Annotated in this window: 48 protein-coding genes and 1 pseudogene; 31 read left to right on the top strand and 18 right to left on the bottom strand. The window is 64.9% G+C overall.

The features are described from left to right. Positions 1-648: 648 nt before the first annotated feature. The 11 genes from AC1DEY_RS06240 to AC1DEY_RS06190 all read right to left on the bottom strand — a co-directional run bounded on the left by AC1DEY_RS06240 (position 649) and on the right by AC1DEY_RS06190 (position 14,289). Positions 649-1,245, bottom strand: coding sequence for a recombinase family protein (locus tag AC1DEY_RS06240; protein WP_476867186.1), 597 nt, complete (start codon positions 1,243-1,245; stop codon positions 649-651). Between the two features lie 484 nt (positions 1,246-1,729). Then, entirely contained in the window at positions 1,730-2,743 is a 1,014-nt protein-coding gene (gene galE / locus AC1DEY_RS06235) for a UDP-glucose 4-epimerase GalE (protein ID WP_476867185.1), read from the bottom strand. 69 nt (positions 2,744-2,812) lie between these two features. Next, complete coding sequence (gene galK / locus AC1DEY_RS06230; RefSeq protein WP_476867184.1) at positions 2,813-3,985, bottom strand: galactokinase; 1,173 nt, start codon at positions 3,983-3,985, stop codon at positions 2,813-2,815. Next, positions 3,982-5,139, bottom strand: a complete 1,158-nt coding sequence (gene galT, locus AC1DEY_RS06225; protein ID WP_476867183.1) for a galactose-1-phosphate uridylyltransferase — start codon at positions 5,137-5,139, stop codon at positions 3,982-3,984. The genes galK and galT overlap by 4 nt, the downstream gene beginning before the upstream one ends. 19 nt (positions 5,140-5,158) lie before the next feature. Further along, complete coding sequence (locus tag AC1DEY_RS06220) at positions 5,159-7,369, bottom strand: alpha-galactosidase (protein ID WP_476867182.1); 2,211 nt, start codon at positions 7,367-7,369, stop codon at positions 5,159-5,161. A 90-nt stretch (positions 7,370-7,459) separates the two neighbouring features. Further along, positions 7,460-8,515 carry an L-glyceraldehyde 3-phosphate reductase gene (gene mgrA / locus AC1DEY_RS06215; RefSeq protein WP_476867181.1) on the bottom strand — a complete coding sequence of 352 codons (1,056 nt, stop codon included), beginning with the start codon at positions 8,513-8,515 and terminating at the stop codon, positions 7,460-7,462. Positions 8,516-8,772: 257 nt separating this feature from the next. Beyond that, a complete protein-coding gene (locus AC1DEY_RS06210; protein WP_476867180.1) occupies positions 8,773-10,563 on the bottom strand; it encodes an alpha-amylase family protein in 1,791 nt (596 codons plus the stop codon). Between the two features lie 102 nt (positions 10,564-10,665). Further along, entirely contained in the window at positions 10,666-10,887 is a 222-nt protein-coding gene (locus AC1DEY_RS06205; RefSeq protein ID WP_476867179.1) for a hypothetical protein, read from the bottom strand. 87 nt (positions 10,888-10,974) lie between these two features. After that, on the bottom strand, positions 10,975-12,321 hold the full coding sequence (locus tag AC1DEY_RS06200; RefSeq protein WP_476867178.1) for an ABC transporter substrate-binding protein: 1,347 nt from the start codon (positions 12,319-12,321) through the stop codon (positions 10,975-10,977). Between the two features lie 79 nt (positions 12,322-12,400). Beyond that, positions 12,401-13,324 (bottom strand): carbohydrate ABC transporter permease, encoded by a 924-nt coding sequence (locus AC1DEY_RS06195; protein ID WP_476867177.1) that lies wholly within the window; start codon positions 13,322-13,324, stop codon positions 12,401-12,403. Between the two features lie 11 nt (positions 13,325-13,335). Then, on the bottom strand, positions 13,336-14,289 hold the full coding sequence (locus AC1DEY_RS06190; RefSeq protein ID WP_476867176.1) for a carbohydrate ABC transporter permease: 954 nt from the start codon (positions 14,287-14,289) through the stop codon (positions 13,336-13,338). 154 nt (positions 14,290-14,443) lie between these two features. Here AC1DEY_RS06190 and AC1DEY_RS06185 point away from each other — a divergent pair, with 154 nt between their 5' ends. The 5 genes from AC1DEY_RS06185 to AC1DEY_RS06165 all read left to right on the top strand — a co-directional run bounded on the left by AC1DEY_RS06185 (position 14,444) and on the right by AC1DEY_RS06165 (position 19,579). Then, positions 14,444-15,676 carry a Gfo/Idh/MocA family protein gene (locus AC1DEY_RS06185; RefSeq protein WP_476867175.1) on the top strand — a complete coding sequence of 411 codons (1,233 nt, stop codon included), beginning with the start codon at positions 14,444-14,446 and terminating at the stop codon, positions 15,674-15,676. A gap of 20 nt (positions 15,677-15,696) precedes the next feature. Beyond that, complete coding sequence (locus tag AC1DEY_RS06180; protein WP_476867174.1) at positions 15,697-16,755, top strand: LacI family DNA-binding transcriptional regulator; 1,059 nt, start codon at positions 15,697-15,699, stop codon at positions 16,753-16,755. Between the two features lie 222 nt (positions 16,756-16,977). Beyond that, entirely contained in the window at positions 16,978-18,525 is a 1,548-nt protein-coding gene (locus AC1DEY_RS06175; protein WP_476867173.1) for a glycoside hydrolase family 32 protein, read from the top strand. Positions 18,526-18,896: 371 nt separating this feature from the next. Further along, on the top strand, positions 18,897-19,301 hold the full coding sequence (locus AC1DEY_RS06170; RefSeq protein WP_476867172.1) for a VOC family protein: 405 nt from the start codon (positions 18,897-18,899) through the stop codon (positions 19,299-19,301). Then, positions 19,298-19,579, top strand: a complete 282-nt coding sequence (locus tag AC1DEY_RS06165) for a winged helix-turn-helix transcriptional regulator (RefSeq protein ID WP_476867171.1) — start codon at positions 19,298-19,300, stop codon at positions 19,577-19,579. Before AC1DEY_RS06170 ends, AC1DEY_RS06165 begins: the two co-directional genes overlap by 4 nt. 90 nt (positions 19,580-19,669) lie before the next feature. On the opposite strand, the pseudogene AC1DEY_RS06160 reads toward AC1DEY_RS06165, so the two are convergent. Further along, positions 19,670-20,713 (bottom strand): annotated as a pseudogene (locus tag AC1DEY_RS06160) (IS110 family RNA-guided transposase); the annotation flags it as partial. A gap of 746 nt (positions 20,714-21,459) precedes the next feature. Here AC1DEY_RS06160 and AC1DEY_RS06155 point away from each other — a divergent pair. The 11 genes from AC1DEY_RS06155 (at position 21,460) to AC1DEY_RS06105 (ending at position 27,900) form a co-directional block, all read left to right on the top strand. Continuing rightward, positions 21,460-22,740, top strand: a complete 1,281-nt coding sequence (locus AC1DEY_RS06155; RefSeq protein WP_441410707.1) for an IS110 family RNA-guided transposase — start codon at positions 21,460-21,462, stop codon at positions 22,738-22,740. Between the two features lie 10 nt (positions 22,741-22,750). Then, complete coding sequence (locus AC1DEY_RS06150) at positions 22,751-23,173, top strand: ArsR/SmtB family transcription factor (RefSeq protein WP_441410706.1); 423 nt, start codon at positions 22,751-22,753, stop codon at positions 23,171-23,173. Next, a complete protein-coding gene (locus AC1DEY_RS06145) occupies positions 23,166-23,639 on the top strand; it encodes an SRPBCC family protein (RefSeq protein WP_441410705.1) in 474 nt (157 codons plus the stop codon). Before AC1DEY_RS06150 ends, AC1DEY_RS06145 begins: the two co-directional genes overlap by 8 nt. After that, entirely contained in the window at positions 23,636-24,451 is an 816-nt protein-coding gene (locus AC1DEY_RS06140; RefSeq protein WP_285242557.1) for an alpha/beta fold hydrolase, read from the top strand. The genes AC1DEY_RS06145 and AC1DEY_RS06140 overlap by 4 nt, the downstream gene beginning before the upstream one ends. Before the next feature lie 51 nt (positions 24,452-24,502). After that, on the top strand, positions 24,503-25,216 hold the full coding sequence (locus AC1DEY_RS06135; protein WP_285242556.1) for a DUF998 domain-containing protein: 714 nt from the start codon (positions 24,503-24,505) through the stop codon (positions 25,214-25,216). Between the two features lie 210 nt (positions 25,217-25,426). Next, positions 25,427-26,083 carry a helicase associated domain-containing protein gene (locus tag AC1DEY_RS06130; protein ID WP_476851042.1) on the top strand — a complete coding sequence of 219 codons (657 nt, stop codon included), beginning with the start codon at positions 25,427-25,429 and terminating at the stop codon, positions 26,081-26,083. Between the two features lie 324 nt (positions 26,084-26,407). Continuing rightward, positions 26,408-26,740: a hypothetical protein gene (locus AC1DEY_RS06125; RefSeq protein WP_476851043.1), complete on the top strand. Its 333-nt coding sequence runs from the start codon at positions 26,408-26,410 to the stop codon at positions 26,738-26,740. Beyond that, the gene (locus AC1DEY_RS06120) at positions 26,721-27,029 is read left to right on the top strand and encodes a hypothetical protein (protein WP_476851044.1); all 309 of its coding nucleotides are present in this window, start codon (positions 26,721-26,723) and stop codon (positions 27,027-27,029) included. Before AC1DEY_RS06125 ends, AC1DEY_RS06120 begins: the two co-directional genes overlap by 20 nt. A 242-nt stretch (positions 27,030-27,271) precedes the next feature. Beyond that, positions 27,272-27,412, top strand: a complete 141-nt coding sequence (locus AC1DEY_RS06115; RefSeq protein ID WP_476856346.1) for a hypothetical protein — start codon at positions 27,272-27,274, stop codon at positions 27,410-27,412. Between the two features lie 43 nt (positions 27,413-27,455). Further along, positions 27,456-27,728, top strand: coding sequence for a hypothetical protein (locus AC1DEY_RS06110; RefSeq protein ID WP_476851045.1), 273 nt, complete (start codon positions 27,456-27,458; stop codon positions 27,726-27,728). Between the two features lie 25 nt (positions 27,729-27,753). Continuing rightward, positions 27,754-27,900, top strand: a complete 147-nt coding sequence (locus AC1DEY_RS06105; RefSeq protein WP_476851046.1) for a hypothetical protein — start codon at positions 27,754-27,756, stop codon at positions 27,898-27,900. A 129-nt stretch (positions 27,901-28,029) separates the two neighbouring features. Here AC1DEY_RS06105 and AC1DEY_RS06100 read toward each other — a convergent pair whose 3' ends face one another. Then, complete coding sequence (locus tag AC1DEY_RS06100; protein WP_476851047.1) at positions 28,030-28,635, bottom strand: DNA-binding protein; 606 nt, start codon at positions 28,633-28,635, stop codon at positions 28,030-28,032. A 381-nt stretch (positions 28,636-29,016) separates the two neighbouring features. Between AC1DEY_RS06100 and AC1DEY_RS06095 the strand changes: the two genes are divergently transcribed. Both AC1DEY_RS06095 and AC1DEY_RS06090 read left to right on the top strand, forming a co-directional pair. After that, positions 29,017-29,511 (top strand): GNAT family N-acetyltransferase, encoded by a 495-nt coding sequence (locus AC1DEY_RS06095; RefSeq protein WP_476851048.1) that lies wholly within the window; start codon positions 29,017-29,019, stop codon positions 29,509-29,511. 367 nt (positions 29,512-29,878) lie between these two features. Beyond that, positions 29,879-30,226, top strand: a complete 348-nt coding sequence (locus AC1DEY_RS06090; RefSeq protein ID WP_476856345.1) for a hypothetical protein — start codon at positions 29,879-29,881, stop codon at positions 30,224-30,226. A gap of 378 nt (positions 30,227-30,604) precedes the next feature. Here the strand turns inward: AC1DEY_RS06090 and AC1DEY_RS06085 are convergent, their stop codons facing one another. Next, positions 30,605-30,781 carry a CsbD family protein gene (locus AC1DEY_RS06085; RefSeq protein WP_476851050.1) on the bottom strand — a complete coding sequence of 59 codons (177 nt, stop codon included), beginning with the start codon at positions 30,779-30,781 and terminating at the stop codon, positions 30,605-30,607. A 457-nt stretch (positions 30,782-31,238) separates the two neighbouring features. Here AC1DEY_RS06085 and AC1DEY_RS06080 point away from each other — a divergent pair, with 457 nt between their 5' ends. From AC1DEY_RS06080 to AC1DEY_RS06030, 11 genes are all read left to right on the top strand, one after another. Next, a complete protein-coding gene (locus tag AC1DEY_RS06080; protein ID WP_476851051.1) occupies positions 31,239-31,691 on the top strand; it encodes a hypothetical protein in 453 nt (150 codons plus the stop codon). Further along, the gene (locus AC1DEY_RS06075) at positions 31,688-32,917 is read left to right on the top strand and encodes an Nramp family divalent metal transporter (protein ID WP_476851052.1); all 1,230 of its coding nucleotides are present in this window, start codon (positions 31,688-31,690) and stop codon (positions 32,915-32,917) included. Before AC1DEY_RS06080 ends, AC1DEY_RS06075 begins: the two co-directional genes overlap by 4 nt. Then, on the top strand, positions 32,914-33,318 hold the full coding sequence (locus tag AC1DEY_RS06070; RefSeq protein WP_476856343.1) for a hypothetical protein: 405 nt from the start codon (positions 32,914-32,916) through the stop codon (positions 33,316-33,318). The genes AC1DEY_RS06075 and AC1DEY_RS06070 overlap by 4 nt, the downstream gene beginning before the upstream one ends. After that, a complete protein-coding gene (locus AC1DEY_RS06065; RefSeq protein ID WP_476867170.1) occupies positions 33,305-33,652 on the top strand; it encodes a PRC-barrel domain-containing protein in 348 nt (115 codons plus the stop codon). Before AC1DEY_RS06070 ends, AC1DEY_RS06065 begins: the two co-directional genes overlap by 14 nt. Positions 33,653-33,793: 141 nt before the next feature. Beyond that, the gene (locus AC1DEY_RS06060) at positions 33,794-34,180 is read left to right on the top strand and encodes a hypothetical protein (RefSeq protein ID WP_476867169.1); all 387 of its coding nucleotides are present in this window, start codon (positions 33,794-33,796) and stop codon (positions 34,178-34,180) included. A gap of 194 nt (positions 34,181-34,374) precedes the next feature. Continuing rightward, on the top strand, positions 34,375-34,875 hold the full coding sequence (locus AC1DEY_RS06055; RefSeq protein ID WP_476867168.1) for a DUF6328 family protein: 501 nt from the start codon (positions 34,375-34,377) through the stop codon (positions 34,873-34,875). 1,341 nt (positions 34,876-36,216) lie between these two features. After that, on the top strand, positions 36,217-36,471 hold the full coding sequence (locus AC1DEY_RS06050) for a hypothetical protein (protein ID WP_476867167.1): 255 nt from the start codon (positions 36,217-36,219) through the stop codon (positions 36,469-36,471). Between the two features lie 294 nt (positions 36,472-36,765). After that, the gene (locus AC1DEY_RS06045) at positions 36,766-36,903 is read left to right on the top strand and encodes a hypothetical protein (RefSeq protein ID WP_476851059.1); all 138 of its coding nucleotides are present in this window, start codon (positions 36,766-36,768) and stop codon (positions 36,901-36,903) included. A 195-nt stretch (positions 36,904-37,098) separates the two neighbouring features. Next, positions 37,099-37,992 (top strand): SDR family oxidoreductase, encoded by an 894-nt coding sequence (locus AC1DEY_RS06040; RefSeq protein ID WP_476851060.1) that lies wholly within the window; start codon positions 37,099-37,101, stop codon positions 37,990-37,992. 425 nt (positions 37,993-38,417) lie between these two features. Then, on the top strand, positions 38,418-40,922 hold the full coding sequence (locus tag AC1DEY_RS06035) for a molybdopterin oxidoreductase family protein (RefSeq protein ID WP_476867166.1): 2,505 nt from the start codon (positions 38,418-38,420) through the stop codon (positions 40,920-40,922). 20 nt (positions 40,923-40,942) lie between these two features. Further along, complete coding sequence (locus tag AC1DEY_RS06030) at positions 40,943-41,380, top strand: hypothetical protein (RefSeq protein WP_476867165.1); 438 nt, start codon at positions 40,943-40,945, stop codon at positions 41,378-41,380. Positions 41,381-41,530: 150 nt separating this feature from the next. On the opposite strand, the gene AC1DEY_RS06025 is transcribed toward AC1DEY_RS06030, so the two are convergent. The 3 genes from AC1DEY_RS06025 to AC1DEY_RS06015 all read right to left on the bottom strand — a co-directional run bounded on the left by AC1DEY_RS06025 (position 41,531) and on the right by AC1DEY_RS06015 (position 44,079). Continuing rightward, a complete protein-coding gene (locus tag AC1DEY_RS06025; protein ID WP_476867164.1) occupies positions 41,531-42,007 on the bottom strand; it encodes a hypothetical protein in 477 nt (158 codons plus the stop codon). 99 nt (positions 42,008-42,106) lie between these two features. After that, positions 42,107-43,801: a monocarboxylate uptake permease MctP gene (gene mctP / locus AC1DEY_RS06020; protein WP_476867163.1), complete on the bottom strand. Its 1,695-nt coding sequence runs from the start codon at positions 43,799-43,801 to the stop codon at positions 42,107-42,109. Further along, the gene (locus tag AC1DEY_RS06015; protein WP_476867162.1) at positions 43,798-44,079 is read right to left on the bottom strand and encodes a DUF3311 domain-containing protein; all 282 of its coding nucleotides are present in this window, start codon (positions 44,077-44,079) and stop codon (positions 43,798-43,800) included. Before AC1DEY_RS06015 ends, mctP begins: the two co-directional genes overlap by 4 nt. Positions 44,080-44,573: 494 nt before the next feature. On the opposite strand from AC1DEY_RS06015, the gene AC1DEY_RS06010 reads away from it, so the two are divergent. Together AC1DEY_RS06010 and AC1DEY_RS06005 are read left to right on the top strand one after the other, a co-directional pair. Continuing rightward, on the top strand, positions 44,574-44,840 hold the full coding sequence (locus tag AC1DEY_RS06010) for a GlsB/YeaQ/YmgE family stress response membrane protein (protein ID WP_476851066.1): 267 nt from the start codon (positions 44,574-44,576) through the stop codon (positions 44,838-44,840). 598 nt (positions 44,841-45,438) lie between these two features. Continuing rightward, complete coding sequence (locus AC1DEY_RS06005; RefSeq protein ID WP_476851109.1) at positions 45,439-45,732, top strand: YsnF/AvaK domain-containing protein; 294 nt, start codon at positions 45,439-45,441, stop codon at positions 45,730-45,732. 419 nt (positions 45,733-46,151) lie between these two features. On the opposite strand, the gene AC1DEY_RS06000 is transcribed toward AC1DEY_RS06005, so the two are convergent. Continuing rightward, complete coding sequence (locus AC1DEY_RS06000; protein ID WP_476851067.1) at positions 46,152-46,322, bottom strand: helix-turn-helix domain-containing protein; 171 nt, start codon at positions 46,320-46,322, stop codon at positions 46,152-46,154. Positions 46,323-46,369 lie beyond the last annotated feature (47 nt).

Below are 46,369 nucleotides of genomic sequence, written 5' to 3'. Positions count from 1 at the left end.
GCCAACGCACGAACCGATAAGCCCTCAACCCGGGCGTCCCTCCGAATCCGCGCGAACAACTCCACTCTCGACTCCATCCAGACCAGCCTTCCGCCGCATCCATCCACTGATGGATCCAACGTTGAAGGTGGGGCCACAAATAACCGTCACAGGTGCCCGGCGAGTCACGAAGTGGGGCCAGAAATAACCGTCCTACCGGGGCCATCCAAACCTGTCACAGCCAGACCGGCCAGCTTCCCCTCTCCCCCAGTTGTTTTTGGCTGCTGGCGGAGCTTGCGGAGCTGTGCCCGACGGAGGCCTGTCTACCCTTGGGCAAGGGCCGGGAAATTCCCGGAGGAAATCAGCGACGCAGGAGCGCCGGAGGGAAATTCCCGGCACGCAGGCCCCGGAGTTCACGGAGGGGCTAGAGGGGACGGAGCGGGCACGTACAATCCCTTGGGACAGCGGCCAAAACAAGAAAAATGCTTCTACAGCCCGAGCGAAGCGAGGACCATTACACAGCGCCCAGCGCTGTGCGCCACCGAAGTTCGCCGGGCGCGCTCTCAATCGGGCTGAGGAAAGGGCACTGCTTTTTCAAGACATCACCGCTCCCACTCCCGCAACGGAGCCGAGTGTCAATGTGGCACGATATGGCCGACTTTTGTGGTGCTAAATGGCAGCCTGCTGGCCGGCAAGGGCTCGTGACCGCCTGTAGAAGGTTGCTCGGGACATTCCCAAGTCGCGGGCAACCTGCGCCGCGGGCTCTCCACCTTGTACCAATCGGACAGCAGTTCGAATCTGGCTATCGGTAACCCGACGGGGCCGCCCGCCAAGACCCAGGCCCGCCTCTCTTCGCTTTTCGATGGAATCCGTGACGCGTTCGCGCTTGATTTCGTATTCCATCTGCGCGAGAGCGGCCATGATCGTGAACAACATTGAACCCATCGGCGTAGCGGTGTCGACGTCGCCTCCGCCCAGGTTCAGCACGCGCAGGCCGGCGCCCCTGCTGCGGAGTTCATCCGCGAAGGCAAGCATGTTTTGGGTGGACCGGCCGAGCCGGTCCAAAGTCGCGATGACGAGCGTGTCACCCTGGATGAGCGCGTCGAGTGCCCGATCGAACTGTGGTCGCGACGCACGTGCTCCGGAGACTCCATGGTCGATGTACAGGTCATCGGGTCGAACGCCGGCGGCCAGGAGATCCGCCCGCTGCCGGTCCGTGGACTGCTGCCGTGTCGAAACACGTGCATAGCCAATAAGTTTCGACATGCCTGCCTCCAAGTGTGTCTCGTAACTAATGATTAGTATGCCGATTCCACCCATGGGTTTCGAGACATAGTTATGAGAATGGCCTGGTGCTGGGAAAGCCATGGGATGGCACCGGAATTAGAACCCTGCGGACGCGTTGCTTTCCTCTGGACGAGACACCTCGTATCTCAAGGGTTGCAAGGCACGTAGATGAGTCAGTTTAGGAATCCACGAATCATTGGCGTCTGATGTTCGACTTTTGTAAGGCCGCCACACCTCGGCGCCCCCGTCAAAGGTGTAGCCGCCGTCGCGGATCCGATTGGCCCAGGGCGCGATATTCCCGGGCACCGGGCTCACGCCTCTGAAATCGAACCGTCAGAGGGCGGCTATCGTGTCGGCGCTCGGCCCCAATGCGGCCGCCTGCATCGAGAGGGCGGCGGCGTATCTACCTGACCGGACGACGATGTCACTCTGTGACGGTTGTTTGAAAGGGAGGAGGCCGATCTTAGGACTTGTAACCGTGCGGGTTGTTTTTCTGCCAGCGCCAGTGATCCTCGCACATCTGGTCCACAGTCTTGGTGGTTGACCAGCTCAGGTCGGCCAGAGCCGAGCTCGCGTCGGCCCAGAACGCGGGGAGGTCTCCGGCACGGCGTCCGGTGAGTCCGTAGGGGATCGGACGGCCCGCGGCTTTCTCGAAAGAGTGCAGTACCTCGAGCACGGAGGATCCCTTGCCCGAGCCGAGGTTCCAGCGGAAGACGCCTGTCCGGGCCGCGACGTGGTTGAGTGCGGCGACGTGGCCTTGGGCGAGGTCAACGACGTGGATGTAGTCGCGCAGGCAGGTGCCGTCCGGGGTGTCGTAGTCGGCGCCGAACACCATCAGCTTCTCGCGCCGGCCGACGGCGACTTGTGCGATGAAGGGCACAAGGTTGTTGGGTATGCCCTGCGGGTCCTCGCCGATCCGGCCTGAGGGGTGTGCGCCGACAGGGTTGAAGTACCGCAGGAGGGCGATGTGCCAGCGGTCGTCGGCAGCTCCGAGGTCGGCGAGGATGTCCTCGATCTGTTCTTTGGTCCGGCCGTATGGGTTGTTGGCGCCGATCTCCATCTTCTCCATGTAGGGGATCGGGTTGTGTTCCCCGTAGACCGTGGCGGAGGAGCTGAAGACGATTGAGCGCACGTCGTGCCGGTCCATCGCCCGGAGCAGGCTCAGTGTGCCCACGAGGTTGTTGTAGTAGTACATCAGGGGCTCCCGGACGGATTCCCCGACGGCTTTGAGGCCGGCGAAGTGGATGACCGCGTCGATCGGCTGCTCGGTGAAGACGGCGTCCACGGCCGGCTCGTCCACCAGATCCACCCGGTGGAAGGCCACAGGCGTGCCGCTGAGCTCGGCGACCCGGAGCAGCGACTCCTCACTGGAGTTGACCAGGTTGTCGATCACCACCACTTGATGGCCGGCTTCCTGCAGGGACAAGACGGTGTGGGAGCCGATGTAGCCGGCGCCTCCGGTGACCAGAATTCTCATTGGGCCTTTCCTGGGGGGATTGGGACTGGTTTTGCCGTGTGTTCGTGGGGCCGCCGCGGCGGACGCGGGTCAGGAGATGCGTGCGGCCCCGGCCGAGGGGGAGACGGTGAAGATGTCCGGCCGGGTGAATCCCGCCTCGGCGAAGGCGCGGGTGACGGCGTCGCGGACCTGCTGCTCGTCCTGCACCGGGGTAAGGGCGATTGCCGAGCCGCCGAAGCCGCCGCCGGTCATGCGGGCTCCGATGGCGCCGTGGGTCCGTGCCGTGTCGACGGCGAGGTCCAGTTCCGGGCAGGAGATCTCGAAGTCGTCCCGCATGGAGGCGTGGCTGGCATCGAGGAGGGGGCCGATGTGGGCCGGGCCCTGGGTCCGGAGTGTGTTGACAGTCTGCAGCACGCGGTCGTTTTCGGTGACGATGTGGCGGGTGCGCCGGAATGTCGTGGCATCGAGGAGTCTGCTGGCCTCCTCGAGGTCCCGGACGGCGACGTCCCGCAGGGCCTTGACGCCCAAGGCTTCGGCGGCGAGCTCGCAGGATGCGCGGCGGGAGGCGTAGCCGCCGTCGGCGTGCGAGTGTTCCACTTTCGTGTCGATGACCAGCAGGACGAGTCCGGCTTCCCGTGCCTGGAACGGCACGAGTTCCGCGGCCTGGTCGCGGCAGTCAAGGAAGACGGCGTGGCCTGTGGCGCCTCGCAGCGACGCGGACTGGTCCATGATGCCGGTCGGCGCTCCTACGAAGGCGTTTTCCGCGTGCTGGGTCAGCAGGACCATGTCCTCGGCCGAGAGCCCGGCTACGGTGAGTTCGTTGAGGGCGGTGACGACGGCGCATTCAATCGCGTGCGAGGAGGACAGCCCGGCCCCGAGTGGGACGTCGGAATCGAGGAGGAGGTCGAAGCCGGGGACTTCGATGCCGTGCTGCTGCAGCGCCCAGACCACTCCGAGGGGATACTTGGCCCAGCCGGTGACGGCGCCCGGCACCAGGGCGGCGGCGTCGGCCTCCACGATGCCGTCGTCGCCAGAGGTGGACAGCAGCCGGACGGTGGAGTCGTCGCGGAGCCGGACGGCGGTCCTGGCCCGCTTGTCGATCGCGAAGGGCAGGACGAAGCCCTGGTTGTAGTCGGTGTGCTCGCCGATCAGGTTTACCCGGCCGGGGGCGGCCCAGACGCCGTGCGGTGCCGCGCCGAAGGTGGCCTCGAAGCGGTGCGCCAGGGCGCCGGTCCCGGCGTCGGTGCGTGCTGTTGTTTTCATGCGGGGGCGCCTTCCGGGCTCAAGGTGGTGCGGGTTGCGAGTCCGGCCGGCTGGGCGGCCACTTCGCGCAGCCGGGCCGCGACGGATTCGGGGGTGGTGTCGTTGATGAAGGCGCCCATGGCGGCTTCGGAGCCGGCGAGGTACTTCAGCTTGTCGGCGGCGCGGCGGGGGGAGGTCAGCTGCAGGTGCAGGTGGCCGGCCCGGCGCATGGCGGGCTCCAGCGGAGCTTGGTGCCAGGCTGCGATGTAGGGGGTCGGCGTCGGATACAGGGCGTCAAAGCGTTTGAGGAGTTCTGGGTAAAGCTCGGCCAGCTCGTCGCGCTCGGCGCCGTCAAGGGCGGCGAGGTCCGGGATCTGGCGGTGCGGGACGAGGTGGACTTCCAGCGGCCAGCGAGCCGCGAAGGGGACGTAGGCGCTGAAGTGTTCGCCCTCGAGGACCATGCGGCTGCCGTCGCTGCGCTCGGCCTCCAGCAGGGAGGCCGTTAGTGTTGCCGTGCCGTCCATCGTGTCGGCAAACTTGCCGGCCGCGGCGGCCAGGGCAGCGGCGCGCGGCGTCACGTAGGGGTAGGCGTAGATCTGCCCGTGCGGGTGGTGCAGGGTGACGCCAATGTCTGCGCCCCGGTTTTCGAACGGGAAGACCTGCTGGATGCCGGGCAGCGCGCTGAGTGCTTCCGTGCGGTGGGCCCAGGCGTCGATCACAGTGCGGGTGCGGCGCCAGCCCAGTTCGGCAAAGGATCCGGTGTGCTGCGGGGTGAAGGCCACCACTTCGCAGCGGCCGACGGCGGGCGCTGTGGTTCCCCAGCCCGGCGCGGCGGGAATCCCGTGGGCATCGGGGCCGAGCGAGGGGAAGCGGTTTTCAAAGACGGCCACGTCATAGTCCGGCGCCGGGATCTCGGTCTGGTTGGCCGGCGTCGTCGGGCATATCGGGCACTGGTCCGCGGGCGGTAGGTGGGTCCGCGACTGCCGGTGCGCGGCGACGGCCACCCACTCGCGGGTGAGCGCGTCAAAGCGCAGCTGGCCGGGCTCGGGGCGGGCAGGAAGTTCCCGGTGGTCCATGAGGGAGGCGGTGGGCCGCTCGGCGGACCCTGCGTCGTCAAAGTAGAGGATCTCCCGGCCGTCGGCCAGAGAGTTCGTGGTGATGCATGTCGTTTTCACATTTGTACCTTTCCCGTTGCTAGAGTGCGGTGAATTTGAGCAGAAGTGCGTGTTCGGGGTTGAGGGCGGGCATGGGCAGTCCCACCTCCGCCAGGAAACGGCCGTCCGCAAACGCGCCGTCCGCCATCCAAGCCGGGGGCTTGACCTGCGTGAACGTATGCGAATAGTCGGCGTCACCGGGAGCCGGGAAGACAGGCTCCACACGGTACTCCCGGTCCGGCTCCAAGCCGGGGATGGAGATCCGCCCCGGTTGTTCGGCGAGGGCGGTGCCTGTGCGGACCAGGGCGAACAGCGCCGCCGTCGAGCCCGGGGAAACGGTGGCCTGGGAGGCGCCGCTGGGGGCCACGACGCCGTGCAGCATCAGCGATTCGTCGGGGACATCCGCGCGGACCATCCGGCCGCTGTGGATGAGCTCCCGGTGTTCCTTGTAGAGGGCGATGAAGCGTTTGAGTTCCTCACGCTCGGCGCCCTGGACCCCGCGGACATCCCATTCCATGCCGAAGTGGCCAAACAAAGCCGTGATGGCACGAAACGATAGGTCGTGCGTGCGGGCCGTGGTGTGCGATGTGGTGGGGCCGACGTGCCCGCCCACGAGTTCGGGCGGGACCACCAGCCCGGTCCAGCGCTGGATGGTCTGCCGTTCCAGGGCATCGTTGCAGTCCGATGCCCAGATGCGGTCCGTGCGTTCCAGGATGCCCAGGTCCACACGGGCCCCGCCGGAGGAGCAGCTTTCAATCTCGACGCAGGGATGGGCCTTCTTGAGTTCGTCAAAGAGCCGGTAGGCGGCCAGGGTTTGTTCGTGGACCGAGGAGCGGCCGGCATGGCCGTGCTCCAGCTGGTCCCTGTTCTGGTCCCACTTCAGGTAGCTGATGTTGTTCTCGCGCAGCAGGGCGTCGACGCGGTCGAAAATGTACTGCCACGCGTCCGGGTTCACGAGGTCGATCACCTGCTGGTTCCGCCATTCGATCGGGAGGCGGCCTCCGTCCTTGTAGCTCTGGACGGAGGGACCAACGATCCAGTCGGGGTGCGCGCGGACAATGTCGGAGTCCAGGTTGACCATTTCGGGTTCCACCCAGAGCCCGAATTCCATCCCGCGGGAGGTGACGGCGTCGATGAGCGGTGTGAGCCCGTTGGGCCAGAGGGTTTCGTCGACGTACCAGTCGCCGAGGCCGGCGTGGTCGTCGCGGCGACCGCGGAACCAGCCGTCGTCGAGCACAAAACGCTCGACGCCAAGATCCGAGGCGGACTCGGCCAGTTCGATCAGCGTGTCGATGTTGTGGTCGAAGTAGACAGCTTCCCATGTGTTCAGCACCACCGGGCGCGGCTTTCCGGCGGGCAGGCCGGTAGCGGCAGCGGGCAGCACGTGGTGCGGGCGGTTGCGGAACCAGCTGTAGAAAGCCTCGCTGATGCCGTCCAGGCCGCGGCCGGAGTAGGCGGCGAACAGCGCAGGGGTGGTGTAGCTGGCACCCGGCTGGAGGATGACTTCGGCCGGGCCGAGGAGCTCGGAGCCGCCGATCATGGTGCGGCCATCGCCGATGCTGTCGGCGAACTGTTCGTGGTTGCCGCTCCAGGCGAGGTGCGTGGCCCAGACTTTTCCGTGGCGGTTGCCGAAACCGGCGGTCCCGGCTGCGAAGAGCAGCGAGGAGTCGTGCCCGGTCCGGCCGTGTCGGCCGGTGCGGACCCAGGTGCCCTGCTGGATGGGGCGCCGCTGCGGGTGGCGTTCCCGGCACCAGCGTCCGGTCAGGTCAAGGAGTTCGACGGCGGCGGGTGCCACCGGGAGAACAGTGGCCAACTCGTCGAGCTGGTAAGGCGTGGTTCCGGTGTTTGTGACGGTGTGGCGTAGTTCCAGCAGGCCGCCGTCATGCAGGGTCAGGACAGACGATATGCGGATCCCGGCGTCGGCGTCTGCCTGGATGATGACGACGGCGCCAGCGCCGTCCGATACCACCTCAGTCACGCGGAGCCGTACGGAGAAGTCGTAGCCGGGAACGCCGTCGGCAATGCGGTGACCTCGCAGAGCGGGCCGGCCCCGCCAGCTGGATGAGGCCTGCGGCAGCAGGCCCGCGGGAACTGTGGCGTCGGCGGACGACGGTGGGATGGCCGTCTGGAGGATAGCGAGGTCCGGCAGGGTGCTGCCAAGGTCCGTGCCCCAGTGGATGACCTCGGCTTCCCCGCTGTCGAAGCTGATCACCAGGCTGGTGCCGGCGGAACGGAGGTGGAGGGGTTCCATAAAATGCTGTCCTTCTGAGTGGGAGTGAACGGGTAAGGCTGCGCGCCGGGGGAAGACGACGCCCGCGGCGCGCAATAGGTATTGGGGTCGCTATTTGGAGAGGGCGTTGATCTGTTCATTGGCTTGGGTGATGTCTGATTCGGCTGCGAATTCGTCGATGGCCGCGAGTTCCTCGGCCGTGAATCCCRGGTTGTTGATCGCACATAGCGTGTCTTCCAGTTGCTGGACGCTGGATGCACCCACCAGGGCGGAGGTGACGGGTGATCCCTTGGGCTGGTCGCGGAGGATCCAGGCGATGGCCATCTGCGCCAGTGATTGCCCGCGGCCGGCAGCGATCCCGTTGAGCCCGCGGACACGGTCCAGTTTGTCCTCGGTCAGGGCAGATTTGGACAGGAACCGTTGTTTGGCCGCACGTGAATCGGCCGGGATGCCGACCAGATAGCGGTCCGTCAGCATGCCCTGCGCCAGCGGGGAGAACGCGATGGAACCGGCGCCCACCTCTTCCAGCGCCTCGTAAAGGTTCGGCGTCCCGTTTTCGGTCCAGCGATTCAGCATGGAATAGCTGGGCTGGTGGATCAGCAGCGGGGTGCCGAGGCCCTTCAGGATCCGGGCCGCCTCGATGGTCTGCTCCGGGGTGTAGGAGGAGATGCCCGCGTACAGCGCCTTGCCGGAGCGCACGGCATAGTCCAGCGCCCCCATGGTCTCTTCCAGCGGCGTCTCCGGGTCCGGCCGGTGGCTGTAGAAGATGTCCACGTAGTCCAGGCCCATGCGTTGCAGTGACTGGTCCAGGCTGGAGAGCAGGGATTTGCGGGAGCCCCACTCGCCGTAGGGGCCCGGCCACATGTAGTAGCCGGCTTTGGTGGAGATGACGAGTTCGTCGCGGTACGGCTTGAAGTCGTCCTGCAGGTGGCGGCCGAAGTTGGTTTCGGCCGAGCCGTCCGGCGGGCCATAGTTGTTGGCCAGGTCAAAGTGGTTGACGCCGAGGTCAAAGGCACGGCGGAGGATGGCGCGCTGTTCATCGAAGCGCTTGTCGTCGCCGAAGTTGTGCCACAGGCCCAGGGAGATGGCGGGAAGTTTTAGGCCGCTGCGTCCGACGCGGCGGTAGGGCATGGATTCATAGCGGTTGGTTGCAGCCGAATAAGTCATCGGTGCCTTTCTACCTGCCGCTGGAGGAAGCGGGCCGGCGCACGGGTGAGGGAAGTTTGGAGGCAGGAATGAACCGGCCGGAAAGGGTCAACCTAGGAGGTCAGCAGGTACGTGAGGGCCGCAGCAAGGCCAGGGTTGCTCTGACGCTTTGGTGCGGACAGTACTGAGATGCTTCGAGCGAAGCCCAAGCTGGTGTAGTTTCGCGGCGGGTGTGCAGCCTCCCGCCATCCGAGGCTGCACGCCCGTTTTTTCGTACGTTATTCATCCTCGACGGTTAGCGTGGCCCGGTAGGCTGCCCAGTGCTGCGCGGTGGCATGCAGGGACGCGGGCGGGATGGGTTGTTCGCTGGGGTCGGGTACATCGAGGCGGTCGGTGTAGTAGAGACTGGGAACCCCGAGACCGGCTTGTGCCGAGGTCCAGCTCAGGTAGGCGGCTTGGCTGGGCAGGGCCCACCCGTCGGTATCGATCAGCAGCTCCGGGCATGCAGATGTGGCGACCCGGGCCCGGTGGGTCATGGTGTCGACGACGCCGGTGCCGGGGGTGGTGTTGGGTGGTTCGGCGTGGCCGCCTGGCTGGTCGAGCATGAGCACGTCATTGAGGCGGAGCATGTCTGTCACGTCGCGGAAGCCGGGGTCTGGTGTGTGGGTGACCACGAGTGCGTCGGGGTTGATCTCCTTGATGGCCTGGTACAGGACTGCGAGTAGTTCGTGGAGCAGGTCGATTCCCCAAGACGGCCCGGCATGGGTGAGGGCGGATCCGGCGGGGGTGGAGGCGGTGAAGTCTATTTTGATCCCGTCGGCGCCGAGCTCGCCGATCATGGACCGTGCTGCTTGCTGGATCAGCTTGCGCCCGGCCGGTGATTCGGGGTCGAGAGCGATCGGCTGACCGGTGTGGTCACGGACGCAGGCTTCGGGTGGGGCGCCCTCGGTGTCCCAAGCTTTGTACCAGAGCAGGACCCGCTGGCCGGCGTCATGTCGTTTCCGGATCCATCCGGCCATGTCGGGCCACTTTTCGGTGTCGGGCCGGCAGGTGGCGTAGTCCTGCTGCCATTTGTCGTCGATGACGATGGTTCCGGGCACGATTCCGTGCGTGGCGAGCGTGTTGAGATAGCCGTCGTAGTCTGCCTGTCGTGCCCGGTCCACTGCTGGGCGCTGACCGCCGATGGAGGCCATTGCGTCGGCGTTTTGGGCCCCCCAGCCGCAGAACATCGGCTCGAGCCACTCTGGTGAGGCCGGGGCCTGGGTGCGGGCGGGCAGCAGACCTCGTGCGTCGAGCAGCTCGCGGTAGCGTTTGAGCCCGTCGTAGGGGTTATCGGCGAGGAACAGCAGGAGTGTGGGGGTGCTGAATTGGCCCTCGACTGAGGTGTGTCCGTCGTAGTCGTATCGGAGGGAGAAGCCCGGGGTGAGGGCGTCGTAGGTGAGTTGGGTGAAGGGGCGCCGCTTGGCTGCGACACCGATCATCAGGCAGGGGCGGCCCGATGCCGGGGACGCGGCGGGGTCGTCTGGGGAGAGTGCCAGGCACAGTGGGGGTGGGGTGAAAAGCCATCTTCCGACGCCGGGCTGACCGCCGTCTCCCACTACGCCCAGGGCTGCGGATTCCCCTGCGGGGCGGAGGACCTGCCATGGCCGGTCCGGGTTGGGGGAGAAAACGGTGCTGTGCAGCAGGTCACTGGGAAGCAGGCCGGAGCCGGCCACGTGGGCGCCGAGCTGGCGGATGGATGTGATGCGGCCTGCGCCCTGGACGGTGGTGGTCAGTTCGAGGGCGTCGCCTTCGGCGCGCAGCTGGGTGTGGTGGTGTTGCCACAGTGAGCTCGTTGCCGTGATGCCCACCTGGGTGAGGTTCCCGTCGGGGGCGTTGACGTTGACGTCTGTGACACGGATTTCGTCAGTGCCGGCGGTCGTGTTAATGCTGGCAAGCAGGCGAAGGCGCGCCAGGGATGCGCCGTCGGGGGTGGCCAGGGTGAGGACCTGACGCGCCGGGTCGATCGAGATCTCCATCCCGGCGGCCAGGAAGGGACGTGTGCTGTTCGCTTGCAGGTCCAGGGTCAAGGGGTTCTCCGTGGGTTGGGTTGGGGTTTCCGGCGGCGTTTCATCCGGTGGGATGGGTGTTTCCTGGGGGTGGTTTTGTGGGGAGGCTGTTCGCGTTGCGGGTTACCATTCCTGCCTTTCCTGGATGGTTCCGTACGGGACGTCCGGGTGGAGTTGGACGGTGAAGTCCCGGGGTGAGTGGCGGGCAACGAGGATCCCTTTGCCGCCGCAGAGCGGGGCCCGTTCGGCGAGGATGTTCACGGCTTTGTCCAGTTGGTCCTCTAATTGGCTGCGTTTCTGGACCCGAACGTGGAGGAGGTCTTCATTTGATGCATTGGTGTACATGGTGGTCCTGTAGGGGTGGATCGTTGTCGCGCGGGTGGAAGGGGCGGAACCGAGAAGGTCCCCGCCCCTTCCATCGGCGTCGGATGGTTACTTGAAGAGGGCGTTGACTTGTTCGTTGGCCTGGGTGAGCGAGCTGACGGGGCTCTTGCCGGAGACGACCGCGTCCATGGCAGGTGTCATGATGCCGTCGACCTTCGGTGCGTTCTCCGCGATGGGAAAGAGGAACGTGGTGCCCTCTTTCACCTGCTGGGTGAAGGGGGTCACGTCCACGCCCTTGGCCTGGAAAGCTGCGGCGGCCTTGTCGGAGGAAGACTTGATGGCGGGAAAGACCACTGCCTTGGACGCAACGACGTCCTGGCAGGCGGCCGATCCGAGGTATTCGACGAACTTCGTGGCAGCTACGGGTTTCTTCGTGCCGGCCCAGATGGCGTCGGAGAGACCGTTCATCATGGATGCCCGCTTGCCGTTGACACCGGTGGGAGTCGGGGCGATGCCGAGATTGATTCCCTTGTAGCCGGCGTACTGGCCGATCGTCCAGGAGCCGTTGACGTTGATGGCTGCCTTGCCGGCGCCGAAGATGTCAGCGGTGCTTGCCCCGACGGTGGTTTCCAGCTTGGGCATGTAGCCCTTTTGGATGAGACCGGCGTACCAGGCGATGGTCTGCTGGAATTTGGGGTCATCGTAGTGGAATTGGCTGGCCCAGGGGTTCTTGTCGGTGTGGGTCCACCCGGTGGTGCCGGTGAGGTAGCTCCATTCGGACTGGCCCAGGCCGGACCCGGCACCGTTGAGGCCCAGGCCGTAGACGGCCACGTTGTTCTTGTCGAAGCCGGGTTCGTCGCCGCGTTTGCCGTTTTTGTCCACGGTCAGATGGGCGATGGTCTTCTCGTAGCTGCCGCCGTCGGTGGGGTTCCAGTTGAGGTTTTTGATCTGTGCCTCACTGACACCTGCATCGGCGGTCATTTTCTTGTTGTAGAAGATCGCGACGGTGTCCCAGTCCTTCGGCAGCCCGTAGCGCTTGCCGTCTTGTCCGACCCAGAGGTCGGCAAGGCCTTTGTTGTAGATCGAGAGGTCGACGGGGTCCTTCTGGAGGGCTTCATCAAGGGGCAGCAGCTGCTTGTTTTTGATGAGGTCCGGAAATTTGGTGACGTGGTCGGTGAAGACGTCCGGGGCGTTTCCGGCGATAAAGTCGTTGGTGAGGGTGGACCAGTAGTCGCCCCATCCTCGCTGGGTGACCTTGACGGTGATGTCCGGGTTTGCCTTGTGGAAGTCGTCGGCGCACTGCTGGTAGGCCGGGAGCTGGTTGGAGTCCCAGAGCCAGTAGTTGAGTTCACCCTTGGCTTCATCGGATGAGCTGCCTCCTCCGCTTCCGCAGGCGGACAGGGCCAGGACGGCCGCAGCCGCAACGGCGATGGCGCTGACTGTTTTCTTTTTCATGTGGGTCCTTTCAGGACAGGGTGGGGGCCGGAAGTGGACCGGCATTGTTCCCGCGGGGCGGGGGAACTGCTTGCGGGGGTTATTTGATGCCGGAGAAGCCGATGGAATTGACGATCCTTTTGCCGAAGGCGATAAAGAGCAGGAGGATCGGCAGGGCCGAGACCAGGGTTGCGGCCATCAGGCCGGACCAGTCGGGAGAGCCTTGGGGGGCCTGGGCCTTGAAGACGCCGAGTCCAACGGTGAGGACCCTCAGCTCGTCTTGGTTGGCGACCAGGAGGGGCCAGAAATAGTCGTTCCACTGGCCAATGAAGGTCAGCAGCGCGAGAGTGGCGAGGGGTGCTGCGGCGTTGGGAAGGGCGATCTGAAAAAAGATCCGCAGGTGCTTGGCGCCGTCGAGCATCGCTGCCTCCTCGACTTCCCGGGACATGTTCAGGAAGAACTGCCGAAGGAAGAAGATGGCGAACGGGCTCATGAAAATGTATGGCAGTACCAAGCCGGGCAAGGTGTTGAGCAGCCCGAGGTTTTTGATGAGCAGGAAGTTGGGCAACGCGGTGAAGATCCCGGGGATCATCAGGGTGGCGAGGAAGAGGCTAAAGACAGCGTTCCGGCCCTTCCAGCGTAGGCGGGCGAAGGCATAGGCGGCCATGGCGCTGAAGAACAGTGCGCCCGCGGTGGTGATGGAGGCGAAGATGACGGAGTTGCGCAGGTACAGCCAGAAGTCGATGTGGGCGCCGGAGCCGCCCTCTGCCATTGCTTCTTGGGTTGACTGGAGGCCGAACACGCGCTTGAAGGCGCCGAGGTTGAGATCGGCCGGCAGCAGGTTTGTCGCGTTGCTGGCCAGCGAACTGTTGGTAGACAGGGAGGTTCTCAGCACCCAATAAAACGGGAGCACGGAGACGGCAACGGCAACGATGATCAGGGCCCAGGACACTGACCGGCGCCAGGTCATGGGTTTGCGGGACCGCTGCAGGCGGGGAGGGTTAGGACGGCGGGTGGTGGTCATGGTTGGTTTCCTTAATCCAGGTCCGATTCGTTGCCGCGGAGGAACTTCATTTGAACGAAGGCCACCACGGCGAGAATGACGAAGAGGATGACGGAGAGGGCGGAACCGTAGCCGAAGTCCGACTCGGTGAAGGCCCGCTGGTAGATGTAGTACTGGAGGACCCGGCTGGCATTGACCGGGCCGCCCTGGGTGGTTACGGCAACGGTGTCAAAGATCTGGATGGATCCGATCACGGTGACGATGAGCACCAGCGCGAGCACCGGGCGCAGCAGCGGCAGGGTAATTCTCCGCAAGGTCTGGAAGGGGGAGGCGCCGTCAAGCTCGGCCACCTCGTAGATTTGCCTGGGGATGGCCTGAATACCGGCGAAGATGAGCAATGCGGTGTAGCCCACGTGGCGCCAGGTGTTGATCAGTGCCTGTGTGGGAATGGCCCAGGTCTCGTTGCCGAAGAAGGCCACCCGCGGCAGGCCGACCGCTTCGATGAAGTAGTTGATGATGCCGATCTGGTAGTCGAGTAGCCAGAACCAGAGCATTGCCGCGATCACGTTGGCCATCAGATAGGGCAACAGAAGTGCGCCCCTGATGAGGGTGGACTTGGCGACCCGATGCATCAGCAACGCCAGGCCCAGCGCCAGGGTCGTCTGGAGGACTACGTTGATCAGCACGTATTCCCCCGTCACTACCAGTGAGTTCCAGAACAGCGGGTCTTTTGCGATCGCCGCATAATTCGCCCCCCCGACCCATTTAGGGTCTCCGAACAGGCTGTACTCGGTGAAGCTCAGGTAGATGCCCCGGACCACGGGGACGACATAGAAGGTGACAAAACCGAGCAGGGCCGGGGCGATGAAGAACAGGGCAATCCGCAGGTCCCCATGGCGCCGGCGCCAAAAGGGCTTCCCGCGTCCTGGTTGTTCGTGAAGCGCCGTGCCGGCTCTGGCAGCCCGGCTGGTGGCAGTGGTGGTCATCTTTGATCCCTCTCCTGTGAGGTAGGTAACACTTGGTCGCTACTCTACGCGCGTTGCGTAAATTTATGCAAGCAAATGCCTTTAAATCAAGGGTATTGAGGACGAAATAAACGGTCCCTTGACGCGCGTAGATTTGTGGCCCATGCTTTTTCCTATGACTTCTTCAATTGGAATCGTTGGTGCAGGACAGTTCTCAGGCGTTTTCGCCAAGCTCTTCGCTGCCCACCCCGGAATCTCAGACATCTACTTCACCGACCTCATCACTGAGCGTGCAGAGGCCCAGACCAGCAGTGTTGGGGCTGCAGGAACGTTCGACAGCTTCGAGGCAATGCTTGAAAGCGACGTCGACGCCGTTGCGATCTTCACCCAGCGCTGGACCCACGGACCCCTGGTGGTGCAGGCGCTGCGCGCCGGCAAGCACGTCTACTCCGCCGTGCCGATGGCGATCTCCGAAGCGGAGATCGCAGAAATCATCGAAGCGGTCCGGGAGACCGGGCTGACCTACATGATGGGTGAGACCAGCTACTACAACCCGGCAACCGTCTTGGCCCGCAAGAAGAATGCCGAGGGTGCCTTCGGGCGGATCTTCTACGCGGAGGGCGACTACGTCCACGACATGGACCTCGGCTTCTACAACGCCTACCAGTACAGCGGCGGAGAAAACTGGAAGCGCACCGCCAGCTACCCGCCCATGCTCTACCCCACCCACTCCGTGGGCGGAGTGCTCGGAGCAACGGGCGGTCACGCTGTCAGCGTCAGCTGCGTCGGGGTCCGGGATGAGCGCGGCGACGGCGTATTCGACCGCGAGGTAAGCATGTTCGACAACGACTTCTCCAACGCCAGCGCCCTGTTCGAACTTGCCGGCGGCGGGTCCATGCGCATCAACGAGTTCCGCAGGGTGGGCTACCCCTCCCACCTGCGCGAGAGCCGCTTCCGCTACTTCGGCACCGAGGCAAGCATGGAACAGCTCGCCCTGGTCAGCGTCTGGCAGGACAAGCACACCGTGACCGACATCAGTGACCAGCTCGAGACCCAGGCCACCATGGACGCGGATGACCCCATGCTGGCCGACGTCGCGCCCGCACTGCGTGATGCCTTTATCTCCGGCATGGCCTCCGTGCACGACGCCGGACGCCTGCCGGCGGAGTTCCGCGGTCTGCCGAACGGGCACGAGGGCAGCCACCACTTCCTCGTGGACGACTTCGTCACCGCCATGAACACCGGCACCCTGCCTCCGGTCAACGCCTGGGAAGCCGCACGTTATACGCTTCCCGGCATCGTTGCCCACCAGTCCGCCCTGCGCGGCGGCGAACGTCTGCCGGTGCCCGACTTCGGCGACGCCCCCGCAGAGCTGCCCCGCCCGGCACTCCGCGAGTCCGCCAAGTAAACCCCGTTAGCATGGTTGCCATGCCGCACCCGACCTCGCAAGCCAAGCCCGCCACGCGCGACGACGTCGCCCGGATGGCAGGGGTCAGCCCTGCCGTCGTCAGCTACGTCGTCAACGGCGGCCCCAGGGCCGTTTCCCCGGCGAACGAGGCCAAGGTGCGGCAGGCAATCAGGGCGCTGGGCTACCGGCCCAACGCGGCAGCCCGGGCACTTGCCTTGGGTTCCAGTGAGATGCTCGCCATGATCGTCTCCGATGCCATGAACCCGTTTTTCGCCTCGCTCGCCCGCACCTTCGAAAACGCCGCGGCCGAGCGGGGCTACACCCTCCTGCTGGCGGACTCCCAGGCCTCGCTGCGCACAGAGCGCCGCCTCATCAAGAACTTCGCCGCCCGGAGGGTGGACGGCCTGTTCCTTTGCAGCATGCTGTTCGAGCCGGATCTGATGGACCTTGAACAGGCAGACATCCCCGCCGTGCTCCTGAACCACAGCACCGACCTCGCCACCGCAGGCAGTCCCGCCGTCATAAATCACGGCGCGGGAGGCCACGGTTCCAATTCCGTTGGAGTGGCCTTCCAGGATGGGGCACGCATGGCGGTCGAGCACCTCATTAGCCACGGCCACGAACGTATAGGGCTGGTGATGGGCGGCAATGCCGGCGGTGACCTTGACGCACGTGAGGTCGGATGGCATCAGGGGATCCAGGATGCCGGCCTTACGGCGGGCCCCATCGTCAGGGCAGCGTTTACCCGCGAGGGCGGGTACCGTGCCGGACAGGAGCTGCTGGCCCGCAGCGAGCGGCCCACCGCCGTCTTCGTCAGCTCCGACCAGCAGGCTGTGGGTCTGCTCTGCGCCCTCCACGAGGGCGGCCTGCGGGTGCCGGAGGACCTCGCGGTGTTCGCCTTCGACGGATCACCCGAATCCGAATACACCTGGCCCCGGCTCAGCACAGTCGCCCAACCCGTAAAAGACCTGGCGCAGACCGCCTTGGAGGCCCTCCTGGCCCCCAGATCCGGAGGGGAAACGCAGACGACAATCTTCCCCACCGAGCTGGTCCTGCGCGCTTCCTGCGGCTGCCACTGACACCAACACAGCCTCTCCGGCTGCGCTAAAAGCGATCACCTGCCGGTGGAGGACCGGCATCCCCCAACGCTGGGAGAACCCGCTCCTCGGGGCCCGCCGTTTGTCCTCAACCGCCCACCGGCAATCGCGTTTCCTTGCTGCCCGGAAGTCACCCCCGGCAACCGCCGCAGCTGCCACCTACCCCCGGCGACCCACCGACTACCCGTTAAGGCACCCAACGTCATGACTGCCATTCCCGCCCAAGAGGATGACATCTTCAGGCCCGCCATCCACTACACGGCCCAAAACACCTGGCTGAACGACCCGAACGGACTCGTCTACCACGAGGGCATCTACCACCTCTATTACCAGAACAACCCCTTCGGGAACGTCTGGGGCAACATGTCCTGGGGCCACGCCACCTCGGTGGACCTGATCAGCTGGAACGAGCAGCCCGTGGCCATCCTCTGTGACGCCGAAGAGGACATCTACTCCGGCAGCATCGTCTTCGACCGGTACAACACCAGCGGCCTCGGCAACGGGCAGACCGCCCCGCTGGTGGCAATTTACACGAGCGCCTACAAGGACAGCTCAGCCCGCCGGGGCACACAGGCCCAGTCCCTGGCCTGGAGCTCCGACGGCGGTTACACCTGGACGAAGTACCAGGGCAACCCCGTTCTTGACAGGAACTCCGCAGACTTCCGCGATCCGAAGGTCTTCCGCTACAACGGGCCCCCGGGCAGCTATTGGGTCATGGTGGCCGTTGAAGCCGAGGAGCACAAGGTGGTCATCTATAGCTCGGATAACCTTCGGGACTGGCACTACCTCAGCAGCTTCGGACCCGCCAACGCCACCGGCGGCGTCTGGGAGTGCCCTGACCTTTTCCCTTTGCCACTGGACGGCGACGAAGAGCGGACCAAATGGATTCTCACCGTGAACCTCAACCCCGGAGGGCCCAATGGCGGGTCAGGGGGCCAATACTTTGTCGGCCACTTCGACGGCGTGGCCTTCACATCCGAAACAACCGTCACCGACGGCAGCAGCCAAACGGCTGAGCTCGACACCTACCACTGGCTCGATTGGGGACGTGACTACTACGCGGCCGTGTCTTTCAACAACGCACCTGACGGGCGCCGTCTCATGGTCGGCTGGATGAACAACTGGCAATACGGCGCCGCCATCCCGACCTGGCCATGGCGCAGTTCCATGTCACTCGTACGCGAAATGTCCCTGGTCACAGACCAAGGCCAGCCCCGACTGTCCCAACGGGTCGCCGACGAATATCGAACCGGCAACGCACTGTCGGTGAACACCTGGTCTGATCTTGCAATAGATGAAGGAATGCGCCACCTGCACACCGGAGCACCGGTAGAGATCATCGAGGTGACCTTCATCCCGGAATCCGCGGACGAATTCGGACTCATCATTCGAGGCAACGGCACCGACGGCACAAGCATCGGCATCCACCCCTCCGAAAACCGGCTCATCATGGACCGGACACGTTCCGGCAACACGGAATTTCATGACGCCTTTGCTTCCACCGATACGGCACCACTGAAACCGGCCTCCGACGGCTCATACACTCTCACCCTCTTTATCGACCACTGCTCAGTGGAAGTCTTCGCCCAAAACGGCCAGGTCACCATGACAGGCCTTATATTTCCCGGGCCGGACAGCACCCGCGTGTCCCTCTATGCCAAAGGCGGGACCGCCACGGCCCCCTGCCTGAAAGTGACGCGACCCGCGGGACCAGCAATGCGAAACGCAGAGCCATTGGTCCTGAGTCGATAGCGCCTAACGACCAAGGAGTAGGACTTCCCAAGGCTCAGAGTGTGCCTTCGTTGGTGCCGGCCCACCCCCAAACGTCATTGCAGTAGTGCAGACGGCTTCTGACATTCCGTGCAGACGACTTCTGAAACAGGTGAAGATTTCTCACCGTACGTCAGAGGTGTCTCGAAACCCATCTGTCTCTAAACGCTGGGGTTTCGAGAGAATTTTCAGCTGGCCCATGAGAGCGCGACAAATCTCTGCACCAATGCCCAACGCACGGGGCTGGTCCCTATTACTCGCCCGTACCTCTGAACGTGCTCCTACACGCCTGCGAGTTGGACCGCGCGGCCGAGATCTTGACGTCATACTTGCATTTTGCAAGTATGAGGCGCATGAGCCTTTTCATCACCTGCCCGGTCGAGAGCGTCGAGCGCGCGACCGCCTTCTACACCGCCCTGGGCTGGACCCTCAACCCAGAAATGTCCGATCACAACGTGTCATGCTTCGCGATCGCGCCCGAGCAGTACGTCATGCTCGGCAGCCGCGAGATGTATGCGAGCGTCGGCGGCGCCGAGGAGCTGGTCGGCGGACCCGATACGCCCTCGAAGGTCACGGTCTCGTTCGRCCTCGGCAGCCGTCAGGCGGTCGATGAGCTCGTCGAGCGCGCCGGTGCCGCCGGCGGGCGGATCGGTGATATCGACGACTACCCCTTCATGTACCAGCGCCAGTTCGACGACCCCGACGGCTACCATTACTCGCCGTTTTGGATGAAACCGGACGCCGATCCGACCGAGTGAGCGACCTCGCCGCGGCCCTCGATGTCGTGGGAGCACGGTGGGCCTTGCTCATCGTGGAGCGGCTGCTGGACGGGCCGCAGCGCTACGGCGATCTGCAGCGCGACCTCGGAGTGCCGACGAACATTCTCGCGACCCGCCTGCGCGAGCTCGAGGCCGCCGGGGTACTGTCCCGTCTGCCCCTCCGGCACAACACCCGGGCCTATGCGCTGACCGACCGCGGGCTTGCCTTGCGTGAGGCGATCATCGCGCTAGGACGCTGGGGCAGCGATGAGGCCTAGGCGTGGCGCGGAATCGCGACGCGCTCCGACGAGTTGGCTGGGCTCTGCCCCTGCAACACGTGGGCGGGCTGGATCCATAGAGGCGTAAAGGGCGTTGAGCTGACGGTAGAGGATTCGGGCAAGGTAGCGCTTGAGGGATCTTCGGATTTCGCGGTAGCTACGGCCTTCTTGGGTGCGTTTGGCGACGTACTCCCGCGTTCCAGGGTCGTGGACCATCCGGGTCATGGTGATGGTGTGCAAGGCACGATTGAGGCGCCTATCACCGCCCCTGTTGAGCCGGTGGCGGACAGTGTTACCACTTGAGGCCGGCAACGGATTCACCCCTGCAAGTGAGGCGAAGGCAGCTTCGCTGCGAACCCTTCCCGGATGTGACCAAGCCGTCAGGACAGCAGCGACCGTGACAGCCCCAGCGCCCACCATCTCCAACAGCGGCGCAGCGGGGCTTTTCTGGATCAGCTCTGTCATGCGCTTCTGGTTCGCGGCCAGCTGAGTGGTCACTTCGAGAACGCGGCGCGCCAACCGAACCGCTTCCTCGCGCGCGATCGATAATTCGATCTGCTCCTGTCGTTCCCGCCATCTGGTGATCGTGGTGATCTGGGCGGGAACCAGAGATTTACGGGCGTCGATTCCAAGATCATGTGCCCGGAGGAGGGCGATGAGTGCATTTACATACATCGTTCGTTCCCGCGTCAGCTGATCCCGGGCTGCACTCAAGATCCTGAGTCCGGCACGGGTTCCTTCGTCCCGTCGTGGAACCCGGAGTTGGGACTCCTCCAAGCCCAGGACAGCGGCTCCGATGGCGGTGGCGTCCAACGGGTCCGATTTGCCCAGCCCACGACGGCCTCGGGCGTTCATGCGTGGAGCTTCGGCGACGTCGTAACCGGCGTCGGCTATCGCCTTGGCCAGACGGGCCCCATATGAGCCGATACCTTCAACAGCCCATAGACACCCCATATCGCCGTCTGTTCGTCGGCCTACCCAGGCAAGTGCGCGTGAAATCCCTGCGGAGGTGGTTGGGAACTGCTCGCACGCGACCTGTCGCTTAGTGTTGGCCTCAATGATCGCGTAAGTGTGGGTGCGGGCGTGACAGTCCACGCCGATGACGAACGGGCGGGTCTGCGCAACGATAGTCAACGCGGCCACGCTCCTTCCTTTCGAACGGACAAGACAGGTCGCAGCGCGACCGGCGCCCGACCTGGGAAGAGTCACTTCGAGGCAAAACTGTGATGAGCCACAACCTCAGAGGCTGGGCAAGCTTCTAATCAAGCCACCGACGTGGGACAGGTCAGCGCCGGCCGCTCCACCCAGCGTGGACAAATCGGGGGAAACGCACCCTCGAGGGGCAATTGTTTTTTCGAGTCACGCACCAAGCAGAACGACCGGCATCAACACTGCCAGCTAGTCCCAGACCAGCCACGTAAAGACTCACAGTTGTTTTTTGGTTGCTGGCAAGCTTGCTTGCTCGGCGGCCGACGGAGCCCTGTCTACCCGCAGGGCAAGGGGCAGGAAATTCCCGGAGGAAATCAGCGACGCAGGAGCGCCGGAGGGACATTTCCTGCACCGCAGGCCCCGGAGGAGCTTGCGGAGCCGGGGCTAGACGGGGTGGAGCGGACACGTACAATCCGACAGGACAGCAGCCAAAACGGTAATACTGGAACAGTCCTTGAGCCGGCGTGACCCAGCCAAAAATTGACGTACCAGGCGGCACTGTCTTCCCGACGATCTGTCCGCCGGCTCAAGGTCCGTTAAAAGGGGTGTCGGGCCAGGCGGACATGACCTCATAGGAGCCTGATACGACCAGTCCCATTACCGTTTTGTCTGCCCACCTGGCCCGCGCCCGATCAATCAGCATTCGACGCGACTGAGGGGCAATTTCCATCTTGGCAAGCGAACCAATAAAAGTCATCGCGGGTATCGACACCCACGCCGACACACACCACGTAGCCGTGATCAACGAACACGGCAAACCCCTTGCAGACAGGGAATTCCTGGCCGTGGGATCCGGATACCGGAAAATCATCGACTTCATCACTTCCTACGGCACAGTCGTAGCCGTCGGGGTCGAAGGAACAGGCTCCTACGGTGCCGAACTCGCCCGAACTCTTCGGGGTGAAGGGCTCACCGTGCTGGAGGTAAACCGCCCGAACCGGGCCGCCCGTCGCCTCAAAGGGAAGTCAGACCCGTTGGATGCCTACCAGGCCGCCAAGTCCGTGCTCGAGGGGCGGACCAAGGCGATCCCTAAGGCCAAAGACGGCCCCGTCGAATGCCTGCGGATCGTACGTTCCGGGCGCGCATCAGCCATCAAGGCCCGCACTGCGGCCATCAACCAGATCAAGGCGCTCCTCGTTTCAGCCCCGGACAAGATCCGGGCGAAATACCGGGCGCTGGCCACCTCAGCGCTGATTCCTGCCCTGCAGCGCACGAGACCTTCCGGGCATATGGCTGACCCCGAGTACGTGACTCTGCTGACGCTCAAGGCGTTGGCAGCCCGATGCCAAGCGCTGGGAACGGAAATCGCGGCTGCTGACGCTGCACTCAAGGAAATCCTGGACGGCTATGCTCCGATGCTTTGTGATCTCCCAGGAGTCGGAACCGAAGTGGCCAGCCAGTTGTTGATCACCGTCGGGGACAATCCGGACCGTCTGGGGAACGAGGCCCAGTTCGCTTCGCTCGTCGGCGTCGCCCCGGTGCCAGCCTCATCGGGCAAGACAACCCGCCACCGGCTCAGCAGGGGCGGCGACCGCAGCGCCAATAATGCCTTGCACCAGGTTGTTCTGGTGCGCATGGGCTCGTGCCAACGGACCAAGGAGTACGTGGCTAAACGCACGTCAGAGGGAAAGAGCAAACGCGAAATCATGCGCTGCCTCAAACGCTACGCAGCCAGGGAAATCTACCGTCAGATCACCAATCCCCGGCCCGCACCCGACAACTCCGACCTCCGCCGCAGGCGGACAGACCTCGGCATGACCTTAACGACCGTCGCCGGCGAACTTGGTCAATGGGTTTCCATCATTTCGCGTCTGGAACGCGGACATATCCGCAACGATGCCCTGGCCGGCGCCTACCGGAAATGGCTCATCGACCAGGCCGAAATGCCACGCCGCACACCTCCGACGACAGCTGCAGCAAGGACAAATGCGTTACCGGGCGCCGTTAGCTGAGACTCAAGGCTTGACGCTTTACTCAAACCAGACTTACTCTAAAACCACAAGGTTATATAACGACAAGGTTATGGTTTTGATGGTTGATGAATTGAGTGCAGTGTTCGCGGCGTTGGCCGATCCGACTCGGCGGGCTATTCTGCAGCGGCTCGCTGACGGTGACGCGCAGGTGTCCGACCTCGCGGCGCCTTTCAGGATCAGCCAACCGGCGATTTCGAGGCATTTGAAGGTATTGGAAAATGCTGGCCTGATCTCCCGGAACCGGGTAGCGACTGCCCGGTTCAGTCATCTGGAGCCCGACCGGCTTAAGGAAGCGAGCGAGTACATGGAGCGGTACAAGAAGTTTTGGGGTGAGTCCTTCGACAAACTCGACGGCGCGCTGGCCTCGTTTCAGCGCGACACCCCACCTACGGGAAAGGGCCGAGATGTCTGAGGGGCGCCAGCAGGAAGTCACAGAACACGATGTTTTCATTTCCCGCTCTTTCGCCGCCCCCAGGGACACGGTCTGGCGGTTCTGGACCGAACCCCAACTCCTCGCCTCATGGTTCGGGCCTGAAGGAGTTCACGTACCCGTGGACAGCATCATCGTGGAGCTCGTGGAGCAGGGCCGGTGGGAGTTGACCATGGTCGACAACGCTACCGGGGCCAGCCACCCCATCCGGGGGCGCATCACCGCCTTTCAGGCACCGGAATCCCTCGAGATTCAACTGACAGCGCTGACCGAGGCTGGGCCCGTGGACGACGTCGTGCTGCGGCTTCAGTTCCACGATCACGGCGACCGGACGCGCATGACCCTCCATCAAGGCCCGTTCACCGACGAGATCCGGGACATGACCCACGCCGGATGGATACTGTCCTTCACCAAACTCGACACCCTCCTCGAAAGGCCCACAGCATGAAAACCAGCGCCGCCCAAAGCCAGGTCACCCAGATCACCTCAGCGGACGGAACCCCCATCTCCGTCGAACACATCGGCTCCGGCCCCTCCCTGGTCCTGGTTGACGGCGCCTTCTGCGGCCGGTCCTTCGGCCCGGCGCGGGCCCTGGCCACCACGCTGGCCGACTCCTTCACCGTGTACTTCTACGACCGTCGCGGCCGCGGCGACAGCGGTGATACACGGCCCTACTCCGTGGAACGCGAAATCGAAGACCTAGCCGCCGTCATCACCCATGCGGGCGGAGACCCCTACGTCTATGGCATCTCCTCCGGTGCGGCCCTCGCCCTCGAAGCAGCAGCGGCGGGTATCCCGATGCGCAAGCTCGCCACCTACGAGGCCCCCTACACGGGAATCGGGAACGTCGACGGAACGCCCGTCGACCACGCCGGGCACCTGAACTCACTGCTCGCCCAAAACAAGCGCGGCGCGATGGTCTCCTACTTCTTGGTCAAGATGATCGGCGTCCCTGCATTTGTGCCCCTCATGCTGCGCCTCATGCCAAAGATCTGGAAGAGCCAAAAGGACGCCGCCAACACCCTCCCCAATGAAATTGCCGTTACCAACAACTTCACCGCACCCACCGGCCGGTTCGCCAAAATCACGGTGCCGACCCTTGTCATGGTCGGTGGAAAAGCCGCCCCGGTCATGACCTCAGCTCAAGCAACAACAGCCGCCGCGATCCCCCAGGCCCTTCACCGCACCCTCGAGGGCCAAACACACCAAGTCTCAGACGCAGCAATGGCAGCCGAACTCCGCGGGTTCTTCACCAACTGACCCGTTGACCACTCTCACCAAATTCATTTCGCCCACAGACCGGAATAGACCATGCCCAAAATCAGCTATCAGACCGAACATCAGGGATCCCAACGACGCCCGCCCGCCTCCTCTGCCACGCGGGTATTGCTGGCCTGTGGCATCACCGCCGGCCCCCTATACCTTCTGGTCAGCTATGCCCAGGCGTTTCTTCGCCCGGGCTTCGACGCGGCACATAACGACCTCAGCGTCCTAGCCAACGGCGACCTAGGCTGGATGCAAACCACAAACCTGATCCTCACCGGCGCCCTAACCCTCCTGACCGCCGTCGGATTCCGTCGCGCACTCAACCCCGGACGAGGAGCCACCTGGGGGCCGGTTCTCGTCGGAATCTACGGTGCCGGATTAGTGGGTGCGGGGATTTTCACCGCCGATCCCATGAACGGATTCCCTCAAGGCGCACCTCCCGGACCCCCTATCTCCGGGTCCCTCCACGGGTTTCTTCACTTCGTTACCGCAGGGATTGGCTTTGCCGCCTTCATCGCTGCCTGCTGCGTTATGGCCCGCCGGTTCTACACATCCGAAAACCGGAGGCTCGGAGCATTCTCCCTTGCTACCGGAATCCTCTTTCTCGCCGCCTTCGTCGGCATTGCCAGCGGGTCAACGTCAGCCGTCATCGTTCTTAGCTTCACAGCAGCCGTAGTCCTCGCTTGGACCTGGCTGGCAATAACGGCCGCCCACCTACGACGCAGCCAACCCCTGCCTCCCACCGTCCGCACCAGCTGAGCGAGCCAACCACTAAAAAGCACGATCAACAGCAATTTGACGACTATAGGAGCATCGTCGAAGACGTGGATACGGGCCAGGGTCTCCGGAGCCCTGCGACGGAGGCACTGGACCCCACAGCCGGCCGCGCCAGCGGACGCCCGAAAGCGCTGTCTGTGGAATCCGCGGTGGCCGCCCGACTTGTGGAGGGGTCGTGGCAGGATGTCCATCATGGACAGGCGGTTGCGGCGCGCTCCTGACGCGGAATGGGTGCTGATGTACCGGCTCGGGCTGAGCCGGCAACGCATCGCTGCCCTCGTCGGCGCCGAGCCCGCCACGGTCGGATACCACCTGGTCATCGCGCGCCACCAGGACCCCCACCTCGAGGCCGAACACCAGTCCGCAGCCGGCTCCGCGCCCGTTCCGCACCCCTCCCCCACGGATCTCGGCCGCATGGACGAGCTCATCGCCTGGGTCAAGGCCGAAGGCCGGCTCCCGCGTGACCGCTCCGGGCAACGGGGCGAAAGGTCGATGGCGCGCTGGCTGTCCGGGCGCCGACGCGAAGCGGCCCAAGGGACCCTGGTCCCGGCCTACCGTGACGGTCTGGCCCGGGTGCCCGGGTGGCTGGGGAACCGCAGGGAAGCCGAGGACGAGGCCCGTTGGCACCACCGCCTGGCCCAGCTCGAGGACTTCCGACACGAGGGCAACGATTGGCCCCGCCACAAGGGCTGCGATTCTGAGCGGGAACACACCCTCGGCGTCTGGATCCACACCCAGCGGTACAAACACCGCCGCGGCGACCTCGACCCTGCGAAGGCCAAGCTCCTGGACGACACCGTTCCCGGGTGGCAGGCCGGAAGGACCAGGGGCCGCCCTCCCCGGCGGTGACCCGAAAGGCAGCGTTTCCCGGCAGGCCGCCGGCCAGTAGAATTACCGAGGTTCTCCAGTCCCCCCAGCTTGGAGAACCGGGAGCCTCCGCGCTTGAGTCCTTGGATTCGCGCGGAGGCTTTCCTCACGGCTCGCAGCAAGGACCCTCTTCCCGGTTGTGCCCATTGGGGGCAGGTGGAGCCCTCCGCACAGCTCAGGCTGTCCCCACTGGGTGCAAACCGTTTGATTGTCGGACCCCTCCCCCATGCTCAAACCTGCACATCTATTCGAATAAAATTACTAGGCTGGAAATTTGTTATCGAATGTCAGTTCTAAACTGAGGATATGAACCCGGAACAGGCGGCCCGGTTGCAGGCGCGGTATGCGAGGCGGGCCGGCCCGATCGGGCTGACGGTGGAAGAGCTCGATTTCGAGCACTTCCCCGCCAGGAACGGCTTCCCCGGGATCCCGGTGAAGGCGTGGATCCGGTTTCCGAACTGCGCCGAGCTGGTCGACGGCGAGGTCTATGCCTGGACGGCCAAAGCCGCCGAAGTGACGTGGAAGGACGGTCCGGTGACCTACCGGACCTGGGTGTGGAGTTCGGCGGTCACCCGCCGGGAAGACATGATGAGCAGGAACTTGGGAAAACGCGTAGAACGTGACAGCAGTAGCGAATGAAACAACCCTGGACGTTGACGTCGACGTCCGCTTCACCCCGGCCGGCACGCCGCTCGCCGTCCGGCACGAGGGCCGCATCTGGGCCGTCGCGGCCGAGCCGGTGCACTGGTTCGACCGGGACGCCTGGTGGGACACGCAGAGCACGGCTGCCGTCGGCAGCGGCGACCTGGTCAGCATCGAGTTCTGGAGGGTGCAGGTCCGTCTCAGTTCGAGCTCGGCGTTGCGGACCTTTGAGCTGCGCCGCAACCCGCTCTCGACCCGGTGGCTGCTCGAAGGCATCAGCGATTAGGGCCTCGGCGGCAGGGAACCCCCAACCGATCAGCGATCAGACATGGGCGGCGATCCGGGCAGAATTCACGCTCCCGGCCCTCGGGCAGGTGCACCGCCGGCTCTCCGAACTGATGGAAGACCCCGGACCGGTGCTGCGCCGGCTCGTCCGCGATCATCGACGACGGCACCTACTGCCCCGGATTCCAGTTCCTCCCCGGCGGACAGCTCCACCCGACCGTCGTTAAGCTCTTTGACCGGGCGATGGAACTGCAGATCCCGCACAACTTCACCCTCTGGATGGTCACACCCTCCAGGGACCGTAACGGATCCCGCCCCGTTGACCGCCTCAAAGACGGCCCCGCTCCCTTGGTGGGCGCGCTGGACTCCTGCCGCTGGCGCTAGCACCGGCCCTTGACCGCACCCGTCGGGTGCGTAGCGTAGGTCCATGGGACTCATCTACGACGACCCGGACCTCGCGGCCCTGACACTGACGCGGCTCGCCGCGGAAGAATCCGAAGGCCCCGGCGCCCTGGAAGTGCGCATGCGCGACTATCTCGGCGGCCTGGCACAGCGCAACGGGGGCGATTATCTGGAGCTGCTGGCCATCACCCTCGCCCGGGACCATTTCAAGTCCCTGGATGATCTGGCCCGGGCCACCGGGGCAGAGTCAGCAGCGCTGCTGGACGCCGCCGAGATCGACGCGCTGGAGGCCGTGTAGGAACGGGTGCGCATAGGGTGTTCAGGTGGAGATTACAGGCACGATCCAGGCCCCTGACGGCAGCAACGAACGCATCAGCGCCGAAGGCAACACCTGTGAAGAAGCCCGCAAAGCCCTCACGACACAGATCCCGGAGGACCACAAACTCCTCGCGATCCGCACAGACCAATAACCTCTTGCGCCAATAGCCTCTTGCGGGTCCTTCCAGCCCTGGCGGGGAAAAACGGAGCCGGACACCCCAGCTGCCATCGCTTCCGTGACGTCCCCGGTCAGGGGGCAGGATGCGGACGGCGGGAAGGGCCTAGTCGTTCCCGCCGGGAGCCTGCTGTGCCACCGGCCCTGTCCCGGGCATGATGCGGGCCAGCAGCGCATCATGCGCCGTCTGCAGCGTGTCGGCGCGCGCCTCTGCCGCCGCCAGCCGGGCCCGGTCTGCCGACGCTTCCCTGACAGCCTCCTGCGCCGCGGCCCGGGCCTGCTCCAACTGCTCCCCCGCCGCAGCAACGTCGGCCTCCAACGCGGCGATCCTGGCCGTGAGCTCCGCGACCGCCGCGTCCTTCTCGGCGCTCACCCGGTCCAGGTCCGCGACCAGTTCGGCGACCTCCACGGTCACGTCCTTCTTCTCCTGCAACCAGGCTTTCTCGACCGCGGCATGGCGCTCATCGGCCAGCACGGTCGCCTCGGCCCAGCAAGCCCCGGCCAGGCGTGCGGCCTGCTCCAGCAGCACCGCCGGCGCCACGGCGACCTGCCCGCCCGCGGCCCGCTTCTCCTCCGACCACTCCTTCAAATAACGGGTCGCGTCGGCGTTGCTCACCCCCGCCGCGGCCCGCACCGTCGACACCGTGGGCCGGCGCTCGGCGCTGATCTGCTCCGCGGCAGCGTACACACGGTCCTTCACACTCAACGTCACGGCGCCAACCCTTCAAAAGTAGTAGGAATAGTAGTAATACTACTCCTAACTAACGGCGCGTCATGGCCGCGCGTTTCCGCCGCCATGTTCAGGCGGCCGCTGGCCGCCTCCGACAGAAACGGGGGCACGGAAAGGGGCCGCGTCGGACCGCGAGACCGGTCGAGTCCACTACGGGAAGCCCCCGCCGGAGTCCCGTCCCGTGGCGTCCGATCGTCCCCGGAAGCGGTGATCATGGGCGCTTTAGGACGGTTCATCCGCTGTGGCCCGGCCGGTGTCGGTTCCGCCGGATATCGTTGCGGTCCTGTGTCTTCCGCGCGCGCGGACGATGCCGGACACTGTGTTCAACGGTGCCGCCCGCGCACCGGGGAAGGCATCGCCGTCATGAACGCTTCGATCACCCTGGTTGCCGCGACCGGACACCAGAACACCGCGCCGGCCCGCATCCGGGTCCGGCCCCTGGAACCCGATGATCTACTCGAACTGGCCGATCTGCACCGGCACGCCTACGCCGGCCGTCCCGGACAGCGGGCCGGCGACCCGGTGTGGATCGGACCATCCACCGAGGAGGGCAGCGGCCGCACCACCGAGGCTGCGTCCCTCGTGGCGTTCGGACCCGACGGTCAAATCACGGCCGCCCTCATCGTTACCGAACGCGACGGCGAAGCAGTCATCGATGAACTTTTCACACACCCGGACCACCGCCGCAAAGGCCTGGCCGAAGGACTCATCCGACATTGCATGCACCTCCTGCACACCCTGGGCCGCACCACGGTGAAGGTCACCGTGGAGGACAACAACCCGGCAGCGATGGCCCTGTACCTCTCCCAGGACTTCCGCCGCCTCACCGACGATGACACGGACACCGACTACGACTGAAAACCCGCCCCGAACCACCCTCCACGCCGCAGACCCACAGCATCCCCGGGTCCTGATTCACCCCGGACGCCGCCACTCCTCGTACGGTCGGCAGGACGGGACCGTGGAGCCCCCTGCCGGGATCTGAACAGAGCCGGGGGCGCCGACGGTGCAGTCTCCCGACCTGAGGCAGGAAGGACAGCACCAAAAACGGTAGACGAGACAGGGCCAGAGTGTACGGAGCCCTGCAACGGACGCACGGAACCCCGACGGCCGGCCGCGCCAGCTTTGGAAAGAGACGACGTCTCCTCAGAGCCTCTCTGCCGTCTAGGGCTGCCGCAGCCCTTGGCCGGTCTCGACCCGGACCCTACTACGGAGGRARSCACCGATGACCATMAARATCAATGACACGGCACTGCGCCACGCCCGGCAGCTGATCAAGGACGCCAGGATCGCCCGGGATTCCCGTGACGACTGGAGCGAACACGCCCCCGACACAGAGAAGGAAAACGCGTTCATCGCCAAGCACGGCTACACGGAATACGGAACSTGGCATCTGGGCGAAGACACCGAGAAAACCCACGACACSAAGGGACGCTACAGCTTYCCCTTCGGAGATTTCCGGCGGCTGCACCGTTGCGCGATTCTTGCCATCGAGAGCCGGGCCGCCCAGAACAACCACGACGACATCGCCAAGGCAGCGAAGTCCCTCCTCAACGAACTCGACAAGGACTAGTTATCGCCGCCGCCCTCGATGGGCCCGGGTTGCCTTGTCGGGACAAGGCGTGGGTCCGGTGATCCGCTCGTCCAACGCCGATGATTCCCCGGGCCGCGCACGCCATACGCCAGGCATCCTCATACCGGCCAATGCCACCTACCGCCGACCGGGTCCGGAAACCACACCGCTCAAAACCGGTGCCGGCTGGTCCAACACTGGCGGTTCTTGATTCCGGGTACGGCCTCAGCCGGTCCGCCCTCGCTGCAAAGGTTGACGCATGGGAACGGGCAGCTTTAACCTCATTGGATCCTTCGGCTGGGTCATGACAGCGCAGTAAGGGACGGCCGCACTGCGGCCGTCCCCTGTTACCGTTACCGGCTCCGACTGATCCGCGTGTCAATCCTTCTTGAATGCGTCTTTGACTTTCTCGCCGGCCTGTTTGAGGTCGGCCTTCGCCTGGTCGCTCTTGCCTTCGGCTTCCAGAGACCGGTCGTCGGTGGCTTTCCCGGCCGCTTCCTTACCCTTGCCGGCGAGCTTCTCGGCGGTGTTATCGATCTTGTCTCCCAATCCCATGACGGACCTCCGTGGCTGGACGCAGACACTACGCCTGCGGCGATACCGTCAATTTTAGGCGCCACGAGGACTCGGATAAAGATACTTGCCTCGGCTGCGGGCGTGCCGACCCGTCCTGGCAGATCCTGTTTTCATGCCAGCTAGAACCGTCTGGGTGTCGGCTCCGGATCAGCCACGGCTGGTTCAGTGCGGGGCTCGCGATGACGGGATCGGCCGGCAGTCGTGGCTGCGCCACGCCGGAGTGGGGAAATCGCAGGGGTGCCACTGCGGCTGAGGGTGCGGTTCTCCGCGGCAGATGTGGGACGGCACGTCCTGGTCTCAGTTGTGCGTGAGCTACGCCGTTCCGGGTTGTGCCTCAGCTTTTCTCAGGCCGGGAGTGCTATACCTAGCTCAATGGCGCGGTCCTGCCGCGGTCTTGCACCGTTGCGGGCTTGGACTCCCTTGAGGCGGAGGTGAAATGGCGATCTGGCCACGGAGCGGGCTCTGCCTCTGGATTGCGGGGTCGGCACTCCTCAGCGGCTGCAGCGGCGCGTCTGGCGGCACGCGGGACAGTGTGTCCACAGCGCTGAAGGACAGTTCCTCCGCGGTTGCCACCGCCCGGCTCGCGCTGGCGCTCGACGCCGGGGGCAAGCTGACCATGGCGGCAACGTCCACGACGCTCGACGACGTCCTGAAAGACCTCGAAACCACCCGGACCACCGTCCTCCAGCTCTCCCCCACCGTCCAGGACGACCGTGAGACGCGCCGGGAGGCCCTGACCGTCCTGGATGAAAGCATCGCAGGGGTGACCACGGCGCAGGACGCCATTGCCAGCACCGACGGCAGCCCCACACTCCAGGACGGCGACAAGCTGCTGGAGAACGCCGCCGGCAGGATGGCCACACTCAAGAATCAGCTGGGGGGACAATGAAGCGCCTGCTCGGGGTGGCCCTGGGGGTCCTGACCGCGATCGGCGGGTTCGTGGACATCGGCGATCTGGTCACGAACTCCGTCGTCGGCTCACGGTTTGGGCTCTCGTTGGTCTGGGTCGTCGTCGTGGGCGTGGTCGGTATCTGTGTGTTCGCGAACATGTCCGGGCGGGTAGCCGCCGCGTCGGGCCGGGCGACGTTCGAAGTGATCCGGGAACGGTTGGGGCCCCGGGCCGGTCTGGCCAACCTGTCAGCGTCGTTCCTGATCAACCTGATGACGGTCACGGCGGAAATCGGAGGCATCGCCCTGGCGCTGCAGCTGGCCAGCAGCGTTCAGTACCTGCTGTGGGTTCCCGTGGCCGTGGTTGCGGTATGGCTGGTCATCTGGCGGGTGAGGTTTTCCATCATGGAAAACGTCACCGGGCTGCTGGGCCTGACGCTCATTGTTTTCGCCGTGGCACTGTTTCTGCTGAAGCCGGACTGGGGTGCCCTTGGCGCCCAGGTCCTGGCCCCGTCCGTTCCGGAGCAGGAAACAGCCGCCTCGTACTGGTATTACGCGGTGGCACTGTTCGGGGCGGCCATGACGCCCTATGAGGTGTTCTTCTTCTCCTCCGGGGCCTTGGAGGAAGGCTGGACCATCAAAGACCTGGCCCAGTCCAGAATCAACGTACTCGTCGGGTTCCCGCTCGGCGGCCTGCTCTCGGTGTCCATTGCCGCCTGCGCCGCGGTGGTTCTGCTCCCGGCCGGGATCGCCGTCACCTCACTGTCCCAGGTCATCCTGCCCGTCGCCGAGGCAGCCGGGAAAGTCGGTCTCGCCTTCGCCCTCGTCGGGATCGTCGCGGCGACCTTCGGAGCGGCCCTGGAGACCACCTTGTCCAGCGGGTATACCCTGGCGCAGTTCTTTGGGTGGTCCTGGGGCAAGTTCCGCCGCCCGGCCCAGGCCGCCCGCTTCCATTTGTCCATGATCATCTGTCTCCTGATCGGCGCGGCGGTCCTGGCCACCGGGGTCGATCCCGTCCTGGTCACGGAGTACTCGGTCGTGTTCTCGGCCATCGCGCTGCCGCTGACCTACCTGCCCATCCTGATCGTGGCCAACGACCCCCAGTACATGGGTAAACACGTCAACGCCCGCACGGTGAATGTGCTGGCCATGATCTATCTGGTCATCATCCTCGCCGCGTCCCTCGCCGCCATACCACTGATGATCGTCACGGGAGCCGGATCATGACCACCGCACCCCTGCCCAGATACGTCCGGGCCGCCGGGCGGACCCTCGACGCGCAACTTCACCTGCTGGACCGGCAGGTACTCGATGTCGACGGCGTCCCCGTCACCACGGTCGATGACATCGAAATCAGCGCCCCTCCCCCGGACACACCCATACCGGCCGGAACCCCGGCCCCGACACTCACCGCGCTGCTCACCGGCCCCGTCCTTGGAACGCGGATTTTCGGCGGCCGGCCCCCGTCATCACGGCTCATCCGCATCCCCTGGCGTGACGTCGCCGACGTCGGGGTCGTCATCCGGCTGGGCGTCCGCGGCGAGCCCCTGGACGCGGACTGGGTCGAACGCTGGATCCGCGACAAGATCATTGCCCGCATCCCCGGAGGCCGCCATGATCCTCGGTGATCTCCTCGGCACACCCGTGCACGACCCCGGCGGACTCCGCCTGGGGCGGGTGGCTGATGCCCGGTTCACTATCGACGGACCACCGGGCCAATTGCTCGCCGGCGCCAGCTTATTGGGCCTGGTCGTCAGCCCGCACAGCGCCTCCTCGTTCCTGGGCTACGAACGAACCGGTCTCGCCCGGCCTTGGCCCGTGGCCCACCTGCTCCGGTGGCGGCAYCGCGGCTCRTTCCTGGTGCTMTGGGCCGACATCGACATCATCGGCACGGACTCCGTCCGGSKCCGSGAAGGATTCACCCCGTACAGCCCGGYCCTGRGCGAMTCCGGACAGGAATGACCGCCGGCCTGTCATTCTCGGCTCTTARCGCCGGTTCCCGGCAWTGGCCGGTTCCGAGGCCCAGGCAGGACCTTGAGCACTGGTGTCTTTGCTSTCCATGGGGGCTACTCTGTTGGCGAGACCTTCATGGAGGAGGGCCCGATGAGCGCCTCTGACGAACTGCCCGSCATCGAAGCGCGGCTCGCCGCGGACGGGACCGTGGAAAGCAACGCCAGGGACCGGTCCTWTCTCCTCTCCGTGGTGCGGGAGCAGGGTGCACGGCTCGAGAAATTGGAAGCCGTGGCATCTGATTTCGCGGAACGGGGCGAACGGATCSAACATCAGTTTGACGGCATCGGCTCGATCCACGCKGCCAGGACAGCGGGTCTTGGTGACGGGTATCGGGAAGCTGCCAGGCGCATCCGCGCCGCGTTGGGCATGGCGACGGAGMCRGCAGTCGACGATGCAACGCCAGCCATGGATCCATGTTCGAGTGCCAGCTTCGAGCCGGGCGTCCAAAGCTCCTTCCCCGGGGCTGCGGCAGGATGACGGCAGCAACGACCTCATACCCGAGCCTTCATCCGGGAGCCAGCGGCCGCAGGCGGGTGCAGCGCCGAGGAAATYGTTGCGGTCCTGGTCGTCCGGAGCCCGAAAGCCCCSCGTGATCGAGACGGAASGGGGCCAAGCCGACGGCGCACACCGCGGCCGCTGGACAGGGAATTTCAGTCTCGCGAGGAGGAGTTATGACAGACCCGGTGGCGCCGCAGGATGACGGCAGGGACGAAWCGCTCACTGAGCGGATGGACCGCAATTGGGTGGAWTTGCTGCAGGAAATGCGGGTACTTCAGACAGGGGTCCAGATCCTCGCCGGTTTCCTCCTGACGCTGCCGTTCCAGGCACGTTTCGCGTCACTGGACGGCTACCAGATCGGGCTGTATCTCATCAACGTCATCGTGGCCGCCCTCACCACGGCMTCGATCCTGTTGCCGGTGAGTTTGCACCGCCGGCTTTTCCRGCAAGGRCTGAAAGCCACTCTCGTGGCCAGCGCCGATACCATCGTGAAGGTGTCATTGGCCGGCGTCATGCTGCTGAGCSTGGGCACCACATCCCTCGTCTTCGATGTCACTGYGGGCCGGAYGGCCGGCGTAATAGCCGCCATTGGCCTGCTGGCTGTGCTACTGCTCCTGATGGTCCTTATCCCCGGAACACTCCGACGCAAAGCCCTAAAAGAGAAGCCACAATGACAGCCGTTGCATAGGAGCGGCCGGATGGCGCCAAGCGGCAAGTCTTCCGCTCCTTCGACAAGCAGCCCTCAAAACGGTGCCTCACAGCGAGTTTGCCTCCGCCGGATGGTCAGATGATGACTACCTGTTGGGGTGCAGTGGCTCTGGCTAGACTTGAATTGCGCCGGAGTAGACGCATGTATTCGTCTCGGGAGGGCAGGATCATGACAGACCGCAGCGACTCTGAATCACCCGCGGGCCAGGCGCCCACGGGGAAGAAACCAGAAGAACGGGAGCTACGGGGCCGGTACGTCGAAGGCAGTTATGGCAAGGCCGGCGTGCAGCGAGGCCGCCSCRCGGAGGACGAGGAAGGTCAATACATCGAAGGTGATTATGGTGCGGCCGGCAGGGAGGRTGGCCTGCCCGAACCATTGGGAGAGAAGGTCAAAGAATCCGGACGCTACGTACGGGCCGACTATGGCGACGCTGGTGCAGTTCCGGGACGTTCGGCCGGGTCGGAAATCGGTCAGTACGCCGAGGGTGACTACGGTGCGGACGGTACTGTGGGTCCCCTTCGCGAGGCCGCAACAGGTACGAGCAGCGAAATGCCGGCGACCGAGAATCCGCAAAGCGGCCACGAACCTGCATCGCAGGACCGGCCCGTATCGTCGGGTGCCGACGCCCAGGCCGATGACTCCCGCAGCGGTGCAGATGTSGGRGAGGCGGTCGATGTCGCGGAGGCGGGCACCCAGGCGGAAGGCGATCACTCGYATCCGGAACGGGCCAAGACAGGCCAGGCGCCCGTCGAGCAGGTCTTTAGCGACCCCGCCATGACCGAGGGACAGCGGACCGTCACCGGCCCCCCAGCGGCAACCGGGGCCATCCCGCCCGGACCTTCACCTGCCGAAGCCGGATCCGGTGGAGCACAATCCGTTGTCGGGGCTCGAGAGTCTGACCGTCTCGCGGCAGRCGAGCCGCCRGCCGCTGGCCCCCCTTTCGACACCGGCACGAAGGAGGAACGAACGACCCCGCGAGGCGATTCCTAACGTWTTGATCCTGCCGCATCCCAGTGTTTTGCCCGTGCTGCCTGGCCGAGCCACTCCCCCATGGGCGACAGCGGCCAATAGGTCGCTGACCACTCSCCTAAAATTCGTACCGCGTGTCACCAAGYCGTTGTGCAGATTTTTCGTCAGAGGGGACTGCCCGTGCTCTGGACAGGGCCGCCGGAACTTTGTAAATTCGGAACAGTCCTAGTCAACCCTTCGGGGTTGGGGACCCTTTGCCGCCGGGTGCACGGCGGCAAAGAGAGCCGCTGTAGCCGAACGGTGGCATAAGGATGCACCCGCGGAGAAGAGCCCCCTGATGGCCACCTCGCACTTCGAACGATTCCTCCTTGAAGCCACCGTCCCGGATGAAACGCACYGGCCGTTGGGGCCGGATTGTCTTTACGGCCTGTACACAAGCTGGTGCCGGCTCCACAACATCACCCCCGTGGAGGACATTACCTTCCGGTCAGCCATGCAACGCYGCGGCATCGATCTGCGCAACAGCCRTCGACGGATKACAGGACAGGCCGCAACRGACTACATCCTGGCCAGCTACCCCGCGACGGCCTGACCATGTTCCATCGACGTCCCGAGGCACGCGCCCGGATGCCGCCACATCGACGTAGCCGGCACACATWGCTGGAAATGATCGACCGGCGGTYATTAGCCCGCCCGGGATAAYAATGCCCGGGAGAGTTCGCCGCCTCGGWTTGAAATGGCGGCTGCGGAAGGMCATGTCGCCCACGCGCGACCTCAGCATAGGCCGAGCCACGCCCTCAACGGACCGAACGACCTGCCTTACCAGCACCTGGTCTGCCCTGCTTTCTGTTCGACAGGCCGGCCCCTCGACGCTAGGTTGGGCCTCATGACTGAGAATCCAGATGCAGACAGGGACCGCCGCGAGGAGGATGAGCCGGCCAAGGGCTCACTCTCCGGCTGCAGCGCCCGCGAAATCGATGGCGAAATCGACGCGCCTGATGCTGATCGTGAGGATCCCCAGTAGCCTTTCCGGACCGCCCTGCGCAGCGCCGGGCCCGCTCCCCCCGTTCAGCGTTTCGCCCCGGAGCCCGGCAGCTGCGCCGGATCCAAAGACGCTAGATGCGCTCAACGCCGCGGGCGCTGCCCACCACACCTTTTACACGCCCGAACACCGTAGCCGCACAGCTTTGACCCCCGCATCACCAGGTAGAGGAGCATCATGACGGACCAGTACACCTTCCGAAACCCTGTCACAGCCTACGATCACATCGAACCTCCCAAACAGCACCAGCCCGAGCCCGGACTGGACGCCGAACTCGTCCCCAAAGCCGACCTCGGAGAAGAGAGCTACCGCGGCACGGGGCGCCTCGAAGGCCGAAAAGCGATCGTCACCGGAGCGGACTCGGGCATCGGCGGAGCAACGGCCATCGCCTTCGCCCGCGAGGGCGCCGACGTCGTGCTGTCGTACTTGCCCGAGGAGGAAGAGGACGCCGCCCGGATTGCCGGGCTGATCGAAAACGCCGGCCGCAAGGCGGTCCGGGTACCGGGGGACCTGAAGGACGCAGCCATGTGCCGGTCCCTGGTGGAGACAGCGCTGCGTGAACTCGGCGGCATTGACATCGTGGTGAACAATGCAGGCAAGCAGATCGCCCGGGAAGACATCGGCGATATCAGCGACGAGCAGTTCGACCACACCATCAAGACCAACGTGTACGCCATGTTCTGGCTCACCAAGGCGGCGGTCCCGCATTTGCCGCCGGGATCGACCATCATCAACACCACATCCATCCAGGCCTACGACCCCTCGCCGACGCTCCTGGACTACGCCACTACCAAAGCCAGCATCAACAACTTCACGAAGGGGCTCGCCCAGCAGTTGGCGCCCAAGGGCATCCGGGTCAACGCCGTGGCACCCGGGCCGATCTGGACACCGCTGCAGGTCAGCAGCGGCCAGCCGAAGGAGGCCTTGCCCGAGTTCGGCAAGGACACCCCGCTGGGCCGCGCGGGCCAGCCCGCGGAACTGGCACCGGCCTATGTGTTCCTGGCTTCCGCGGAATCCAGTTTCGTCGTGGGTGAGACCCTTAACGTCAACGGGGGCAGCCCCACTCCCTGACACCCCGGGGGACCCAAACACAGCGGCCGCTGTTTCTTCCGTGTGCCCGGGGAGGATCGTTCTATCCCGATATTACGGCGCCGCGGGGCTGACCCGGCGGGCCTCTATTCGTCGTGACGACCCGTTCCCCGCGAGTGTCCGGATGCTCCGCGTTTTCCCCTTCCTGCGGAGGATCCGGGTTGGCCGGCATTTTCGGGAGAATAGGTGCTGGTCGTTCAGCCTTCCCCCGCAGGGCGACTCTGGACTATTTGCAAGCATGCTGATAATTCTGGAACCGTCCGAGGCTGGTGAGGATCCGGCCAAGGGGACGGGCCGGAGCTGAGGCATTTCCTGTCGCGACCGGCAGGGCACAGAGGACGGTCCGCGGCTTCCGCGCCCGGACGCGAACCAACAATGTTCCCGCCTGAAGGTAGAGGAGGAGTGACATGGTCGACCGGATAGCCAATATTTGGGGAACCCGGACCCCGTACTCGCGGGACAGTTTATGGCCGGTCCGGGTGGACCAGGTCCTGGACGACGGCATCGCTGAGGACGATGTTGACCGGTGGGTGCAGTCCGCCTGCGTCCTCTGCAGCAACGGATGTGCCTGCGACATCGCCGTCAAGGACGGCGCGATGGTCGGGATCCGCGGCCGGGCGCAGGATCTGGTCAACCATGGCAGGCTGGGACCGAAGGGGCTCTTTGCCAGCCGCCAGGGTGTGTCGCACAAGGACCGCCTGACGAGTCCGCTGGTCCGCGAGAATGGGCAACTGGTCGAATGCGACTGGGACACGGCGATGCGTCGGATTGTGGACCGGAGCAGGGACCTGCTGGCGGAGCGAGGTCCGCTCAGCCATGGCTTCTACACCAGCGGGCAGCTGTTCCTGGAGGAGTACTACGCGCTGGCCGTGATCGGGAAGGCCGGCATCGGCACCCCGCACATGGACGGAAACACCCGGCTGTGCACTGCTACCGCGGCGGCGGCCATGAAGGAGTCGTTCGGCGCCGACGGCCAGCCCGGATCCTATACCGATATCGACAGCTGCGACGCGCTCTTTCTCTATGGCCACAACATGGCCGAGACACAAACGGTGCTTTGGTCCAGAGTCCTGGACCGGATCGCGGGCACGGACCGGCCCCGGATCGTCTGCGTGGATCCGCGCGACACGGAGGTCGCCCGCCACGCCGATGTCCATCTGGCCATCCGGCCCGGCACGAACCTTGCGCTCATGCACGCCCTGGTCCGTGAGGTGCTGGCCCAGGGCTGGGATGATGCCGGCTATGTCCGCGACCACACCTTGGGCCAGGACGCTCTCCGGAAGGTGGTCGAGCCGTGGACGGCCGAGGCGGCTGCCGCCGTCTGCGGTGTCCCGGCGTCGGACATCAGGGACGCAGCCAGGATCTTCGGCACGTCCGATCGGATTGTCTCCACGGTGCTGCAGGGCTTCTACCAGTCCTCGCAGGCGACGGCGGCGTCGTGCCAGGTCAACAACCTGCACCTGCTGCGCGGGATGCTCGGCCGCCCAGGGTGCGGGGTCCTCCAGATGAACGGCCAGCCCACGGCTCAGAACAATAGGGAATGCGGCGCGGACGGGGACCTGCCTGGATTCCGCAATTGGGAAAGTCCCGATCACATCCAGGAACTGGCCCGGCTCTGGAACGTGGATCCGATGACCATCCCGCACTGGGCGCCGCCGACGCATGCCATGCAGATCTTCCGCTATGCCGAACAGGGCTCGATCGACTTTCTGTGGGTCTCGGCGACGAACCCGGCAGTGTCCATGCCCGAACTGCCCCGGATCCGGAACATCCTCGCCAAACCCGATCTCTTCCTCGTCGTCCAGGACCTCTACCTCACCGAAACAGCACAGTACGCGGACGTGGTGCTTCCGGCAGCCGGGTGGGGCGAGAAGACCGGGACGTTCACCAACGTCAACCGCATTGTGCACATCTCCGACAAGGCGGTTGAGCCTCCAGATGGGGCGCGCAGCGACCTGGACATTTTCCTCGACTACGCGCGCAGGATGGATTTCACGACGTTAAATGGCGGGCCGCTGCTGGACTGGGCCGGGCCAGAGGACGCGTTCGAGGCGTGGAAAAACTGCTCCCGCGGACGCCCGTGCGACTACACCGGAATCACTTACGACAGGCTGCGCGGCGGCAGCGGCATCCCCTGGCCCTGCAACGAGGACCACCCCGACGGAACGGACCGCCTGTACGGAGACGGCGTTTTCCCCACAGACCCCGACTATTGCGAAAGTTACGGCCATGACTTGCTCACCGGCGCAACGGTGGGAGCCCAGGCCTTCCGCGCCCAGGGCGCCGGTGGGCGGGCCCTGTTCAAGACCGCCCCGTTCCACCCGCCGCACGAGGAACCCGACGCAGACTACCCGCTCCGGTATACGACCGGGCGCACCGCGTACCATTTCCACACTCGCACCAAAACGGGCCGCTCCCGGCCCCTGGCCGACGCGGCACCGCGGGCCTGGGTAGAACTGGCCCGGGAGGACGCGGACCGGCTCGGCATTTCCGAAGGCGACCTGGTCCGGGTCACCTCCCGCCGGGGCCGGATCGAGGTCCCCGCACGAGTCAGCGGCATCGCGCCCGGCACCGTGTTCGCCCCGTTCCACTACGGCTACTGGGACACCGGCGGCCGCCCCGGGACCCACCCGACGGCCGCGAATGAACTGACCCTGACCGAATGGGACCCCGTATCCAAGCAGCCGATGTTCAAAAACGCGGCGGTGACCGTGGAGAAGATCGGCGATGCCACCGGACCGGCGCCGGCCCCGACCACCACAGCGTCCCGGCCCGCCGCGGCGCCTGGCACCGCGCCGGTCCCGGCCACGGCCGGCGGCGACGGGGCCCAAGCCACGGAAACAACGGACAYCGAACCTGCACCCCAGTTCCCCGACGCGCTCAGAAACACCACGGAGGGTGGCCGGCCRTGAACCTGAACATCTACCTGGSCATGCTCCGTCAGGCCGAGAACACGCTCGCCGATTCCTTCCGCCAAGTGGCCGAGGGCCACGGGGCCGAGCCRGATGTTCRCTTCCTCTGCCGCACCCTGGCAGCCCAGTGCGACCGGCACGGGGAACTCCTCGGGCCCGTCGTGCAGCGCTACGGCGAAAACAGCTCCGACAACGAGCCCGAACGGCTCCACGCCCAGGGCCTGGCCACAACCCGGAACGGTCCCGTCGGTCTCCTGCGCGACCTGCAGGACCTCTACCTGCTGGCCAGCCTCGTCGACGTCACCTGGACGATGGTCAAACAGGCCGGGTCCGCGCTGCGCGATATAGAGTTACTCGCCGTCGTGGAGAAATGCGACGCCGAAACGGCCACCCAGCTGCGCTGGCTGCAAACCCGGATGAAACAAGCCGCACCCCAGGCCCTCATCGCAGCACGCTGAGGCCATCGAAAGGGACCACACGGCGGCGTCCGGAAGGATGACCCCAACGGACTCACTGCGATGGAACCCGGGTAGGGGTGCCCCGCCACGTTGCTAACGTTGCAGCGCTGTGGTCCGCAGGTCGAAGGATCGTCGACGAACGTCCGGGTCTCACTGACCGGCGTCGGTGAACCGTTCCGCCGCGGTTTCCAAGAGGAGACCCTCGAGTTCGCGGAGCTGTGCCGTTGCCCGGTCCAGCAGACTCGCCACCTGCTCCTGTCCAACGTGCGGGTCCGTGCGGGACAGGAGACCCAAGGTCCTCCAGAGCAGCGACTTGCCCGTGACGGCACTGATCAGCGCTTCGAGTTCCAATTGTTCGGCTGCGCCGATCCTGGCGTGGAGCGGATTGAGCGGGCCTAGGGACGCGAGGTGCGCCCCTGTCCAGGCGAAGGGCTTTTTGTAGGCCGGGATGCCTAGACCGAGCCCCTCGGTGATGCCCTCCAGGGTTGCCTTGTCGGCACTGATTTCCGTCGCGAGCCGCGCGATGGTACTGCCGCGTGGCGAGTCCTTCCACGTCTTGGCCGCCTGTTCGAAGAGTCGCTCCCCCGCCGCCGCGGCTATCAAGTGACTGTGCAGGTACGCGGCCAAGGARCTCTCCCCGGTTGTGCCCYTGCCGTGCTGTCCGGCGTTCATGGTCATATACCTTTCGTCCCTCGGGCTCCTGTGCGGTCTCGGGTCCCCAGTGACCTAGAACGTGGGGGCGCCGGGTTCAGCGAGCGGCTGCTCGCGCTCGATCTGGGCGAYCTTYGGATCGTTCTCGTCGGCGCCGTAGTCCGAGCTGCGGGTGATGTCATTYCCACCAGGGAGCTTCATTGCGTGGAAGAGCAGAGATAGGCCGGTGGCAACSAYMAGGTTTATCGCAAACGCMACRACGGCGATGTAGACCTGTATGTCGGTKCCSGGGATGGCCGCGATCGAGCCCCCGAAGTAGGCCTTCGTGACSGGGTTGACCACGTTGTACGCCGCGATGGTGCCATAGAYGATTCCGGCTGCCCAGCCGCCGAAAAGCGCCCAYCGGTGGAACCAGCGGGTGTAGAGCCCGGCCACRATCGTCGGGAAGGTCTGCAGGATCCAGATGCCGCCGAGGAGCTGCATGTTRATTGCTGCCGACTGGTCCATGGCAATGACGAAAATCAATGCACCGAATTTCACCACAAGCGACGCAATCTTGGACACCTTTGCTTCCTGCCGGGGAGTGGCGTCGGGCTTAATCAGATCGCGGTAAATGTTGCGGGTGAACAGGTTCGCCGCGGCTATCGACATGATCGCGGCCGGGACCAGAGCCCCGATGGCGATGGCGGCCAGGGCGATTCCGGCAAACCAGGCCGGGAATTGATCCAGGAACAGCTGCGGSACCACCAACTGCGGGTTGACAGCGCCGTTCAMGTCRACGGGATTGGTTCCGGCGAAGATGGCCACGTAGCCCAGCAGAGCCAAGAACCCCAGCATCAACGAGTACAGCGGCAGCACCGCGGCATTCTTSCGGATCGTATTCCTGCTCTTGGTCGCCAGGACGCCCGTGATCGAGTGCGGGTACATGAAWAGCGCCAAGGCCGAGCCCAGAGCCAGCGTCCAGTAGGCCGAGTAACTGTTCGCGCCCGGAATGAAGACTCCAGTGGGTTTACCGGTGGCAGGGTTGACCGCAGCGAGTTTCGCCTCGGCAGAGTCGAAGATGGGACCCCAGCCGCCGAACTTGATCGGCAGGTAAATTACCGCGACGATCACCGCCAGRTAGATCAGCAGATCCTTCACAACGGCGATCAGGGCCGGAGCCCGCAGGCCCGAGGTGTACGTATASGCRGCCAGGACCACGAACGCGATGATCAGCGGCAGGTCGGTCAGCAGTACGTTCTCCGCACTGCCCAGGCCCAGCACCGTGAGCACGGCCTTGATTCCGACYAGCTGAAGCGCAATGTAGGGCATCGTCGCGACGATGCCGGTGACGGCGACGGCAAGGGTCAGCGCCCTGCTGCCATAGCGGCCGCCGACGAAGTCGGCCGGCGTGACAAACCCATGCCGGTGCGAGACGGACCACAACCGGCTCATCAAAAGGAACACGATCGGGTACAGAACGATTGTGTACGGCACCGCGAAGAATCCGCTGACGGCGCCAGTGGCCCACATTGCAGCCGGAACGGCCACGAAAGTGTAGGCMGTATACAGGTCGCCGCCGAGCAGGAACCAGGTCACCCAGGTTCCAAACCCGCGGCCCCCAAGGCCCCACTCGTCAAGGCTGTGCAGCCCTGTCCCCTCTCCCCGCCGCCACCGCGCAGCCACGAACCCCAAGACCGCCACCARGACGAAGAGAATGATCACAATGGTCAGTGGAACCCAGCTAATGGGCCGGTCCGGAGCGGCCAGCGGCACGGCTGCCCCGCTCATCGCTCCTCCTCATCACCGGTCACGCCGCGCACGGATTCGCGCCGGCGGCGATCCTCCTTGCCGACCAGCCAGTAGGAGATCCCCACCAGGGCCGAGGTGATCGGAATCCACATCATCTGGTACCAGTAGAAGAACGGCATACCGGCCAAACGCGGCTCAYCGACAGAATACGCGGGCACATACAACGGAATCACAATGGCGATGGCCAACAGGATTCCGGTGACGACATATGGACCGGGTCTGGCCGGCCCGCGCGTTGGCACATCGGGACTGGACATCGACGCCTCCTCATTGAGACGGGCCCCCGGAGCGGGAGGACTTCCCGGGACGTGCCGGCGGCCTGTGGACCGTCTGTCAYAGCGGTCTTTACACACAGGATAGACACTGGATTTATTCTCCAACAGGGCAAATGCATMCGCCTCCGACGGCGAGGAGCAAGCCAACAGCGGCGCCGATGTCCCCAATTCAGGTTGGTTGCCCAATCAGCCCCCCACGCCAGACTTCAGGCCGTCGACACGAGCTGAATACGATCCGCCAGCCGATCGACGCTCAGCTACGGTTTGGCCTTGTCCGCCACCGCGCGGGACCGTCTGGCATGAAAGGGTCGCCCCGGCGGAGTCCCAACGATCCAGTCTGATCTGTGAGGCCACTAGCGGCGGATATTGAGCACTGACGCGCCACCGCCCACGAGGTATTGCGTGCTACTAAGCATGCTGATTAGATCTTGATATCGGCCGCATTCCACGACCGGCAACCGAAAGGACGGACAGTCATGGGAATTCTTGCATTCCTCATTCTCGGCCTTATCGCAGGAGCTATCGCCAAGGCGGTCCTTCCCGGCCGGCAGGGAGGCGGCTGGGTGATCACACTCGTAATTGGCGTCGTGGGCGCCATCCTCGGAGGCTGGATAGGTTCGTTGATCTTCGGCGGAGGCCTCGCTGACTTCTTCGATTTGCGGACCTGGCTCCTCTCCATCCTCGGGGCCGTTATTGTGCTCTTGATCTATGGCGCCGTTGCCGGCCGCAGAAGCAGGGCATAAGGTCCACCGGCCCATTGCTGCCCCTGCTCAACCAAGGCGCAAATGTTCTTTCAGAGGACGGAGAATAGATCGGCTCCATCGGCCAGGCCTTCGTGGACAACAATGACGGACAGCCGAGCTGGGTAACCGCCAGGACGGGCCTATTCGGAATGTCCGAATCCTTCGTACCCCTGGAAGGAGCCCGAACAGAGGGAAATGACATCGTGGTCCCCTACAGCAAAAACCAGGTCAAGGACGCGCCGAGGATCGACGCCGATCGGCCACTGGAGCCTGCCGAGGAAGGCCGGCTCTACCAGCACTATCAGCTCGACACCGGACGCACTTACACCGAGGCGACGGCAGATGCGGCAGATTCCACCCCCGACCCCGGAACGCAACGCACCGGGACACCGACCACCACCGGGTACAACGCCACCACCGACGAGACCTTGGCCCCCGCCACACAAGACACCACCGCAACAGACCGCAGTACTCCCCCTGCCGCCACCGGCACCCCGGATACGACGCCACCGCGCCCACCACTGAAGACACCACAACCCGGCCCCAGCCGCGCCCGGCAGGGGGCGGCGCCGAACAGCCGGCCGCGGGCGGGGCACGCCTGCGCAAATACGTCACCTCGGAATACGAAACCAGGACCGTTCCAGTGCAGCGCGAAGAAGTACGGATCGAGCGAGAACCGATTACGGAGGAAAACCGCAACGACGTAGCGGACCGTGCGGACGATGAGAACGAGATCATCCTCCACGAGGAACGAATCATCGTCACCAAGGAGACTGTCCCGGTCGAACGGGTCCACATCGGCACGGAAACGGTCACCGAAGACGTGACCATCAAGGAGAAGGTCCGCAAAGAACACATCGACACCGAAGGACCCGAGGAGAGCGGCGGCTAAACCCTAGAACCAGCAAATGCCCCCAGGCAGGAACAGTCGCACTTGCCTGGGCGTTGGATCGAGCCCGTTGGAATAGGATCGGGCCTACCTGCGCCTTGGCACTGAGCTCCATTTCGGTGGCGCCAGGGAGTACTTGAGCACCGGTTCCATTGCCCCGCATTGGGACTAGTCTGTTGGCAAGATCTTCATAGAGGAGGGCCCTCATGAGCGCCTCTGACGAATTGGCCGCAATCGAAGCGGGGTCGTCGACAAGAACGTCCGGGACCGGCCCTACCTCCTGAATATGCCAGTCTGATGGGTGCCCGCCAGGACGGCCAGACCGGCACCCACCGGCGGGACGTGCCGGACATTCGCGGACGAGGGCTGGGCGGACCGCTTGGATGTCATCGCCGCGTTGTCGGGATCGCTCTCCGCGTTGCCTATATAAGGTATCGGTAGACCGTGGCGCGGGATGCTCCGAGCATCTTGCCGATGTCGCGGGCGCTGATTCCTTTGCCCTTGAGTTCCTTGGCCCTGGCAGCGGCAGCGTCGTCCACTTTGCGGGGTCTTCCGCCGTGGCGGTTGTTGGCGGCGGCCAAGACGTGCGGCACGTTTCCTGGGCACGGTGATCGACCGGCTTACGGGCGCCTGCCGTGGT

It is taken from the genome of Arthrobacter sp. 05T47 (assembly GCF_056395825.1).
The sequence above is the reverse complement of the archived record's forward strand: the minus strand, read 5'-3'. Positions and strand labels throughout refer to the sequence as shown.

Bases quoted from the DNA above. Each gene is read 5' to 3' on its own strand.
- AC1DEY_RS06240 (WP_476867186.1), bottom strand. From the start codon at position 1,245: ATGTCGAAACTTATTGGCTATGCACGTGTTTCGACACGGCAGCAGTCC.
- galE (WP_476867185.1), bottom strand. From the start codon at position 2,743: ATGAGAATTCTGGTCACCGGAGGCGCCGGCTACATCGGCTCCCACACC.
- galK (WP_476867184.1), bottom strand. From the start codon at position 3,985: ATGAAAACAACAGCACGCACCGACGCCGGGACCGGCGCCCTGGCGCAC.
- AC1DEY_RS06220 (WP_476867182.1), bottom strand. From the start codon at position 7,369: ATGGAACCCCTCCACCTCCGTTCCGCCGGCACCAGCCTGGTGATCAGC.
- AC1DEY_RS06205 (WP_476867179.1), bottom strand. From the start codon at position 10,887: ATGTACACCAATGCATCAAATGAAGACCTCCTCCACGTTCGGGTCCAG.
- AC1DEY_RS06200 (WP_476867178.1), bottom strand. From the start codon at position 12,321: ATGAAAAAGAAAACAGTCAGCGCCATCGCCGTTGCGGCTGCGGCCGTC.
- AC1DEY_RS06195 (WP_476867177.1), bottom strand. From the start codon at position 13,324: ATGACCACCACCCGCCGTCCTAACCCTCCCCGCCTGCAGCGGTCCCGC.
- AC1DEY_RS06190 (WP_476867176.1), bottom strand. From the start codon at position 14,289: ATGACCACCACTGCCACCAGCCGGGCTGCCAGAGCCGGCACGGCGCTT.
- AC1DEY_RS06185 (WP_476867175.1), top strand. From the start codon at position 14,444: ATGACTTCTTCAATTGGAATCGTTGGTGCAGGACAGTTCTCAGGCGTT.
- AC1DEY_RS06180 (WP_476867174.1), top strand. From the start codon at position 15,697: ATGCCGCACCCGACCTCGCAAGCCAAGCCCGCCACGCGCGACGACGTC.
- AC1DEY_RS06175 (WP_476867173.1), top strand. From the start codon at position 16,978: ATGACTGCCATTCCCGCCCAAGAGGATGACATCTTCAGGCCCGCCATC.
- AC1DEY_RS06145 (WP_441410705.1), top strand. From the start codon at position 23,166: ATGTCTGAGGGGCGCCAGCAGGAAGTCACAGAACACGATGTTTTCATT.
- AC1DEY_RS06140 (WP_285242557.1), top strand. From the start codon at position 23,636: ATGAAAACCAGCGCCGCCCAAAGCCAGGTCACCCAGATCACCTCAGCG.
- AC1DEY_RS06135 (WP_285242556.1), top strand. From the start codon at position 24,503: ATGCCCAAAATCAGCTATCAGACCGAACATCAGGGATCCCAACGACGC.
- AC1DEY_RS06130 (WP_476851042.1), top strand. From the start codon at position 25,427: ATGGACAGGCGGTTGCGGCGCGCTCCTGACGCGGAATGGGTGCTGATG.
- AC1DEY_RS06125 (WP_476851043.1), top strand. From the start codon at position 26,408: ATGAACCCGGAACAGGCGGCCCGGTTGCAGGCGCGGTATGCGAGGCGG.
- AC1DEY_RS06115 (WP_476856346.1), top strand. From the start codon at position 27,272: ATGGAACTGCAGATCCCGCACAACTTCACCCTCTGGATGGTCACACCC.
- AC1DEY_RS06110 (WP_476851045.1), top strand. From the start codon at position 27,456: ATGGGACTCATCTACGACGACCCGGACCTCGCGGCCCTGACACTGACG.
- AC1DEY_RS06095 (WP_476851048.1), top strand. From the start codon at position 29,017: ATGAACGCTTCGATCACCCTGGTTGCCGCGACCGGACACCAGAACACC.
- AC1DEY_RS06085 (WP_476851050.1), bottom strand. From the start codon at position 30,781: ATGGGATTGGGAGACAAGATCGATAACACCGCCGAGAAGCTCGCCGGC.
- AC1DEY_RS06080 (WP_476851051.1), top strand. From the start codon at position 31,239: ATGGCGATCTGGCCACGGAGCGGGCTCTGCCTCTGGATTGCGGGGTCG.
- AC1DEY_RS06075 (WP_476851052.1), top strand. From the start codon at position 31,688: ATGAAGCGCCTGCTCGGGGTGGCCCTGGGGGTCCTGACCGCGATCGGC.
- AC1DEY_RS06070 (WP_476856343.1), top strand. From the start codon at position 32,914: ATGACCACCGCACCCCTGCCCAGATACGTCCGGGCCGCCGGGCGGACC.
- AC1DEY_RS06045 (WP_476851059.1), top strand. From the start codon at position 36,766: ATGACTGAGAATCCAGATGCAGACAGGGACCGCCGCGAGGAGGATGAG.
- AC1DEY_RS06040 (WP_476851060.1), top strand. From the start codon at position 37,099: ATGACGGACCAGTACACCTTCCGAAACCCTGTCACAGCCTACGATCAC.
- AC1DEY_RS06010 (WP_476851066.1), top strand. From the start codon at position 44,574: ATGGGAATTCTTGCATTCCTCATTCTCGGCCTTATCGCAGGAGCTATC.